Source organism: Arthrobacter sp. SAFR-179 (genome assembly GCF_059414945.1).
The window spans coordinates 1-55,439 of sequence record NZ_JBPFDM010000008.1 but is presented as its reverse complement, the minus strand read 5'-3'; the positions used below and the strand labels follow the sequence as shown (position 1 = coordinate 55,439).

Here is a 55,439-nt window from a genome sequence, read left to right as displayed (position 1 = left end):
TCCGGGTAGCGGGCGCCGGCAACGGCCCCTGTCGGTGCCAGCTGGTCCAGCTGTTGCAGCTCGTCCTCCCTGAGCTCCACATCCACGGCACCCAGGTTTTCCCGCAGCCGTTCACGCTTCTTGGTGCCCGGGATCGGGACAATATGCTCGCCCTGCGCCAGCAGCCAGGCCAGGGCCAGCTGGCCGGGAGTGCACTGTTTTTGGTCGGCCAGCTCCTTGACCCGGTCCACGAGTTCCAGGTTGCGGGTGAAGTTTTCCCCCTGGAAACGGGGAGAGCGCCGCCTGAAGTCGTCCTCGGCGAAATCGTCCACGCTGCGGATCTGCCCGGTGAGGAAACCCCGGCCCAGCGGGCTGTACGGCACAAAACCGATGCCCAGTTCGGCGAGGACGGGGAACACCTTGGTCTCAGGCTCCCGCTCCCATAGCGAGTATTCGGTCTGCAGGGCAGTGATGGGGTGCACGGCATGGGCCCGCCGGATGGTGTCCGCGGACGCCTCGGACAGGCCCAGGTGCCGAACCTTCCCGGCCTGGACCAGTTCGGCCATGGCGCCAACGGTGTCCTCGATGGGAACGGTCTTGTCCACCCGGTGCTGGTAGTACAGATCGATGTGGTCCACGCCCAGCCGCTGGAGGCTGGCGTCGCAGGCGGACCTGACATATTCGGGGTGGCCATTGATGCCAACCCAGGAACCGTCTTCGCGGCGTTCATTCCCGAACTTGGTGGCCAGGACAACGTCTCCGCGGCGGCCGGCGATGGCGCGGCCCACCAGCTTTTCGTTAGTGAAGGGGCCGTACATGTCCGCCGTGTCCAGCAGGGATCCGCCGGCGTCGAGGAACTCGTGGATGGTGGCAATCGACTCCTGCTCATCGCCGTCGCCGTAAAACTCGCTCATGCCCATGCAGCCAAGGCCCAGGGAAGACACTGTCAGTTGTCCAAGAGTGCGCGTTTTCATGGGTTCTCCTCAACGGTGGAACGTACCGTGGAACCGGCCCACCTGGGTGCGTTTCCAGAACAGCGGGAGCCGGTTGCTGCCGCGTAGGCCACAATAACCGTTTCCCCTATGGAATGCTCCCCTAAACAAGGGGCTTCCTACCCCTAGACCGTTGTCAGGGCCCCTCCCTAGACTGGGCGGATCCCCACCCGGGAACCGGTACCTGATCGCGCTAAATCTCCAAAACCCAAGGGCCAGCACTGTTCCCACGCGGGATGTCTCACCTACCCAGATCACGGCCGTCCCACCGGACGCCTGACAACAGGAGCGATAGATGACAGGGAACAAAGCCGTTGCCTACAAAGAAGCCGGCAAGGTGGAAGTAATCGATATTGACTATCCGACGTTTGAGCTCAAGGACGGGCCAGGCGTCAACCCCGCGAATGTGGGACGCCCGGTCAACCATGGAGTGATCCTCAAAACGGTGGCCACCAACATTTGCGGATCGGACCAGCACATGGTCCGTGGGCGCACCACTGCTCCGCCCAACCTGGTGCTGGGCCACGAGATCACCGGCGAAGTGGTGGAGGTGGGCCGTGACGTCGAGTTCATCAAGGTGGGTGACCTCTGCTCCGTGCCGTTCAACATCGCCTGCGGACGCTGCCGAAACTGCAAGGAACGCAAGACCGGCATCTGCCTCAACGTGAATCCGGACCGCCCGGGCAGCGCCTACGGCTACGTGGACATGGGCGGCTGGGTGGGCGGCCAGGCCAACTACGTGCTGGTGCCCTATGCGGACTGGAACCTGCTGAAGTTCCCGGACAAGGACCGGGCAATGGAGAAGATCCTGGACCTGGCCATGCTCTCGGACATCTTCCCCACCGGGTTCCACGGCGCCGTGTCCGCGGGCGTGGGCGTGGGCTCCACTGTTTACGTCGCCGGGGCTGGTCCCGTGGGCCTCGCAGCGGCGACGAGCGCCCATTTGCTGGGTGCCGCCGTCGTGATTGTGGGCGACCTTAACGAGGAACGGCTGGCGAGGGCGCGCAGTTTCGGCTGCGAGACGGTTGACCTTACCAAGGGAGGCCCGGCGGAGCAGATCGAGCAGATCCTCGGCGTGCCTGAGGTGGACTGCGGCGTGGACGCGGTGGGCTTTGAGGCACGGGGACACGGGCATGGCAAGGACGCCGAAGAGGCACCCGCCACCGTGCTGAACTCGCTGATGGACATAACCGCGGCAGGCGGCGCGCTCGGTATCCCCGGGCTGTACGTGACAGGCGATCCGGGCGGCATCGACGAGGCCGCCAAGAAGGGGTCGCTGAGCCTGAGCCTTGGCACCGGCTGGGCGAAGTCGCTGAGCTTCACCACAGGCCAGTGCCCGGTCATGAAATACAACCGGCAGCTGATGATGGCCATCCTGAATGACAAGGTCAACATCGCCAAGAACGTCAATGCCAAGGCTATTCCGTTGGAGGAAGCACCGAAGGGCTACGCGGAGTTCGACGCCGGCGCAGCCACCAAGTACGTCCTGAATCCCAACGGCTACCTGAGCTGACAGGACGGCGGACGGGGACGCCGCCGGGGAACCATCGTTTGCGGAAATAAGTGCTGCCCGTGCCGGGTTAGGCTTTGCACGGGCAGCACAACCCCGCAAACGAAGGAGTTCCCTTGAGTGACATCACCGTCCGCCACAACCCCGGGCGCGAACGCTTCGAGATCCTCGACGCCGGCAATGTGATCGGCAAGGCGGCGTACAAGGAGTACGACGGCGGGGAGTCGCCACAGCGGATCTTCTACCACACGGTGATCAACGAGGAATACGGCGGGCAGGGCCTGGCCGGCGTACTGGCCACGGCTGCCCTGGACAGCACGGTGGACGCCGGGAGCGGCATCATCCCGGTGTGCCCGTTCATCAAGAAATTCCTGGTTAAGCACCCTGAATATTCGGCCAGCGCAATGCCCGTGACACCGGCCCACCTGGAATTCCTGGACACCGCACTGGCCGCCCGTACCCGCAGCTGAGCACATCCTCAAAACAGGCTTGCGAACACTCCGCAAGCCTTCAGGAAGCTCCCAACCTCCGGTGATTTAATCAACATCTATCAGCGCGGTTCATCGCCGCGCTGACGGTGTTTTGATTGCCGAGGCGCGACAGGAGCCGTTGTATGTCCGTGCACCCCGTGGTGCCCAAGCCGGGCCGCGGTGCTCCCTTGCCGTCGCCGGGCACGCCGTCTTCAGGCAAGCCAACGTCCAGCAGAAAGCGGGGCCACAGAAGGCTGCTGGTCCTGGCCCTTGCGGTGGTGCTGGTCATCGTCGGCACCATCACCCTGGCCGTGGTTCGATCCGTGCCGCTGATGGGCGCAGTGGTCCCCACCCAGCCGGCCATCCCCGCGTCGCCGGTGGCGGCAGCTCCGCCGTCGTTGCAGGACAGCGTGGACAACATCCTCAGTGAGGCGGACGAATACAGGATAGGACTGGCGCTCGCCGACGTGTCCGGCGGTGCGGAACGGACCTTCGGCGACGGGGACACGTTCACCGCTGCCAGCACGGCGAAGATCCTCACCGCCGCCGCCTACTACCACCTGGTGGAAAACGGGCAGGCGAGCCTGGATGATGCCATGGGCGACTACGACGCCGCGTTCCAACTCAAGGCCATGGTCAATGACAGCAACAACGACTCCTGGCTGCTGCTGATGGACGCCGTGGGTTACCCGGAGTTGATCGCCTACGCGGACTCGATCGGCGTCACCTATGATCCCGAACAAAATCTCCTGACGGCCGCGGACATGGCCCTGATCCTGAAGAAGCTCTATGCGGGAGAGCTCCTGGACAAGGACAATACGGCGGAGCTGCTCAGCTATATGCGGGACACCAATAACGAAGACCTCATTCCGGCTGGCTCAAGGGCCGGGGTGGACGTCCACCACAAGTACGGGGAAGTGTCCGGGGAACTGCATGACGCCGCACTCCTGAGCTACCGCGGTTCGACGTTCGCGCTGGTCATCTACACGGAGAACCCTGACGGTGCTCCGGATGAGCGCCAGGCCCAGGTGATCCGGGATCTGACCCGCGCCGTGGAGGACGCACTGTTCCCGGTGGTGTTGGCGGGCAAGTAGCGCGCCACAGCAGGCAGGAAGCCCGCCGAGTCGCCCCGGCCGGAACCTTTAGGCCAGACTGTTACCGTGAGCAACAACCCCCGGACTGCCCTGGCCGTCGCCGGCCTCAGCCTGGGCACGGCACTGAACCCGCTGAACTCCTCCATGATCGCCGTGGCCCTGGTGGTGCTGCGCGCCGACTTCGGACTCGACGTCGCTGCCGTCACCTGGGTGGTCACCTCCTTCTACCTGGCCTCCGCGGCCGGGCAGCCGGTAATGGGCCGGCTGGCCGACCGGTTCGGCCCGCGGCGGATGTTCATGCTGGGCATGGGGCTGGTGGCCATCACCTGCGCCCTGGCTCCACTGGCCCCGAACTTCGCGCTGCTCTGCGTGGCACGGGCGGTGATGGCGCTGGGAACAGCCACCGCATATCCCAGTGCCGTGGTGATGGTGGGCGCCCTGGCGCACCAGGCCAAGGTGGATTCGGCCAGGCCGCTGGGCCGCCTGCAGATGGCCAACACGTCCGCAGCCGCGGTAGGCCCGGTGGTCGGCGGCCTGCTGGTGGGCTTCGTGGGCTGGGAGTCGCTGTTCCTGATCAACGTCCCGCTGTCACTCGCGGCATTGCTGATTGTGCGCAAGGCTGCGCCGGCGGACAAGGTCCGGGAACGGGGCAGCGTGGCGGAACTGGTGCGGGACTCCGACGTCCCGGGCATCGCCGGGTTCATCGGCGCGCTCCTGCTGGTCATGATGGCGGCCCTGAACGTGGCCCCGGCCTACCGCTGGGTGATGCTGGCCGGCGGGACCGTCATCGCGGCACTGTTTGCGTGGCGGGAGCTGCGCTTCGCCAAACCTTTCCTGGACCTGCGGCTGCTGGGCCGGAACAGGCCGCTGATGCTGATGTACCTGGCCTTCGCCGTGTTCAGCAGCGTCTACTACTTCGTCTTTTTCGGCCTTCCGCAGCTGCTGCAGGAAGCCGGCGGCTACGATCCCGGCGTGGTGGGCCTGCTGATGCTGCCCCTGGCGGGCATGTCCGTGGTGGCAACCCCATGGGCAGTCTCCGCCATGGGAAGGTTCGGCGTCCGGCGGGTGCTGCTTGCCGGCGTCGTCCTTTTGACCGTAGTGGCGGCACTCATGTGGCTGCTGACCGGAACACTGGCAATTCCCTTCGTGGTGGTGCTGACCGCGCTGATGGGCATCCCGTACGGCACGGTCAGCATCGCCTCCAACCAGGGCATGTTCGTGTCCACCCGGCCGCAGGACCGCGGTGTGGCGGCCGGAATCTACCAGACCTGCCGTTACGTGGGGGCGATTACCGCCACCGTGATGATCGGCGTGTTCGCGTCCGGCGGGGTGCACCAGGACAGCTGGATGCGGATGGTGCTGGCCATGCTGGTGCTCTGTGCCGTGACGTTCGGAATCTCTGTGTTCTGGCGGCCGCAGAAGGCGTAGTCCGCTCCCGGGAAGCATGGGGAAACCCCTATAAAGCGTGCGGCGCCCGTGCCATGCTGGCCACATGGGAAACATGATGGCTCTGGGTAACGCCGGAACGTCCGTCCAGGCGTATGTCAGTGAACCGGCCGGACCTCCCAAGGGCGGGCTGGTGGTGGTCCATGAAGTGTGGGGCCTGGTCCGGCATACCAAGGATGTGGCAGACCGTTTCGCAGCGGAAGGCTATATGGCGGTGGCGCCGGACCTGCTCTCCGGAGCCGGGGGCGTGGCCGATCTCAGCGGGGAGCTGCGGGAGGCCGCCTTCGACCCCCAACAACGCAGCATTGCCCAGCCGCGCCTGCGGAAGCATATGGCGCCGATGCGCTCACCGGAGTACGCCAAGCACGCCGTGGCGGCCCTGCGTGTGTGTTTCGACCATCTGGAAGGCGTGCCGGGTCTGGCGGGGCGGGTGGCCGCCACGGGCTTCTGCCTGGGCGGCACCTACACCTTTTCGCTGGCCGTTGCCGAACCCAGGCTCAGGGCCGCTGTTCCCTTCTACGGCCACGCCGAATTCAACGACGCCGAGCTGCGTGCCATCAACTGCCCCGTCCTGGCCTTTTACGGCGGGCAGGACAGCGCGCTCATGGAGGAACTGCCCGGCTGAAGCAGCGGATGCGGGCCGCCGGGGTGGATTTCGAAGCCGTCGTGTATCCCGGAACGGGCCACGCCTTTTTCAACGACACCAACAGGTACACCTACAACGCTGAGGCCGCCGAAGACTCATGGAAGCGTACGCTGGCCTTCCTTGAGCGGAGTCTCAGCGCGTAGGCTCCCACCGGGCGGTCACCTGCAGATGGCCGTCTCGCGCAGGTATTGGATGTTGTCACTAGTGCGGTGAAAGGCCTCCAGATCAGTGCAGGATTCGCCCTCTGGGCTGATCTGCGTAGTCTGCTGCAGCTGGTAGTCGCGTAATTCGACAAGCTGTCCGTCATTTTGCAGTTCGTGGGAGTGCCTCCGGGTGGTGGTCCCGTCACTCAGATTCGTGTCGACCTGGTTGCTGAATGTTGAGCTGGAACGGATGCCGCTCGGGGTCTGGACCTCGTTCCTGACGTCTGTGACCGTTTGGCACACCTCATGATTGTCCTGGCAGTCGCTTGTCCTGATGACGACCGCGCCGTCGCTGCTTGCTGCCTGTGCCGGCGCTGCAATGGCCGTAATGCCAAGCGCGAGGGCGGCGCCGATGAGGGTGGTGCGTTTCGTGAACATGGTGGTCTGTCCTGCCTGCCGGTGGGTGGGAAGCTCCAGTGTGGCCGCTGCCCCAACCCCCGCCATAGAGCCGTTGGTCCCCTGGAGCGGCCGCAGCTACAGCCGCAGCCACACGGCGTTGTCCGGCTGCAGCCACCCCTCCTTTTCCAGCGGGAAGGCGTTGAAAAGGACGACGCCGGGCGGCAGCTTCACCGGTTCACTTCCCATGGCAAGCGCCACAAGGAAGCCGGGGCTGCGTTCGCAGGTCAGCAGGTTTCCCTGCCTCCACCCGCCAGGTGCCGCCGTCGTCCGCCTCAGCCGGGCTGGTCAGAGACCGGTGTGACCCTGACCCGGGCGATCCGCAGCCGGTCCATGCTGAGGACAGTCAGGACGTATCCGGGGATCTGCACCCGGTCACCTGCCTGCGGGAGCCTGCCGAGGCGGTCCATCATGAACCCCGCCACGGTTTCGTAGTAGCCCTCAGGGAGGGTGATTCCGGAGGCCGCCTTGAACTCCTGCAGGATCAGGCCCCCGTCCACGTCGATGGTTCCGTTGGCCACATTGACCCGGTCCTCGTGCTCGGCGCCCGTGTCGTATTCGTCGTAGATCTCGCCCACCAGTTCCTCCACCAGGTCCTCGAGCGTGACCACGCCGTCAGTGCCGCCGTATTCATCCACCACCAGGGCGATGTGCTGGTTGGTCTTGCGCATCCGGGAAAGCGACGGAAGCACACGGTTGGTCCCGGGCAGCGGCAGGATCTCCCGGGCGATATCTCTCACAGGTGCCTGGTCCTGTGCCTGGTCCCGGGGCATCAGGTCGCGGATGTGGACGAAGCCCAGGACGTCGTCAGGGCTCCGCCCGATGACCGGGAAGCGCGAATACGGCCCGTCCCGGACCATCCTGCGGGCCTCGGCAATGGTCAGCGCGCCGTCGATGAACGTCACCTCTGTGCGGGGCCGCATCACCTCCTGCAGCGTCCGGTCGCCGGCGCCGAACACGTCGGCGAGGATGGTCCGGCTGCTCTCTTCGAGGAGTTCGTTCTCCGCCACCAGGTCCCAAAGCTCTTCGGAACTGATGCCTTCCCGCTTGATGCGCGGGTCGCCGCCGAAGAGCCTGACCACCGCGTCTGTCGACACGGACAGGAGCCAGATGACCGGCCGCATGACACCCGAGAGGGCAATCAGCGGCGGGGCCAGGATTCTGGTGAAGGCAACGGGCCTTTGCAGCGCCAGCCTCTTGGGGGCGAGTTCGCCCAGAACCAGGGAAAGATAAGCAACCAGCATGGTCATGCCGATGACGGACACGGGCCCGGCCGCCGAGCCCAACCCGATGGCTTCGAGGAAGGGCACGACGGCGGGCGCGATCGCCGAGGCGCCATAGGCGGCCGAGAAGAAGCCGGACAGGGTCACGCCAATCTGCACCGCGGAGAGGAAGTGGTTGGGGTTGCGGGCAAGGGCGGCGGTGCGGGCGCCGGTGTCGCCGGATCTCTCGATGCGGCGCACCTGGCTCTCGCGCAGGGATACCAGTGCTATCTCCGCCGCCGCGAACACCCCGCCCAGCAGCACGAAACCGAGAACCAAAGCGATATTAAGCAGGGCGCCGCTGTCCATGACACGACCTTACCCAGCCACGGAACCGCTGGCGCGTCCCCCGGTCGGCGTCAGGAGGCTGCTGAGCGGGGCCGCAGCCGGAGGGCCTGCATGCCCCCATCGACTGCAAGGTCCACGCCCGTAGTGGACCCGGCGAGGGGACTGGCCAGGTAGACGATCGCAGCGGCCACCTCCTCCGGGCAGACCAGCCGGCCGTGCGGCTGGCGCGCCTCCAGCGCAGCACGCTCTGCCTCCGGGTCCGCCGCGGCGGACAACAACCGGCCGATCCACGGAGTGTCCGCGGTGCCCGGGTTTACGCAGTTGACCCTGATCCCTTCCTGCAGGTGGTCGGCAGCCATGGCCAGGGTGAGCGACAGCACGGCACCCTTGGTGGCGCTGTAAAGGGCCCGCTGCGGGAGTCCGGCGGTGGCCGCGACGGAGCAGGTGTTGACGATGGCAGCATGCTCCGATTGCCGCAGGTACGGAAGGGCAGCCCGTGAGACGCGAACCATTCCCAGCACGTTGATATCGAACACGCGGTGCCACTCGTCGTCGTCGTTCGATTCAATGGTGCCCTGCGCACCTACTCCGGCGTTGTTGGCCACGATGTCGATCCCGCCCAGGCGCTCTGCAGCCTCCTGCACCGCCCGGCGGACAGAGCCGTCGTCGGAGACGTCGCAGTGGATTGCCGCGACCCCTTCCGGCGCTTGTTCGGGGCGGAGATCCAGAACGGCGACGACGGCGCCGCGCTCCTGCAGCAGCTGGGCCGTAGCAGCCCCTATCCCGGAGGCTCCTCCGGTGACGATTGCCTTGAGTCCCGCAAACTCCATTGTCTGGTCCTTTCGTGGTTGGGCTCGCTAGCCCTGGAAGAATTCCTGGCGCTGGCGGCCGAGGCCCGCTACTTCAATTTCGACGACGTCCCCGGCCTTCAGGTAGGGGAAGCGCCCGGACAAGGCCACTCCCTCCGGAGTGCCGGTGCAGATCAGGTCTCCGGGCTCAAGGACCAGGTACTGGCTGAGGTCATAAATCACCTGCTCCACCCCAAAGATCAGGTCGCGGGTGGAGGAGTCCTGGCGGATGCCGCCGTTGACCCAGCTCCGCAACTGAAGGTCCGCGGCATCCACCTCATCCGGAGTGACCAGATAGGGACCGGTGGGGCAGAAACCGGCGCAGCTCTTTCCCTTGGACCACTGGCCGCCGGACACCTCCAACTGGAACGTTCGCTCGGAAAGGTCGTTGACGGTGACAAAGCCGGCGATGTGGTCGCGGGCCTGTTCAGGGGATTCCAGATAGGAAGCCCGCCGTCCAATGACCACACCCAGTTCCACCTCCCAGTCCGTCTTGGTGGAACCGCGGGGGATCGCCACTGCATCGAACGGGCCGGCCACGGTGTTGGGTGCCTTGTGGAAGATGATGGGCACCGATGGGGGAGCGGACCCTGACTCGGCCGCGTGCGCCGCATAGTTCATGCCCACGCAGATGACCGATGACGGCCTGGCGATCGGAGCGCCGATCCGGGCACCGTCAACGTCAATTTCTGCAAGTTCCCCGGCGGCAAGCGCCGCCGCAGCACGCCCCGGCCCGTCGGACTCCCAGAAAGCGGCGTCGATGTCCGCCGCTACCTGTTCAAGGGAGTAGTACTTCTTTTCATGCAGCAGGGCGGGCACTTCCTTGCCCGGGTCGCCGATGCGCGCAAATTGCATGGTCCTTCTTTCGTCAATTGGGGTGTTGTTGGCTCTCGAGAGTTACGTGATCAGGCCGCGGTTCCGAAGATCGGCCCATAGCTGGTCCGGGACGGCCCGCGATGCCAGATCGAGGTTCTGCTTCACCTGTTCCGGCGTCCGCATGCCCAGGACCACGCTTGTCACGGCGGGGTGCTGGTACGGGTACTTGAGGGCGGCCGCGGGGAGTGTGGTTCCGTGTGATTCGCAGATGTCCGCCAGCAGGTTCGCCCGCTCCAGCAGCTCCTGCGGGGCTGGTGCGTAGTTGTAGGTGGCGTTCGCAGCTGGCCGTTCCTTGGACAACAGCCCGGAATTGAAGACCCCCACGTTCACCACTCCCACTTCCCGCTCGAGGCACGCCGGCAGCAGTTCATGTGCCGCTCCTTGTTCGAGCAGCGTGTACCGGCCGGCCAGCATGACCACATCGATGTCCGTGTCGGTGACGAAGCGGTGGAGCATTTCGGCCTGGTTCATGCCCGCGCCCCACGCACCGATCACACCCTGGTCGCGCAGCGCGGACAGTGTTGGCGCGGCACCCTCCACTGCTTCGGTCCAGTAGTCGTCCGGGTCGTGGATGTAGACGACGTCGATCCGGTCGGTCCCGAGCCGCTGAAGGCTTTCCTCTATGGAGCGCAGGACGCCGTCCCGGGAGTAGTCACGGACACGGGCCAGATCGTCGGGAACGTCGAACCCCTCACAGTCCTTTCCTTGTGGGGAGGAGTTGGGCCGGAGCAGGCGCCCCACCTTGGTGCTGAGCACGTAGCTGTCGCGGTCCCGGCCCGCGAGGGCTTTTCCAAGGCGCCGTTCGGAAAGTCCCAGCCCGTAGTGCGGGGCTGTATCGAAGTACCGGACGCCACCCTCCCAGGCTGTGTTGACGGCGTCGACCGCCTCCTGCTCCGGCACTTGCCGGTACAGATTGCCGATGGGGGCGCCGCCGAACCCTAGGACGGGAAGACGCACGGTGGTGCCGGGGATGGTGCGGGTCTCTGATTGCATGATTAGTCCTTTTCCTCTTCCTGGTTTGCCGGGCCTCGGACAGCCTCCAGCCGGTAGACCCGAACTGCGGTTCCCTGTGCGACGCTTTCGAGCTCGCTGGCTGATGCACCGGCCATTGCCTGCTCCACGGTGGCGATCCAGTCCTGGTACTCCGCCGGTTCCGTGAGCGAGACTGGCCAGTCGCTGCCGATCATGCACCGCCCGGCCCCAAAGAGGTTCAGGGTTTCCCGAATGAAAGGCAGGGCCTGCGGGGCAACCGGACGCATCGGGTCAGCTTCCGCGCCCGCCCCCGAGATTTTTACGACGACGTTGGGCTGCTTTGCCAGCCCACGCATCGCACTGCTCCATTCGCTGAGTTCACCGGCCGCAATGGGTGGCTTGCCCATGTGGTCCAGGACGATGTCCAGCTCCGGTACCCGGGCAGCAAATGCTGCAAGTTCCGAAAGTTGGGACGAGCGGACGCAGACGTCAAAGGTAAATCCGGCCCTTCCTGCCTGGCGCGCTCCGGCAAGTGTTTCCGCTGCCAGCATGAAACCGGCCTCCCTGTCCTGGAACAGCTGGCGCACTCCGCGGACCAGGGGCCGCTGACGGAGCTCCCCAAGGTCACGGGACACGGCATCCCCGCGGTGAATGGGGGCAAAAGCCACAATCGCCGCCAACTCCGGCCAGGTGTCCCCGAGGCTGGCCACCCAGTCCACTTCCTTCAGCGCCTGGTCATCACGGCAATCGGCCTGCACAAACACGGCCCGTGTCCCGGGCATGTGCGGAAGTTGGTGTGGAAGGAAGGCCCGGTTCAGTCCGGGAACCCCGGTCAACCAGTCGTAGCTGAGCACGGCGGGGTCCCAGACGTGGACGTGTGAGTCTACTGACTGAAGCAATTGCCGGCCCTCATGCTGTTCCGTCTGGCCGGACCCCGATGGTCAGCAGCAAGTTGGCGTAGTGCCGGGTGTCCCCGCTTGCGATGACGACGGCGACGTTCGGCGACCGCGCGGCGTCATAAAAATCGAAGCGCTGGTGGGAAGTAATGGGAATTCCCGTGCCCAGTGCGCTTTCGTAGCCTTTGACTGCCTCTGACCAGTTTCCGTCCGGAGGCGTCATGACTGCGGCTGCCTCGAGCGGAACGGCGTCGATCAGCACTTCCAGAATCTGGTCGATGGTCAGCAGGCCAGGCCTCAGGTTCAGTGCGATCCGCCGGGCGGCGGCGGGAGCGCCGGTGTTGTGCGGGTAATTTGCGTCCGCCAGGAGAATCTGCGAGCCGTGGCCGGATTTAGCGAGGGCCGCCAACAGGTCCGGGTGGGTGAGCGTGTAGTTGATCATGCCTGTTCACCTACCCTTTTCCCGGCCCGTGGTGTCATTCATCTGATGTATTTCGAGTTATTCGATGACAGTATAGGCAGGAGAAGTACTGTACAGGACATACATCTGATGAAAGAGGCTTATGTCAGCGGTCTCACGTGAAGGAGCACTAGGAAAGGCGGCCGCCATGGGCAATGGCAATCCCCATGGGACGATGTCCCAGACAGATGTCGTGATTTCAGGCGTGAAACAGATGCTGTCCTCGCGCCGGCTGCGGCCGGGCGACCGGTTGCCTGTAGAAAAGGACCTGGCAGCGGAATTGCAGGTTTCCAGGGGCTCCCTTCGGGAAGGCGTGCGGGCATTGTCCACCATGGGCATCCTGGAAACCAGGCAGGGGGCCGGTACCTTCGTGACCCGGCTGGAGCCGTCCGCGCTCCTCTCCGCCATGGAATTCTGGGTTGGTCTGCAGGATGGGGAGCGGGCGAATCAGGTGCACACCGTCCGCCGGGCCCTTGAAACGGAAGCTGCAGCGGCGGCGGCGGTGTGTATCGACAGCTCGCAGCTTGATCAGGCCGAAAATATACTGGCGCGGGCGAGCGCGGCCATTCACGCCTCACCCATCGACCATGCCGGCGCCATGCAGTGTGACATCGAATTTCACCGGCTTATCGCGGAGGCCTCAAGGAACCACGTGCTGTCAGCGCTGATCGAGACAGTATCCACGAACACGATCCGCGGCCGAATGTGGCGTTCAATCCATGACAACGAAGGACTGCTGGCCACCCATCGGGAGCATCTGGGAATCCTGGAGGCTCTGCGGCAGCATAACGCCGACAGGGCCAGGACCCGCATGGCAAACCACCTCTATGCCGTGGAGGACTACATCTCGGCCCTCCCTGATCACACGTCATCCTTCAGCGGTCCTTCCACCGCGCCGAACGTTCCGAACCAATGAATTGGAGTGATCTGATGACCGAGCCTTTAGCCACCCCGGAAGACTGGAGCAAGTTGTCCCGGCCCGTTCCCGAATGGTTCCAAAATGCACCGTTCGGCATCTTCATCCACTGGGGCGCCTACTCCGTTCCCGCCTGGGCCGAACCCATCGGCGCCCTCGGCACCATCGAGGACCGGGAATGGTTTACCCACAACCCCTACGCAGAGTGGTACTTCAACACCATCCGCATCGACGGCAGCCCTGCCCAGCAGCACCACCGGGAAGTGTTCGGCGGCGAGGACTACGACGCCTTCCTGGACCAGTGGAAAGCAGAACAGTTCGATCCGGCGGACTGGGTGGAGCTGTTCAAGTTCGCCGGGGCCGACTACGTGGTTCCCACTACCAAGCACCATGACGGCATCGCGCTCTGGGATGCTCCGGGAACAGGGGAGCGGAACACGGTTCACCGTGGTCCCCGCAGGGACCTGATCGGCGAGATCGCCCGGGCCGTGGATGACAAGGGCCTGAAGCTGGGCCTGTATTATTCCGGCGGCCTGGACTGGCATGTGCGGCCCTTCCCGCCGCACGTCACCAGCGAAAGCGTCCATGACACTTCCCGCCCCAAGGACGCCGGCTACGCCGAATACGCCTACAACCATGTGGTGGACCTGGTGGACAAGTACCGCCCGCACGTCCTGTGGAACGACATTGAATGGCCCGACGCCGGCAAGCACTTTGGCGAGCACGGGCTTGGAACCCTCTTTGAACAGTTCTACGCAGCGGTTCCGGACGGCGTGGTGAACGACCGTTGGGGCGCCACCCATAAGGACTACGCCACCAGCGAGTACGAAGCGGCCAGGGAGAACGAGGCCGAATCCGAGTGGGAGAACTGCAGGGGCGTCGGATTCTCCTTCGGCTACAACCAGGTGGAGGGTCCGGAGCAGTCGCTGTCCGGAAGCCAGTTGGCCCGGCACCTGACGGACGTCGTTTCCCGGGGCGGCCACTTCCTGCTCAATGTCGGGCCGCGGGCGGACGGAACCATCCCCGAGATCCAGCGCCAGGCCCTGACCGACCTTGGCCACTGGATGGCAACCGCAAAGCAGTACCTCGTGGGTGCCCGCCCGCTGGAGGGCGCTGCGGCCACGGACCAGGGCGATACATGGGTCCGCTGGGTGGACCGCGGTTCTGAGGTGGTTGCCTTTGTTGATTCGCTCAGCGCGGGGCATGAAGCCGTGCTGCGGCTCAGCGGGGAGGGGCTACCAGCAGCCGGAGCGTCGGTCGAGGGTGCCGGGGGCAGCCTGAGTCTTGACGGCCAGGAACTGAAAGTGGCCCTGGACCCGGAGCGCCCGGGACCGGTGATCGTGCGCATTCCGCGCGGTTAGTCACACCAGAGGTTCGACGGCGGCGGGCAGCACCCGCCGCCGTCGAGCCATTGTGGGGGAGCTTTAGGTGTACATCAGTGAGCCGGGCGTGGTGAGCTTTTCGCCGGTTTCCAGCCAGGTCTTCAGGCCGGAGAGGATCATCGGCCAGCCGCCGTAGAGCTGTTCGTTGGCGCCCTCGCGCAGGTCGCTGTGGGTGACGGTGAGGTGGCAGGAATCGCCTACCGGTTCGATCTCCCACGTGATGGTGGAGGTGCCCTCGGCCTTGACGTCCTCGCCCCAAAGGGCCCGCATGGTCTGGACCAGGCGGCGGGGCGGGTCCACCTCCAGGTTTTCGCCTTCGCCCAGCGGTGCACCCGCCTTCGGGTTGTTCATCACGAACCGGCCGCCGGGGGACCAGTCGGCCTCGAGGGTGTTGCCGAACTGGTACTTGCTGCGGATGTCGCTGTCCGTGATGGCTTCCCAGAGCCGTTCGGGCGTGGTCTTGATGTAAATCTCGAAGATCTTTTCCATGGGACTTTCCAATCTGGATTTGAGGTCGCTGAGGGCAGCGGCCCATGGTTCTGCATATTTGCTGACCCAGCGGTCGTGGACCAGGCGGATGGGGACCGGATTCAGGAAGTGCAGCTTTTCCCGGCCCCGACGGCGGGTCACCACCAGGCCTGCGTCCTCCAGGATGCGGAGGTGCTTGGCGATCCCGAAGCGGGTCATGTCGAACCGCCCTTCAAGGGCACTCAGCGTTTGGCCGTCCTCGCGGAACAGCTCGTCGAGCAGGTCCCGCCGGGTGGGGTCGGAGAGTGCCTTGAACACGTCGTCCATGACAGCAACGATAGGTGACTAAAAGGTCACATATCAAGGGTTTGCGCAGTCGGATCAGTTGCGGGACGCGAGGTTCCTGTCCCGCTCCTCGAAGACCTCCTCGCCCGGTCCCGTGAACGCCCGGGACCGCTCCACCGCCTCAATGGACCCGGTAAACAACTGCGATTCGTGCGGATCTGCGGGGGGATGCGCGCCGCCGGCGGAGGGCGAACCCAGCCCGCGCAGTGGTGCCCTGCGCCGGTTGGCGGTGCCGGCGTCGTCCGTTGCCTGTTCCCAGCGCTGGTGGGGCAGGGCTTCTGGATGGTGCTGCTGCAGGAACGTGACCATGGATTCGCGGACCAGGCAGCGCAGGTCAAAGAGCGCGGCACTGTCCGCCGCGCTGACCAGGATCCGGACGCGGACAAAACCGCCCGTGGCGTCGGTGATCTGCAGGATGCCCACGCGCTCGTCCCACAGTTCGGTACCGGCAAGGAGGCGGCGCAGTTCGGTGCGCATGTCTTCCACCGGGGCACGCCAGTCGAGGTCGAACTCCACGGTGCCCATCACCTCGGACTGGCGGCGGGTCCAGTTCTCGAAAGGCGTGGTGGTGAAGTAGGTGGACGGCAGGATCAGACGGCGGTCATCCCAGAGATGCACCACCACGTAGGTGAGCGTGATTTCCTCGATTCGGCCCCACTCTTTCTGCACCACCACCACGTCATCCACCCGGATGGCATCGGTGAACGCCAGCTGCATGCCGGCGAAGACGTTCACCAGGGACGTCTGCGCGGCAAGGCCGGCAACGATCGAGATGACGCCGGCTGACGCCAGCAGTCCGGCACCGAGCGCCTGGATGGCCGGGAAGGTCAGCATCGCGGTGCCGGCGGCGAGCACCACCACCAGCGCCACAGCGATCCGGCGGGCCAGGATCATCTGTGTACGCAGCCGCCGCGCCCGCCGGTTGTCCGCCACGTCCACGCTGTGCCGGTTCAGCACCACGGCTTCCACGATGAGCAGCACCGCGATGGCCAGCCAGGCAAGCGCACCTATGAGGGCAATCAACAGGAGGTGGTCGACGCCGGGGTGCCAGCTTTCGCTGCCGGCCGTAAGCCCCAGCGCGGTACGGACGCCCGCCAGGCACAGTGCCAGGCGCAGCGGCCGGCGCGCCACCCGGGAGGTGGCCTGCAGCTCGGGCCGCTTCCGGTTCAGGCGGAGGACCACCTTGCGGAGCAGCCAGGACAGCGCCAGTCCGGCCACGACGGCAAGGACAGTGGCGATGAAGGGCAGGGCGGGATTCAGGACGTCTAGCATTCCTTAACCTTTACCAAGCCTGTTACCGGCCTTCGAAATCGACAGGGCTGTGGTGTGCCGCCACACTGGCTGGGCCGCGCGCACTCAGAGCCAGCTGCCAGTGGCGACCCTGTCGCCAAGGTTGCCGCTGGTGGGTAGCCTTGGGCCCATGCAGAAGATATCGATCGATGCGCTGGCCCGGCAGCAGCTCGAGGCCGCCATCGGCTCCACCAACGGCAGGGCTGCAGACACTGTGTACGGCGGCCACGAGAAGATCCTTCGCCAGACGGTGATGGCCATGACGGCCGGAACCCAACTGAGTGAGCACCAGAATCCGGGGGACGCCACCGTGTTCGTGATCCAGGGCTGCGTGAGCCTTCGCGCCGGCGGGGAATCGTGGCAGGGCAAGGTGGGCGACCTGCTGATCGTTCCGCCCGGCCTGCACAGCCTTCACGCGGAGGAGGACTCCACCTTCCTGTTCACGGTGGCCAAGTACCGCGACTAAGTCCCATCGATTGCTCCATATTGGTCGTTTTGGACCCTGAAAACGACAGTTACGGAGCACTCGATGGCGTATTGCGCATAAAGTTCGACGGCGGCTGCCGGCTTTCGTTCCGAAGTCCCGCGCGTATTCCGGATGCCAGATCAACGTGCCGGGCCGGGCTTGGTCTTGGGCATGGGAGGCGCCGAGGGTGTGTCCGGCCGGTCTGGCGCCCCTTTGCCGCCCGCCTTCGATTCGGTGGCATCGCTGCCGGGGATGGCAGGCCCGCCTGCCTCAGGAGGGGCGACACCGCCGCGTTGTCCGGAGGCCTTAGCGCCGGGCTCAGCTCCGTGGCCAGCATCTGCCGGCATCCCGGTCAGGCCACCCGGGGGAACTTCAGGTGAATCAGCGGCCGGTTCGTGTGTCTCCGGAGGTTCGGCAGCAATCCGGTCGGTGGACTGGGCGGGTGCCGAAGGAGGAGCAGGCAAAGGCCCGTGGGTCAGCGCCGCAGTGGGTACGTCCGACGCGGGAGCGGGTATGACAGTAGGCCCGGGCATTGGTGCTTCGGCGGGAAGGGTGGGTGCAGGAGTCCCGGGGGCCGGAGGCGAGAACCAGCCCATGACGGCACTGATGCTTTCCCCAGCTTCACGGCGGACGTTTTCGTTTCCTGCCGCGGCGCCGCCGGCAATACCGAAGGAAGCAGCCACGGCGAGCGTAGTGATGACGACGTGCTTCTTCTTCCGGTGCTTGCCCGGTTCTAAACAGGTCACGCTGGCTGTTTTGGAGTCTGCCAAAAATGGTGCAAGCTCGGCTGACGGAGCGGGGACTTCGGAAACCCTGAGCGTCCGCAGCTCCAGCAACAGTTCCCGAAGTTCCGCATCGTTCGGGAAGCCTGCCTCGGTCAGCAGCGCCTCGACGGATTGTTCGTCGCTGAGCCTGCGCTTCTGCCGGGCCTTGTCGTCAGTCGTCATTACCGGTCCTCCCGTAATGAGGTACAGAGCTTGCGGAGGCGGCAGAGGGCCCGGCGCTGCAGTTGTTTGATGGCACCGGGGGTCTTGCCCATGATCTCCGCCGTCGTCTCAACCGAAAGGTCCGCCACGATCCTCAGCGTGATCACATCCTGTTGGTCCTGCTGCAAATCACTCAGCAAGGACTTGACGTTGCCAGAGCTTTCCACCGCCAGCAGGTCGTCCTCGGCCGAAGTGCTGCAGCGCGGGTCCTGATCAGGGTCGTAGTCCGTGGTGTGTGGCGTCTTCAGCCTTCGCCTGTGCTCGTCAACGTAGCGTGCATGGGCGATGGAGAAGACCAGGGACTTGACGCCCTTCATCCCGCCGCGCACGTCCCCGAGCTGCGGGACAAGGGCCAGAAAGACCTCCTGGGTCAGAGCCTCGGGGTCCTCAACGCCACGTGAGCGCAGGTAGCTGAGCACCCCAGGCGAGAATTCGCGGTAAGCAGCACAGAAGATGCTGTCGTCCGTCTTTCCTGACGGCTCTGCCTCGTGCTCAATCCTTTGCATCCGCCCCCCTGCGGCAGATTTCCCTGGAACGCTCTGCACATTGGCTGCTGCGCCGGGACGGTGAATGCGTCCCGGGGCAGCAGAGCCATACGACAGCTACCGCTGGCCGTTGTTGGAGTGCTTGGCGCTGGTGCCGGCCTGGTGTCCGGCGCCGTTGGATGAGGCTACGCCCTGGCGCTGCTCCTTCACCGGCTGCTGTAGCTGGTCCTGCCCTGCCGTGACAGGGGAGTCGCCGTCCTCGGCGTCCTCGTCTCCGGGAGCCGCAACAGTGGCGCAGTAGGCACCGACGCCGTCCTCCCCGCCGGCAGCCTGGACCAGGGCGGTGTAGGCCGTGGACGTGGTGCTCAAGCCGCCGTTGGTGAAGGCATTGCAAAGGCCGAAGGCTGCAGGGCCGGTGGCGTCAGGTCCCGCGGCCGTGGACGTGGGCGAAGGTTCGGGGTCAGCCGTTTCCGTGGGGGCCGGCTCTGGTGACTCCGTTTCTGTTTCCGTTGGCGTAGGTTCCGGCACTTCTGTCTCCGTTTCCGTTGGCGTAGGTTCCGGCGCCTCGGTTTCGGTTTCCGTGGGAGTTGGCTCGGGGGATTCCGTTTCCGTTGCCGTGGGGCTCGGCGACGGCGATTCCGTTTCCGCAAGGACGGACGGTGTGTCCGGCAGCGACTCTGCCATGGCGGCTACGCCCGTGCCGCCCACCGCCAAAGCTCCTGCTGCCAGCACAGTCATGGCGAGCTTGTTGCCCGAGAAAGTGAAGAAAGACATGAGACCCTCCGTTGACGAACTCTTTTGTTTGGTATCAACTCGGCGGGTTATCCCCGCACTTAGTGGATCGAAACTCAGGTCACAAAGGTTACGGGTTTGCGACAAACTTTTGACGAACTTGTCATCACAGGGCTCATCGACTGCTCCGTAGATGCCGTTTTGGGGCGTGAAAACGGCGTCTACGGAGCAATCGATGCGGGAGGTTAGGCGCGCTCCTTGATGCTTTCCTTGATGGGACGAGGCTCCAGCCAGATGCGTTCGCGGGGGCCCGGCGGGTAGGCATACCGCTTCCCGGCGAGCGTAATCACAAACGCGGCAACCAACGGTATCGCCGCCGCGGCCGGGACCAGCAGCGGGCCGCCCACCACCAGCGCCGCCGAACCGTACAGCGCGCCGATGGTGATGCCCAACTGGATGGTCAGGACGGTGAGCCCGTTCGCAGCCTCGCTGTACTCGCCGCCGGCCCGGAGGATCGCCGACTGGTTGTAAATACCGATCGCGCCCAGGCCGGCCCCCCAAATGGTCATCAGGACCAGGGCCAGGGGCAGGTTCCCCACCGCGAAAGGCAGGAGGAACATCGACGCGGCGATGGCCGCCGTCGTGATCAGCAATGAACGGCGCGGCCGGGAATCCACGGTGAGTCCCGCAATCCAAATGCCCAGCAACCCGGATCCGCCCAGCACCGTGAGGGAGAGGCTGATGGCGTAGTCCGGCAATGCGGCCTCGCGGATGAAGGGGGCGATGTAGGTAAACAGCGCGAAGTGGGCCAGGACCAGCAGCGGCCAGGCGATGGCCACTGATTTCACACCCGGCTGGCCGATGGCCTTGCGCAGTGACGGCCGGGCGGCATCCGAAATGCGCCGGACGCGGGGGAGCAGCCAGAATGCAAGCACGGTCAGGACCACCCCGAACCCGGCGAGCACCAGGAACGCTGCGCGCCAGCCGAGGAATCCGCCCAAAGCCGTACCAACGGGGGCGCCGATGGCCAGGCCCAGGCTGTTGCCGCTGAACACGATCGCCAGGGCTTTGCCCACCTTGTCCGCCGGGACCACCCGGGATACGAACGGCGCCATGGTTGTCCACAGCAGCCCATGTGCCAGGCCACCCACCAGGCGCGCGATCATCGCCGAGGTGAAATCCGGTGCCAGTCCCACCATGGCATTGCTGAGTGCGAAGGTCAGGACCAGGCCCACCAGCAGGGCGTGCCGGGGAATCTTTCCCAACAGGCGGGCAGCCGGAACCACCGTGACCACGATGACGGCGGCGTAGGCGGCGGCAAGGTAGCCGGCCACCGGCTCGGAGACCCCCAAACCGGTGCTGATCTGGGGCAGCAGGCCGGACGGCAGGAGTTCAGTGGTGATGGCAGTAAAAGCGATGGTGGCAAGGACCGCCATCGCGGCATACGGAAAACGGGCAGGCACGGGCGCGGAAGTCGCGGAGGACATGGGGGTGAGGATCCATTCAAGGGGGAGGGGTGGAATGCGGCGCTGCTCGCCTGACAATTCCTCCCTTAAATTTACCGGATCGAAGGGTCTGTCACGGACATGACAGACGCCCTGCTCCTGCCGTGCGGAGCCACCGCACGGTCCCCGAACCGCCCCTTGTAAAGGATCTCCTACCGGCGGCCGGAATCGGTGTCCGTGTACGAACCTGGCCGGACGGAATCAGCGGCTGATAGCCTCGTTGACCCGCTGTGTCTGGTTAAGGCGCGCGTCCAGCAGTCCGGCTGCGACTGCTGGGGCCAGGCCGGGCGCCAGCGGAAGGCGCGGGACCACCAGGCAGTGCCACAGGTGGTAGATGTCCGCCTTGCCGGACCAGACGGTGGAGGTGACGTTGCCGTTCTCGTCGAGTTCCTGCTTCCAGGATCCGTGCTCGTAGTCGATGAACCAGTCGCGGGCGTGGTCCCAGATCCGCTCGTACCAGTCCGCATACTTTGTCTCGCCGGTGGCGATGTAGAGGGCGGCGGCGCCCCCGATGGCCTCGGCGGGCACCCAGCGGATGCGGGTGGTGACCACCGGCTTGCCTTCCCAGTCCACCGTGTACACGAAGCCACGGTGGCCGTCAGGTTCCCACGCGTCGCGGATGGCGGCGTCGAACAGGCCGCGGGCGTCCTCCAGCAACCATGCCGGGACGTCCAGGCCGCGGGCCTCGAGCCCGGCGCGGAGGTGGAGGAGCAGGCGCGCCCACTCGACCCAGTGGCCGGGCGTTCCGCCGTAGGCGCGGAACTGGCTGGCCCGGTCGTCGGTGTTGTACTCCGGCATGGGGTTCCACTCCGGGTCGAAGTGCTCAAACACCCGGTAGTTGTTGTTGCGGGCGAAGTCGTGGATGAGCACCTCGGCGATGTGCAGGGCGCGTTCCAGCCAGCGGTTCTCCCCGGTTACGTCCGCGACGATCAGGTAGGCCTCGACCGAGTGCATGCTCGCGTTGCCGCCACGGTACGCCTCGGTTTCCGTGAACTCCCGGTTCCACGAGTCGAAGCACATGTTGGCCTGGTGGTCCCAGAATTTCGTGTCGGCTATCCGGAGGGCCTCGTCCAGTAATTGCCGGGCCCCGGGCCGCCCTGCGGCTACGGCACTGGCAGCGGCGAGGAGCACGAAGGAGTGCTGGTAGCCGGACTTCGTGTCATTCACGGGGCCGTTGGCGTCCACCTCGGCGTACCAGCCGCCGAACTCATCATCGTGGAGGGGGCCGTTGAGCGCCGCGATGCCGTGGTCCACCAGGGTCGCAGCACCTGGCCGTCCCATCAGTGCGGCGACGGCGAAGCTGTGGGTCATCCGCGCAGTGATCCAAAGATGGGTCGGCTTGTCCGCGAACACCTTGCCGTAGTTATCCAGCCAGCCGAATCCCGTGGGGACCTTGGAAGCCTCGGCGAAACGGACAAGCCGGTCGGTTTCCGCCTCGAGCCATCGTGCGTGGGCGGCATTGTCGAGCCACGTCATGTTGTTTCCTCTTTCTTTGCAGGTTGCGGGTGTTGGACGGGTGCGGCAGTTCTCAGCCGGCGGCGTCGAGTACGCCGCGGACAATCGTCGCTGCCGCGCCCAGATACGCCAGGACGATCAGGAGTATCTGGGCGGCGCGGGCGGGGACGTGTTTAGCGGCAAGGTCACCGAGTACAAGGCCTGACAGGCAGGCGACGGCGACGGCGATCCACATGGCCAACGGCAGCGCCGGGAACGAGGCGGGAGCGGTGATCGCCTTCGAGACCAGGGAGAACGTGCCGATGGTGAAGAAGTACGGCTGCATGGTGGCCGCGAAGGATTTGTGCTGCCACCGGGTGGCGATGGAGTACATGCTGACGGCCGGCCCGCCCACGCCTGCCGCCGTGTTCATGAACCCGCTGAGGCCGCCGGCGGTGAAGAGGTAGCGGCGGCGCTCCGGCAGGGTAGCGGATTTCAGGACCAGCAGGACGGTCAGGCCGACGGCGAGGATCACCCCGATGGAGATCTCCAGGATGGCCGGCGGTATGAGGCGGATCAGGATCGCCGCCGGGATGATCCCCAGCAGCGCCGAGGCCGCGAGCAGCATGTACCGCTTCCAGTCGATGTCCCGGACCACCCGGAAGATGATGGCCCCCGCCGTCACGGCGCCGCACACGTTCACCAGCACCACACCCTCCACCGGGCCCAGGAGCAGGACCAGGAAGGGGGCAGCCACCAGCGCGAACCCCATGCCGGTGACGCGCTGCATCCCGGCCCCCATGACGACGGCGCCCAACACCAGCCCGGTGGTCAGCATTTACGGCCTCCAGGCCACGTACTGGACCTCCTCGAACTCTTCGAGGCCCAGGCTTGATCCCTCCCGGCCCAGGCCCGATTGCTTGGCGCCGCCCATGGGGGCGAAGGCAACCGACGGCAAGGGGTCGTTCACGCCGACGATGCCGGCGTCGAGCCGCTCCGGGATGTCCCAGCCGCGCTTGGGGCTGCTGCTCCACACGTAGGCGGCCAGGCCCATCTCTGTGGCGTTGGCCTTCCTGATTGCCTCTTCCTCCGAGGAGAAGGTGACGACGCCGGCCGCCGGGCCGAACACTTCATCGGTCACCAATGGTGCGTCGTCCGGGACGTCGGCGAGCAGTGTGGGTGCCAGGAAGGACCCCTGCGCCGGGACCTCGGTCCGCTGCGTAACGCGCCGGGCGCCTCGGCTGAGGGCGTCGTCCACCAGTGCCTGCACCGCGGATACCCGTTCGGCGTCGATGACGGGACCCAGATCCGGAACCGGGGCGCCGGCGTCGGGAACGCCGTGGCCGATGCTCATCGCGTCAAAGCGTGCGCCGAGCTTCTGCGCGAACTCGTCCGCGATGCTGTCCTGGACCAGGAACCGGTTGGCGGCCACGCAGGACTGGCCGGTGTTGCGCAGCCGGCCCAGGATGGCGCCTTCGACGGCCGCGTCCAGGTCGGCGTCCTCGAACACGATGAAGGGCGCGTTGCCGCCCAGTTCCAGCAGGGGCCGGACCACGCGCTCCGAGGCTGACGCCATGATCTGCCTGCCCACGCCCGTGGACCCGGTGAAGCTGACGGCCCGGACCGCCGGATGGGACATCAATGCCCCGGTGATCTCACGGGAGGGACCGTGGACCAGGTTCACCACACCGGCGGGGAACCCGGCGTCGTGCAGGACCTCGAACAGGCCGGTGGCGGCCAGCGGTGCCTTCTCGGACACCCTGCCCACCACGGTGCAGCCTGCGGCCAGCATGGCGGCCAGTTTCCGGGCCTGGATGGAGACCGGGAAGTTCCAGGGCGTGAGGCTGAGGGCCACGCCGATGGGTTTGCGGGTGCTCAGGTGCCGGCGGCCCTGCAGCTCGGGCGGGCTGAGGGTGCCGGTGGCCCGGCGGGCTTCCTCCGCGAACCAGCGGAAATACTCCACCGAGAAATCCACCTCGCCCTGTGCCTCCGGGAGCCGCTTGCCGGCTTCCAGTGCCAGGGTGTGCGCGAGTTCGTCGCGGCGTTCCGCCAGGAGGTCGGCGGCGTTGCGGAGCAGGTCCGCCCGGTTGCGGACGGTGGTGCGTGACCACGGGCCGAAGGCCTCCGCCGCGGCATCGGCCGCCTGCGTGGCATCCGCGGCGGTGCCCCACGCCACCTCGCCCACGGTGCTGCCGTTGCCAGGATCAGTTACGTCCTTGGCGGTTCCTGCGGTATGCCAGCTGCCGTTAATAAGGTGCCGGGCCGATTTGAGGTTCATGAATGGTGCCTTTCGTTGGCTGGGAGGGCGCGGCCACCCGCGCAGCCGCCCGTCGTCGTCGTACTCATCCCTTGCTCGCCCCGGCGGTGATGCCTGCAACAAAGTAGCGCTGCAGGAAGACGTAGGCCACCACCACGGGCAGGGATGCCAGGATGACGCCGGCGAACAGGAGCGGGTAGTTGGTCTGGAATTCGCCCTGGAAGCTCAGCAGCGCGAGCGGCAGGGTGCGGTTGCCGGGAGTCTGGATGAACAGCAGCGGGTACAGCAGCTCGTTCCAGTGGATGACGAACAGGAAGATCGCGGCGGCCGCGATGGAGGGGGCGGAGAGCGGAAGGGCAATGGAGGCGTAGGTCTTCCACGGCCCGCTGCCGTCAATGGAGGATGCTTCGTAGAGTTCCTTGGGCAGTGTCCGCATGAACCCGCCCAGGATGAACACTGCGATGGGCAAGGTGGACACCACATTGGCCAGGATCAGGCCGCCCAGGTTGTCCAGCAGGCCCAACCTGCCGAAGAGCACGTACAGCGGCACCATGTTGGCTTGCGCCGGGATGGCCATCCCGAGGACCAGGAAACCGAAGATGGCCCAGGACATGAACCCCTTCAGCCGGGACACGGCGTAGCCGGCCAGGCTGGCCAGGAACAGGGTGAGCGGGACGGAGATGCCGGTGACAATGACACTGTTCATGAAGGACGAGCCCAGGTTCTGGCCGCCAACCACTTCGGCAAAGTTATCCGGGGCGATGGAGTGCGGGAGGCTGAACGGCCCGGCGAACAGTTCCTGCGTGGTCTTGAAGCTGCCGAAGGCCACCACGGTCAGCGGAACGATGATGATGACCGCGTAGATGGCCAGGATGGCGCGGCGGCTTATTGAGGCGAGCATGCTGCTATTCCCCCTTCGGGGTCAGCCGGAGCAAGCGGCGCTGCAGCCAGGTGACCAGGGCGATCATCGCCATGAAGATGATCGACTGGGCGGCGGCGTAGCCGAACTCCGAGTTGGCAAAGGTGCTGTAAATGCGGGTGGAGAGGATGTCCAGGGAACTCTTGGGCGGGTTTCCCGCGATGCCCAGGATCAGGTCGAACGCCTTGAACGACTGCACCGTGGTGTAGGCCACCACGATGGACGTGGCCGGGGTCACGAACGGCCAGGTGATGGACTTGAACTGCTGCCACTTGTTGGCGCCGTCCATTTCCGCTGCTTCGTATAGTTCGCGCGGGATGGCCTGCAGCCCCGCGATGTAGACCACCATCATTTGGCCGGAATGGAACCACACCTGGGTGACAGCGACCCAATAGAGAGCCTGGGCGTCGTTACCAAGGTAGGAGCCGCCGTCCACACCCACCGTCTTGAGGACCGTGTTGGCCAGGCCGAAGTTGGGATCGTAGATGAACTTCCAGATGAAGGCCACCGACACCGAGGACAGGATGGTGGGGAAGAAGAACAGGGCGCGGAGCAGGATGCTGCCGCGGGAATTCTTCGTCAGGAGCAGAGCGAGGATCAGTGAGAAGATCGTCTGGGCGATCACCACCAGCAGCACGAACTTCAGGTTGTTGGTCAGCGCGTTGGTGAACAGCGAGTCCTTGGTGAACGCCCGGATGAAGTTGTCCAGCCCCACGTAGTTGAACGCCGCCGAGAAGCCGTTCCAGTCAGTGATCGCGTACTGGAAGGCCTGCAGCGTGGGCATCACCAGGAAGAAGGCGACGACGGCGACGGCAGGCAACGGGAACAGGTACAGGGCCGGATTCACCCGGGTGGGGGAGCGGCGGCGCACCTTGGCAGTGTTGGCGGGAGTTGGGCTCTCCGGTGCCTTGCCCTTGGCAGCGGTTCCCGGATGGATGCTCATAGCCGTTCGTCAACAATCTTCTGGGCGGCTGCGGCTGCCTGCTCCGGGCTGGTGCCGGAGATGACGGCCGTTGCGCTGGCCTCCACCGCATTCCGGACGTCCAGGTTGTTGAACTGGAACCGGGCCGCGAGGGCGGTCTTCTTCTGCAGCCAGGGGCTCAGCCGCTTCAGGTCCGGGTTGGTGTACTCCACCTTGTCCACGGAAACGTGCTGGGCCGTTTGGTTGGCGTAGTAGCCGGCGTTTTCGGGCTCGGAGAGGAAATCGATCCAGGCTGCCGCGGCGGCCTGGTTCTTGCTGGCCGAGTTGACGCCCAGGATGAAGGTGGCGTTGTAGGCGCCCTCGTACTTGCCCTTGCCGTCGGAAGTGGTGTTGGGGAACACCAGGTCGATGGGGAATTTGGCACCCAGTCCGCGGACCGCTGCGATGTGGTACGAACCGGTGGCCAGCATGGCGGCCTTGCCCTGCGAGAACAGGTTCTGTGCCGGCTCCACCGCGGTGCCGGTGGCGTTGGGCTGCAGGTACGGGACCAGGTCCTTGTACTGGTTCAGCATCTTGATGAACCAGTCGTCGGTCACCTTGAGCTTGCCCTGCTCGATCTGGGCGCACATGTCGTCCACCGGCGCGTTGTTGGCGATCATGCAGTTGAACAGCTGGCCGCCGTTTCCCACGTCGCCGCCGGGCCAGGAGATGGGGATGACGCCGGCGGAGGCGAGCTTCTCGCACATGCCCAGGAAGGCGTCCCAGTTCTTGGGGGCAATCTCGGCGCCGGCCTTGTCGAAGAGATCAAGGTTGGCCATGGGCATCGGGAACACCACCTGGTAGGGCAGGCCCAGCTGGCTGTCCCCGTTCTGTCCGGCGGAGAGCAGGCCCTTCTGGTAGTTCTTCACCGCCTGGCTGTCCTTGAGTTCGGTGTAGATCCCGGCTTCGGTGAAGTTCTTGAACTGGGCGCCGCGGAAGGTGGCGAAGGCGTCGCCGATGGAGCCGCCGCGCAGCTTCTGCAGGGCCTGGGCGTTGTAGTCGTTGGAGGTGGAGATGTCCTGCGCCACCTCCACGCCGCTGTGCTTTGCTGCGAAGCGCTTGATGAGTTCGTCAAACACGGCCTTGTCCTCGCCGCGCCAGTGCGCGAAGGAGACCTTGCCGGTGACGGCGCCGGTGGACGGGGCAGCCGGTCCGCTGGCTCCTCCGGGTGCGGTGGAACCGCCGGGCCCGGCGCACGCCGCCGCGGTGGCGCCGAAGCCCAGGGCGCCGAGAATGGCCATGGCCTGCCTGCGTGAAATCTGACTCACAATATTCTCCTCGTTGAGTGTTTGCTGTGCCTTGTTTGCTTGCTGCGGAGAGGGGTTGCCCCGGCGACGCTTCGGCGCTCCAACCGCGCCTAGGCGTGCGTCCGTTGGCTGGAGACGACGTCGTCCACCACGGCGCAGAGGCGCTGCAGCCGGCGGACGGCGTCCGTGGAGAGGGATGCGACGACGTCGGGGGCGCCGATGCAGGAGGCCCACACGGCGCGTCCGGAGAGGAAGCCGCTGGCACCTTCCAGGCAGGCCCACCGAACGGCGTCCGGGAAGACGTCTTCGGGGACACCCGAGGACAGGACCACCCAGGGTCCGTCGATGGCCTTGGTCAGTTCGGCGCACGCGGCGCGGACCTCTGCTTCGGAGGCCTGGCCCTTGAAGGGGACCTCGGCTTTGTAGAGGTCGGCGCCCAGGCTGCCCAGTTCCTTGGCAGCGGCGAGGATTCCGGCGTTCCAGTCGAAGTCGCCGCCGGCAAGGGGCTTGCGGGAGACGGGTTCGATGATGCTGATCAGCCCGGCGGACCGGCAGCTCTCCACGAATTCGCGGACCATGGCCACCCGGCCCTCGGCGGGCTCGTCGGGGCGGTACAGCACCAGCAGCTTGAGGGCCTTGGCGCCGAGGGCCTTGTACTTGTGCGGCTCCACCAGGCGGTCGATGGTCACCTCGCCCACCAGCTCGCCGTGCGCGGATTCGAAGTGGTCCGCGGAAGCGATGAGTCCGCAGCCGGGGTCCACGACGCCGGCCTCGATGGCCTGGTCAAGGGCGAACTGCCGGTCGATGAGGATTCCCGAGGCGTAGGGGCTGAGGATGCGTGCGGCCTCCAGCTTGAAGTCCTGCAGGTCCTGGTCGGTAACGGGCTTGTCCGTGTGCTCGGCGAACATGTTGCGCATGGCTTCGCGCTGGTCCACGGCGAGCATCGCGAAGGCGCCTGAGGGGCGCTGCAGGGGGGAAAGGTCGGTGTGGCTCATGGGCTGCTTCTTTCAGCTGGCTGGTATTAGGGCTAGGCAGGTTGGTTGGTGGCAAGTTCGGAGGTGACGGCCTGGTGCGGGATGGCCGAGCGGCCGTCCAGCCCGGCGCAGGAGGCTGCGGCGGTGCGGCCGGCGAACGCGGCGGCCTCCACCAGCGGGAGCCCGGCGGCGACGGCCGCGAGGAGTGCGCCGTGGTAGACGTCGCCGGCGCCGAGGGTGGAAACGATCTCTGCCGGCGTGGCGGGCACGTGGACGGGTTCGCCGCCCCGTTCCAGGACCCAGGCGCCGTCTGCGCCGGCGGTGGCGACGACGGCGGAGGCACCGTCGTCGACCGCTTTGCCCAGGAGCGCCGCGGGGGAGAGGTCCGCGCCGTACTCGGCGGCGAGCCTTTCGATGGTGGGGACGTAGAGTGCGACGCCCCGGGGGCTGAAGGCGGCGATCGGATTGCCGGCGTCCACGCTGATGTTCAGGGCGGCGGTGCCGGCCACGGCGTTCCAGCCCAGGTGGTCCGTGTGGACCCACGCGGCTGATTCCAGCAGTTCGAAGAACCGGCTCCCGGCGGGAAAACTGACCGGGGGCACGGGCCGGGTGACGATGGCCCGGCTTTCGGTGGCCCTGCTGACGATGATCACGCTGGCGCCGGTTTTGACACCGGGATCGCGGACGACGGCGGAGGTGTCCACGCCCTCGGCCTCGAGTCCGGCGATGATGCGGTCACCCTCCTCATCAGTGCCGAGGACGCCGGCGAAGGCAGTGTTGGCGCCTGCCCGGGCCGCCGCGACGGCTGCGGTGGCTGCGGGGCCGCCGCCCGCCGTCGCAAAGTCCGTGGCGACAGTGCGGCTGTCCGCCGCCGGGTAGTCCTGCACCAGGGCGATGGAGTCAAGGGTGGCGCAGCCTACGAAGAGCAGGGGTCCAGTTGACGGTTGGGGCACGTTCCACCTCGTTGTAGTTGCGGCTGGTACTGAAGAAATATACACATAGCATGTTGGAAAAACAACATTTTCTGTATAGTTGTGTTTGGGATGCAACGCCGCGGTCCCCCACTCAACGTAGAGAAACGGAGCAGCTCATGTCATTGCCTACTGCGGAATCAGTACGGACAATCCGGTACGGCCTCATCGGAGCCGGCCATATGGCCCGTGAACATGTCCGGAACCTTGCCCTGATCCCGGGAAGCCGGATCACCGCAGTGTCGGATCCCACGTCGTCGTCCCTGGATGAGACGGTGAAGGAGATCGGCTATGAGGTCCGGACATTTCCTTCCCATCAGGAACTGCTGGCATCAGGGCTGGTGGACGCCCTCGTGATCGCCAGCCCCAACGACACCCACCTGGGCATCCTCAAGGACATTTTCGCCAGCGGAACCAACCTGCCCGTGCTCGTGGAGAAGCCCGTGTGCACCAGCGCGGAGCAGGCAGACGAACTTGAGGTGCTGGCCGCCAACTACTCCGCACCAGTGTGGGTTGCCATGGAGTACCGGTATATGCCGCCGGTGCAGGAGATCATCCAGGCGGCCCACGGCGGCAGGCTTGGCAACATCCATATGCTCTCCATCGTGGAACACCGCTTCCCGTTCCTGCACAAGGTGGACGCCTGGAACCGCTTCGCAGAGCGGACCGGCGGCACATTGGTTGAAAAATGCTGCCACTTCTTCGACCTGATGCGGCTGATCCTGCAGGACGAGCCGGTGCGGGTTTATGCCAGCGGCGGCCACGATGTTAACCATATGGACGAGGTCTATGACGGACGGGTTTCGGACATGGTGGACAACGCCTACGTCATCGTTGACTTCAAGGGCGGTCGCAGGGCCATGCTGGAGCTGTCCATGTTTGCCGAAGGATCCAAGTTCCAGGAACGGATCTCCGTTGTGGGGGACGCTGCCAAGATTGAAACCCTCATCCCGGTAGCTGCCAATCACTGGATTCCCGGAGACGAGACTGAGGCAACTGTGGAATTCAGCCCACGGTCCCCGCTGGGCCCCGAAAAGCATGACGTTCCGGTGGATGAGGCTGTCCTGGCAGCCGGCGCGCACCACGGCTCCACCTACTATGAGCACCTGGGCTTCCGGAAGGCCATCCTGGGTGAAGGTCCGGTGGAGGTCACCGTGGCGGACGGCCTGCAGTCGGTCCGCATGGGCCTCGCTGCCGAACGTTCTATTACGGAAGGACGTCCCGTGGAGTTGGGTAATGCCGCCGTCGGGGTACGTTCATAAGAAGATACGTGTTGGAATTGCAACATCCCGCCAGGCTCCTGCCCGGCGTATTGGGGAGGGAGAACGGCCGATGAGCACCACACATGAAGAGGCTCCGCTGACGCCCCGCCAGCGCACCATCCTGGATGAACTCGGTCGCAGGGGGTTCATTTCCACCAACGACCTGGCGGAGACGTTCGCGGTCTCCGACATGACGGTGCGGAGGGACACCCGGGTCCTGTCCAAGCGCGGGCTGGCCCGGGTGGTCCACGGGGGCGTCAGTGCTGTGGACGGGCACGGCCAGAACGCAAACTTCGCTGCACGCGTCCGGGAGGACGCGGAGGCCAAGCTGCGGGTTGCCCGGGCCTGTCTATCGCTGGTCGGCGAGCGGGATGCCATCATCCTCGACGCCGGCACCACCACCTACCAGATCGCGCAGGAACTGCCCACGTCCTTCACCGGCACTGTCATCACGCACTCCGCGCCAACCATCCAGCGGTGCCTCCAGCTGACGGCGGCACGCACTATCTGCCTGGGCGGGGAGCTGCTGCTGGACAGCCAGGCGTTCAACGGCCCCATGACCATCAGCGCCGCCGCCGGCCTCCGTGCCAAGACAGCCTTCATCGGCGTGAGCGGCATCCATGACGAGGCGTTCTATATTGAGCGTGACGTGGAGCGCGCCACTAAGATCGCCCTTATGAATTCAGCCGAACAGGTGGTGGTGGTGGCAACCCATCAGAAGATGCTGCGGTACGCATTGGCGCGGCTGGCGGGTTTCGATGCTGTGGACGTCCTGGTGACGGATGCGCCGCCGCCGCAGGAAATCGAGTATGCCTTGAGGGCCGCCAACGTCAAGCTGATGGTGGCCGCATGACCGCCCGCCTGCGCGTCTGCCTGCCCGCCCAAAACCTGCTGGACGCACTGGCCCCGATGGACGGCGTCGACTTTGTTCTCTGGGACCTGACCGGGCCGCCGCCGGAACGCCGGCTGGACCTGGTGGTCCCCGGCTACATGGGCAAACCGTCGGCGCTCTCCGCGCTGGAGGGCGTCGACGTCGGGCTGGTGCAGAGCCAGTCCATCGGGTACGACGGCGTCGCCGCGGTGTTGCCCCAAGGCGTCACCTTCGCCAACGCGGCGGGAGTCCATGAGACGTCCACGGCGGAGCTCGCCGTGGGCATGATGGTCGCTTCCCAGCGCGGTATCCCTGACTTTGTCCGGAACCAGCAAACCGGCGCATGGGACAACAGCCAGCGGCCCAGCCTGGCCGACCGGCGCGTGCTGCTGGTGGGCTACGGGGGAGTGGGCAAGGCCATCGAGGCCCGGCTCCTGCCGTTCGAAACCGAGGTCACCCGGATGGCCAGCCGCGCCCGGGACGATGAGCGCGGAACCATCCTCGGGATCGACTCGCTCTACGAGCAGTTGCCGCTGCACGAGATCGTGGTGGTCAGCGTCCCGCTGAGCGACGACACCCAGCAACTGGTGGACGCGAAGTTCCTGGCTGCCATGCCGGACGGCGCCCTGCTGGTCAACGTGGCCCGTGGGCCGGTAGCGGACACCGGAGCGTTGCTGGCAGAGACGTCAAGCGGACGCCTCCGGGCAGCCCTGGACGTCACCGATCCGGAGCCGCTGCCCGCTGACCACCCCTTGTGGACCACCCCCGGCGTGCTGATCACCCCGCACGTGGGCGGCGCCAGCTCTGCCATGTTCCCCCGGATGGTCCGGCTGCTCCGGAAGCAGATAGGGCTGCTGCTCGAGGGCAAGGATCCGGTGAACGTGGTCCTCCCTTAACGGCAGCGGCTCCCGCCCCTATGCTTGGCCCATGTCCACCTTTGAAGTCCGCCGCAGTGCCGTCATCCCTGCCGCCGCCGAAGAGATCTTTCCGCTGGTCAACAACTTCCACGAATGGACCGCATGGTCCCCGTGGGAGGTCATCGATCCGGGCATGAGCCGCCGTTACTTCGGCAGTGAATCCGGGACGGGGGCCGGGTATGAGTGGAGCGGCAACCGCAAGGCGGGCAGCGGCACCATGGAGATCGAGGAATCAGTGCCTTCGAGCCTGGTCCGGATCCGGCTGCAGTTCACCAGGCCGTTCAAGGCGCTGAACCCCACCACTTTCAGCTTCACCCCTGCCCCGGGAGGCACTGAAGTGACCTGGCGGATGACCGGGGAGAACAAGGGCCTGGGCAGGGTGTTCGCGCTGTTCATGAACATGGACAAAATGGTGGGCGCCGACTTCGAACGGGGACTCTCGGCGTTGGCTTCCACAGTCGCGGCCAGGAAGAGCTGAGGCCTCCGGTGGGCGCTGTGGACCAGGCGCTGGCCCTGATTGAGGAACCGGACCGCAGCTGCCTGCAGCACGTGGTGGAGCTTGCACGGACCCTGGCTCCCGACGCCACGGAGGGCATGAGCTACGGCATGCCCGCCCTCAAGCTCGACGGCAAACCGCTGGTGGCCGCCGTAGCCACGGCAAAGCACCTCTCGATCTTTCCGTTCTCCTCAGCAGTGGTGGAGGCGGTGGCGGACCGGCTCGAGGGGTACTCGCTGTCCAAGGGAACCATCCGCTTCACAGCGGACCACCCCGTGCCCGACGACGTGCTGGCGGACATCCTCCGGCGGCGGATTGCGGAAATCCGCACGTAGGACAAGGGACGACGGCGGCACGCACCATCCGGATACGGCCACCTCCCAACAGGGGTGCCTCAGGCGGGACCTATGGTCCTTCCCGTGCGGCGCCCGCGTGCCTAGCCTGTTGCCATGGCTGACACTCTTGCGTCCCTTGCAGACTCCTTCAAGAACATGGGCGTCGCCCGCGCATACGGCCCGCCAGTGAACCTGGGCGGGGAGGAAATCGTGCCCGTGGCCCTGGTGTCCTTCGGCTTCGGCGGCGGCACGGAATCGGAGCAGGGGGCATCCGGCGGCGGTGGCGGCGGCTTCGTTGTGCCGCTGGGTGTGTACCGGACGGTTAAGGGCCGCGCCACTTTCCGCCCCAACACCATCGCCACGCTGGTATGCCTCGTCCCCCTGGTCTCCGTGGCGGGTGCTGCGATACGTAAAGCGGTGCGGGTGGCCCGGAAATAACCGCACCGGCAGCAGCCCGGTGACGGTCAAATATTCCCCTATTTCGCCCCGGCGCATTCGGTTCCATAATGGCCTCGTAGACTTCGGGAACTTCCCGCCGCTGTCCTGTGCCACGGCGGAAGCAGGGGTTCCAGGCGGCCGCCCCGGCAATCGGCGGGAAGGACGGCCACGAGGCCCGGCGGGGCACGGCCGGACTGTTTCAGGGGGAGAGCAACGCCATTAACGCACAAGGAGAGTCCGTCATGCTCAAGGATCTGCAAGTCATGCCCGTACTGCCCGCAAAGGACATTGACAGGGCAAGGGAGTTCTACCGGGACAAGCTGGGCCTCGAACCGACCCAGACTATTGACAACGACAACCTGGTTTACCAGTGCGGCAACGGTACCGGGTTCCTGCTCTACCGGACGGACAATGCCGGTTCGGCGAAGAACACGCAGATGGGCTGGGGCGCCGAAGACGTGGAACGGGAAGTGGAAGAGCTGCGCAGCCGCGGCGTCGTCTTTGAGGAGTACGACATGCCGGGGCTCAAAACCGAGAACGGCATCGCGACGATGGAAGGCATGGGTAAGGGTGCGTGGTTCCTCGACAGCGAGGGCAACATCCTGAACATTTCCTCCATCCCCGTCACGTAGCCGGCCACCGGAGACAGGCGCATACTCAATCACCTGGCAGCACAGCAGAAGGACGACGCCGGCACTTGCCGCCCAAGCACCCCGCACCCGGGTGCGTGGCAGCGGCGGGCCGGCGCCGCCGTCGTAAGCGGCCTTAAAAGGAAGGCAAGGGCATGGGTATGGAGGAGGAAGCGGCGCCGGAGACAAAAGGCGTCTCAGTGGAGGTGCTGGCGACGGTCGACCTTGACGGCGAGATTGAAGGGATGGAAGGCCGGCAGTTGCGGATGCGGATGGTGACGATCGATCCCGGCGGAGTCTTCGGTCCCCTCCACAACCACGTGGGGCGCCCCGGCACCGTGTATATCCTGCAGGGAACCATCACCGACCACCGTGATGGCCAGACCCGGGAATACGGGCCCGGAGTGGGCTGGCCGGAAGACCGGAACACTTCCCACTGGTTGGAGAACAGGGGAGAAGTTCCGGCGGTGGAAATCTCCGTGGACATCGTCAACAAGCCTCCGTCATAAATCCACGGGTTGTAGAAACCGGTGGCCTAACGGTTTTGTTCCGGGTATCTTGTCCATACCCGTGGTTGAGCAGTCAGCTGGCAAGTTACTCATGGGAGCTGACGATGGACACCGCTACTGACCGACCACCTGCCGGGTCCATTCGTCCCGGCGCCCCCGCACAGGGCAGGGTGTTCCATGCCTTCCGCCGCTGGCCCCTCGTTCCGGCCGCCGATCTGCTCCTGCTGCGGCACGCACTCGAAGACTGTGATGTCTCCCTGGAACCGGACCAGTCCTACGCCCTCCGGTGCGTCGTCGAGGATGAACTCACGCGCCGCTCGGCGCTTCCGCCCGCCCCAGGCGACTAGACCGCCGTGGGCCGGCGATGCGGGATGTTGGGGGACCGGCCCACGGCCAAAAACAGGCACCCGGGCCCATGTCAGACGGCGGGTTCGCGGCGTCCCAGCGCCATCCGCAACGCGCCCAACAGGGTGAGCCGGTTCCGCCTGGTGACCGCAATAACGGCCGCCACGCCGGCCAGCAGCACAATGATTCCACCGCAGGCCACGGACCAGCGGGCGCCGAACTGGCTTCCGATCCAACCGACCAGCGGCGAACCCAGAGCGGTGCCGCCCTGCAGGATGGCCAGGTACAGGGCCAGCACGCGCCCCCGGAACTCCGGCTCCACGGACAACTGGATGCTGGTATTGCAGCTGTTCAGGAACGTGATCGATGCCAGCCCCACGGGTATCAGGATGCCGGCGTAGACCCAGAATGAGGGTGCCACGCTGCCTAGGATCGTGAAAATACCGAGCCCCAGCGCCCCGCCAAGCAGGAACCTCAGCCGTGGACGGGACCGGCGTGCCGCCAGGAGGGCGCCGGCCAGGGTGCCCACCGCCATGATTGATCCCAGAATCCCGAATTCGCTCGGGCCCATGCGGAACTCGGTGGTGGCCATCAGTGAGTTGATGACGGGGAAGTTCATGCCGAACGCGCCCAGGATGCCCACCAGGACCATGATCAGCATCAGGTCCGGCCTGCGGCGCACATAACGGACACCCTCGGCCACCTGGTGCTTGTTCCGTTCGCCCTTCGCCACCGGGGCTGGCTGGGTGACCCGGATCCTGAACAGCGACACCAGGACGGCCGCAAAGCTCGCCGCGTTCAGCAGGAACACCGGGCCGGTACCCACCCAGGCGATGAGCACTCCGGCAATGGCGGGGCCGGTGAGCCGGGCGGTGTTGAAGGACGCGGAGTTCAATGCCACCGCGTTGGAGATGTTGTCCTGGCCCACCAGCTCCGAGACAAAGGCCTGGCGCGCGGGCGCGTCCACAGCGCTGGCGATGCCCAAGCAGAACGCGGCCACGTAGGCGTGCCACAGTTCGGCGGTGCCGGTGACCACCAGGAGGCCGATGGCGAGGCCGGTGAACGCCATCGCCAGCTGCGTCCACATGAGGATGATGCGCTTCCGGTACCGGTCGGCGAGCACACCGCCGTAGGGGCCGAACAGCAGCATGGGCAGGAACTGCAGGCCCGTGGTGAGGCCCACTGCGGCACCCGAGTGGTCCGTGAGTACGGTCAGGACCAGCCAGTCCTGGGCCACCCGCTGCATCCAGGTGCCGATGTTGGAGACGAGCGCGCCGCCGGCCCAGATGCGGTAGTTGGGGTTCTCGAGGGCCCGGAACATCGCACTCATTTGCCGCTCATTTCCTGCATGATGCGGGCCGCCCGGCTGAGGGTGAACCGGTCTTCCTCACTGAGCCCGGCCACGCGCTGGGCCAGCCAGGCCGTCCGCTGGTTGCGTGCTTCCGCGAGGACCCCCCGTCCCGCATCGGTGATGTCCACGCGGACCTGCCGTCCGTCGTCGGGGTCCGCGCTCCTGGTGACGAAGCCCTGGTTGGCGAGGGCGTTGACGATCCTGGTCATGGACGGCGCCTGGACGTGCTCACTTTCCGCGAGTGCACGCAAGGTGCTGGGGCCGCTGCCGTTCAGCAGGGCGAGGACCGTGTACTGGCCGGGGGTGATGATGTCGCCGGTTGCCTCGACCCGGAGCCTGCGGGACGTGCGCATCACGGCGGTGCGGAGATCGATGGCGAGGGTGTCCGGGGTGGTGGGGTCTGCGGCTGTCTTGTTCTTCGTTTGGGTAGGGGACATGTATGCGGGTGCGCCTCCTGCTGACGTTCCTTAGCAGTGCTAATTAGTTCTGCTAACTATTATGGTCCGCCTGCTTATCATTGGGCAACAGTTGGAAGAGTGGGTTTGGCAACATGTTCCGGCAGAATGGGGCCGTGACTGGGCGCAGAATTGGAACCCGTAAACCATGGCTGACCTGGAAGGGGAAACTGAACCTTGCGGTGACCGTTGTGGTCCTTTGCCTGGGCCCGATCCTGATCGGGCTGGGCAGTTTCATGATCAATGCAGATGAGGAGCTTGCCCGGACGGGCACCCGGGCCGCCGGAACGATCGTCCACTTCGACGATGTCACCAAGGCTTCCAAGCGCAGGATTCAGGTGGAATTTACGACGGCGGACGGCTTGCAGCACAAGACCTTCGCGGCCGTGGACCATGACCAGCATCCCGAAGTGGGCGGCGGGGTCACGGTGGTCCATGCCGAAAACGATCCCGGCCGGGCCATTGTTCTTGGCTATGAGAGCGACGGAGTGTGGTTCCGCGGTGTGGGCGTTGTGCTGACCGTCATTTTCGGTGTGATCGGCCTCCTGTTGACGTTTGTGATTGGCAGTGCCGTCCTCCGCGCCAAGTTCCGGAAACCGGCATCGGAGCAAATGGCCTGAGTCCGTCCTGGCCTGTGGGTCTGGCCGCCCAGGCTTTGCGGGCGTAGGCTCTGTCCACTATGACCGAGCAGCAGCCCTATGAGTTGATCCGGCGCTATCCGCATTTCGAACTGCGGTGGTATCCGGAGTATGCAGTGGCCGAAGTGACGGTCACGGCCGACTTTGACCGCGCCGGCAATGCCGCCTTCCGGCATCTTTTTAACTACATCAGCGGCAGCAACGCTGCCCGGCAGAAGCTGGCCATGACCGCGCCGGTGCTCCAGGAACCGGGGCCGCAGAAGCTGGCCATGACCGCCCCGGTGATCCAGAGCGGCCCGTTGCCCGGATCTTCGGCCCCCGCCGAATTTTCGGTGGCCTTCGTCCTTCCGGCTGGAGTGACCGCTGAGACTGCTCCGGTGCCAACCGATCCCAGGGTCAAGGTACGTGCGGTGCCGGGTTCCCTTGCCGCAGTGCTGGGTTTCTCCGGCAGCGGGTCCGCAGCGGCCTTCCAGAAGCGCAACGAGGGACTGCGGGCGGCGCTCATCCTGGCCGGGCTGACTCCTGTGGGTGCGCCCAGGTTCGCCCGTTTCGACCCGCCGTTCAAGCCGTGGTTCCTGCGCCATAACGAAGTGGTTCAGGACGTGCTCGAACCTGCACCGGGTGGAGCAGCTCCGCGCCCCTAGCAGGAGGTAGCTGGGCCTTCTTCCCATCTCAATCCGATACTTTCCTCAGTGCTCCGGAAAGATTGGTGGCAGGTCAGCTCTGTCTGCGATGTCACGATTCCCCTACAGCGGCCTTTGGCGTTGCCGGGTCTGCGCCTTCATCTGCCACCGCCTGCGCCTAGGAGTCTCCTCCCACTTTTTCGTTTCTGTTGTTATTGCTGAAACTTTACGATAGTTTCTTGGTGTGATGCAGGTCGCACTGGTGGAGTCCGCGGCCAACATGCCAACTAAAGGACGATGATGACCAGCGAGCGCAGCATGAGTACCTCGGAACACCGCCTCAAACACCTGCGCCAACGGCTGGGCGGCATCGCCTATGGGGGCGACTACAACCCCGAACAGTGGCCCCGCGAGGTGTGGGACGAGGATGTCCGGCTCATGAAGGAAGCGGGCGTCAACCTGGTCACCCTGGCCGTCTTTTCCTGGAGCCGTCTTGAAACGGCGGACGGCGTCTACGACTTTGGCTGGCTGGACGAGATCATGGACCTGCTGCACGCGAACGGCATCGGGGTGGACCTTGCCACTCCGGACGCTGTCCCGCCGGCCTGGCTGATCGCCGGGCACCCGGACATCCTGCCGGTCCTGGCGGACGGCGCCACTTTTGGTTTTGGCTCCCGGCAGCACTTCGATGTCTCCCACCCTGTCTATCGTGAAAAGTCCCTGGCCATGGCGGAGAAGATGGGGGAGCGATACGCTGCCCACCCGGCCCTGTGCATGTGGCATGTAAACAATGAATACGGGCCGGTGTCTTACGGCCCGCACGCAGACCGTGCCTTCCGGGAATGGTTGCAGGCAAAATACGGGGACCTGGAAAACCTGAACCGCGCTTGGAGCACCGATGTGTGGGGCCAGCGCTACTCCCACTGGTCGCAGGTCAACGCCCCTGCCCAGCCCCGCACCTGGTCAAACCCGTCCCGCCGCCTGGATTACCACCGCTTCACCTCGGACAGCATGCTGGAGCATTACAAGGCCGAACGGGACATCCTGCGCCGGTACACGCCGGACCTGCCGATCGTCACCAACTTCATGCGCTTCTACAAGAACAACGATTACTGGGCTTGGGCTGCCGAGGAAGATGCCGCGGCTCTGGACATCTATCCGGACCCACGCGAAGAAGACGCCCACGTGGCTGCGGCCCTGAATTTCGACCTGATGCGTTCCCTTCGCGGAGGCCAGCCCTGGCTGGTAATGGAACAGGCCACCGGCGCGGTCAGCCAATGGTCCGTCAATGTCTCCAAACTCCCCGGCAAGATGCGGCTGGGCTCCTACCAGGCCATCGCCCAGGGCGCCGACGCCATCCTCTTCTTCCAATGGCGCCAGGCCAGGGGCGGCACCGAACGTTTCCACTCCGGCATGGTCAACCACGCCGGACCCAAAACGCGCATCTTCCGGGAAGTCTGCGAACTGGGCCAGGAACTCAAGGGCCTGGGCGGCATCACAGGGACCCGCTCCAGCGCCAAGGTGGCACTTGTCTTCGACTGGGACTGCTGGTGGGCCCTGGAACTGGGTAATTCCCCGCGCTCTGACCTGAATTACGCCCAGGAAGTCCTCCGCCTTTACCGGCCCTTCTTCGACGCCAATATCCCCGTGGACTTCGTGAACACAAGGAGCGACCTCAGCCAGTACCCTCTGGTGGTCCTGCCGGCGTCGTACCTGCTGACTGACGAGTCCGCGCAGCGGTTTGAGGACTATGTTGCCGCCGGCGGCCGCTTGGTGGCCAGCTACCTCTCCGGCATCGTGGACCAGGACAACGCCATCCGCCTGGGCGGCTACCCGGGCGCACTGCGCAAGGTCCTGGGGGCATGGAGCGAGGAGATGCACCCGCTCGCCGGTGACGGTGAGGAAGTCAAGCTTTCAACAGCCGACGGCGGCACGGCCTCAGCGGATTACTGGACCGAGCACCTGCACACCACCACTGCGGACGTTATTGCGAGCTACGCCTCCGGCCGGCTGGAAGGCGCGCCGGCTGTTACCCGCAACAGCTTCGGCGCGGGCACTGCCATGTACCTGTCAGCCCGGGTGGACAGCACCTTCCTGGCGGAACTGCTCGACGCCGAACGGAGCGCTGCGGGGATCCGTCCCGAACTGGACGCTCCGCTGGGAGTGCAGGTCCGCCGTCGTGCCGGCCACGGACGCAGCTACCTGCTGGTACTGAACCACAACGACGCTCCCGCCAGGGTGGACCTGGGGGCAGGCGGCACCGACCGGCTCACCGGAGCGGACGTCACCGGCACGGTGGAGCTCGCGGCCAACGGCGTCCTGGTGCTGGAGGAAACACCCACAAACAACGCAACCGCAGGAACCGGCCGGTAGGAGGCAGTCATGGCCATGCGATTGGAAGTACCTCCCGAGGCGGTTTCCGCCGACTCCGACGCGGGAACCAACAAACCGCGGAACAAACCCGGCGGCTGGAAGCTGGCCATCAAACGGGACTGGCGGCTGTACACCCTGGTGCTGCTGCCGCTGGCCTACTTCGCCATCTTTCGGTACCTGCCCATGGCCGGCAACGTCATTGCGTTCCGGCAGTTCCAGCCGGGCGGCAGCATCTTCGGCGAGAAATGGGTGGGCCTGAAATACGTCACCCTGTTCATCAACGATCCCAGCTTCTGGCAGGCGTTCCAGAACACCATCATCCTGGGCGTGCTGACGCTGCTGTTCTGCTTTCCCATGCCCATCATCTTCGCGCTGATGCTCAATGAACTGCGCTCGCAGAAGTTCAAGAAGTTCGTCCAGACCGTGGCCTACCTGCCGCACTTCATGTCCGTGGTGATCATCGCCGGCATGATCCTGCAGAACTTCTCCATGACAGGCACGGTGAACCAGATCGCCAACACGGTGTTCGGCACCACGGTGAACTTCACCCAGGACGCCGCCTGGTTCCGGCCCATGTACATCAGCTCCGAGGTGTGGCAGACCATGGGCTGGGGCGCCATCCTCTACCTGGCGGCCCTTACCAGGGTGGATGAGTCCCTGTATGAGGCGGCCCGGATCGACGGCGCCAACCGCTGGCAGCAGACCTGGCATGTGACCCTGCCTGCCATCCGGCCCACCATCATCACCCTGCTGATCCTCAACATCGGCACGTTCATGGCCGTGGGCTTCGAGAAGATCCTGCTCATCTACAACCCGCTGAACTACGAGACCTCCGACGTCATCTCCACCTACCTGTACCGGGTGGGCCTGGAATCCAGCAACTTCAGCTATGCAGCGGCGATCGGCATGTTCGAATCCGTCATCGGCCTCACGCTGATTCTCTCCGCCAACGCCATTTCCAAGCGGCTCGCAGGAACGAGCCTCTGGTGAAGGGGGCAACTGTGAAAGGGACTGCCGTGAAAGAAACCGGCCTGAAAGCCGCACCAAAGGACACAGGTGTCCTGGTTAAAGACATGAAGGTTTCACGCAGCATGCAGGTGTTCCGGGTGGTGAACCTGGCCTTCCTGCTGGTGGTGGTGTTCCTGACTGTGTATCCGTTCCTGAACATCCTGGCGCAGAGCTTCTCCAGCGAGGGATTCATCAACGCCGGTCAGGTCAACCTGTTCCCCATGGGCTTCAACACCGAGACCTACCAACTGATCCTGGCCGACTCGACGTTCTGGCGGAACTACGGCAACACGGTCCTGTACACAGTGGTGGCAACAGCCATCTCGATGGTGCTCACCACCAGCTTCGCCTACGCCATTGCCAAGAAGGACCTGAAGGGCCGCAGCGTGTTCATCGGCATCGCGGTGTTCACCATGTTCTTCAACGGCGGACTGATCCCCAACTATGTGCTCATCACCTCGCTGGGTATGCGCGACACCCTCTGGGCCGTGGTGCTGCCCAATGCCATCAGCGTCTTCAATCTGCTCATCATGAAGTCCTTCTTCGAGAACATGCCGCGGGAACTGGAGGAAGCGGCGGCCATTGACGGCCTCACCCAGTACGGCGTGCTTTTCAAGGTGGTCCTTCCCCTGAGCAAGGCCATCGTGGCCACCATGGTCCTGTTTTACGCAGTAGCCAACTGGAACTCCTGGTTCCAGGCGTTCCTTTACCTGGACAACCCGGACCTGTTTCCGGTGACCATCTACCTCCGAAACATGATTGCCGGCGTCACCACTGCAGGCTCTGCCGGCGGCACGGCGGAAAACGTGGGCCAGATCGCCGCGAACATCCAGTCGGTCACCATCGTCCTCACCGTCATCCCCATCCTTTGCGTCTACCCGTTTGTCCAGAAGTACTTCTTTTCGGGCGTCATGCTCGGCTCCGTCAAGGAATAACCCGTTATGAAAGGAAAACCCATGATCCGCAGACGAGACTTCCTCGGCCTGTCCGCGCTCGCAGCCTTCGGCCTGGTGATGGCGGGGTGTGACTCCGATTCCGGCGCCAAGGCCGATACCTCAAAGGCCCGCAATGGGGCGATGGACAGCTTCGGGCTGGGGGATACGTTCAAGGCGACGACGCCGCTGAGTTTCACCTTCCTGTTCAGTGACCAGCCCACCTACCCGTACAAGAAGGACTGGCTGCTGTTCAGCAAGATGGCCAGCGACAACAACGTCACACTGGAACCCACCATCGTCCCCAGCAGCGATTACGAACAGAAGCGCAGCCTGCTGATCAGCTCCGGCAAGGCTCCGGAGATCATCGCCAAGACCTACCCGGGGCAGGAGAGCGCATACGTGTCCTCCGGCGCCGTCCTTCCGGTCAGCGACTACGTGGACCTCATGCCGCACTACCAGGACAAGATCAAGAAGTGGAAGCTGGAACCTGAGATTGCCGGCCTCACCCAGCAGGACGGCAAGTACTATGTCCTGCCCGGCGTGCACGAGGAACTCTGGCCGGACTACACCCTGGCCTTCCGGACCGACGTGCTGGAAAAGGACGGCATTGCCGAGCCCAAGACCTGGGACGAGTTCCGTGAGGTGCTGCGCAAACTCAAGAAGAACCATCCCGACGTGGTGCCGTTCTCCGACCGGTTCAACGGCAACAGCGTGCTGAACATTGCCGGTACCGCGTTTGGTACCGTCGCAGGCTGGGGCCTGGTGGACGGCCTGACCTTCGATGAGGGCAAGAAAGAGTTTGCCTTCGGTGCCGGCAGCAGCCAGTTCAAGGACCTGGTGACCTACTTCAACTCCCTGGTCTCAGAGGGCCTGATGGACCCGGAAAGCTTCACCCAGACCGATGACGCCGCTATCCAGAAGTTCACGTCCGGAAAGTCGTTCGTTATCAGCGCCAACTCGCAGAACATCATCACGTACCGCACGTCAATGGAACAGTCCCTGGGCAAGGGCAACTTCGCCGTCCGCAAGATCACGGTGCCCGGTGGCCCGGCCGGCGACATCATCGGCGGCTCCCGGCTGGAAAACGGCATCATGCTGAACTCGTCCGTCAAGGACAAGGACAGCTTCGTGGCGCTGATGCAGTACATCGACTGGCTGTTCTACAGCGACGAAGGCCAGGAGTTCGCCAAGTGGGGCGTGCAGGGAACCACGTACAACAAGGAAGGGGGCAAGCGCGTCCTGGCCAAGGACATCAACTTCCAGGGCCTGAATCCGGCGGGAACCAAGGACCTGCGGGTGGATTACGGCTTTTCGGGCGGCAACTTCGCCTACGGCGGCACCACGGACCTGCTCCAGTCCACCTTCAATGAGGAGGAGCTGGCATTCCAAAAGGCCATGAAGAGCAAGAAGCCCAGGCCCGTTGCCCCTCCCGTGCCCTTCAGTGACACCGATCGGGAACAGGCAACACTGACCCTCACGCCCCTGAAGGACCACGTCAAGCAGAACACCCTGAAGTTCATCACGGGCCAGCGAAGCCTCTCCGAGTTCGACGCCTACGTCAAGGAGCTGGACAGCAAGGGCATGGGCAAGTACGTAGAGTTGGCCAACAAGGCCTACAAGGCATACGCCGATAAGAAGTAGGGCGTACGACGGCGGCCGCGGGCTGTCAGCAGTGACCGAAAGGCAGTCAGTGGTTCAGAAGAAGGCGGAGTACGGTGCCGGCCCCCTGTTCAGGGCGGCCGGCACCGTGGCCGGCGTGATGATGGGCTCGGCCCTGCTGGTGCTCGCCAACGCACTGCTGGTGGTGGCACTGCTCGCGGTGCCGTTCGTTGGGGCATGGCCGGCCGTCGTCGCCCTCCTCCCGGCGGGACCGGCCCTGGCCGCATGCATGTATGCGTTCAACCGGCTGCTGGCCGGCCAGGAGACCGGGGTCTACCGGGACTTCCTGCGGGGCTACCGGATGAATGCCGGGGAGGCCGTCAAGACCTGGACGCCGTACCTGCTGGTCCTGGCCGTGGTCGGCGTCAATCTGGCGGGGCTGCCCGCCTTGCTGGGTCCTGCCAATCCCGTCGAACCGGCCCTGCGGCTGGCGTTGCTGGTCCTCGGACTGCTCGTGGCCACCGCGGGCCTGAACGCGTTGCTGCTGTTGTCCCGCTTTTCGTTCCGAACCAGGGACCTTTACCGTCTGTCCCTGTACAGCTTCAGTGCAAACAAACGCGTCTCCGTGGGTAACGCCGGCATCCTCTTCCTGGCCGCAACCCTGCTGCTGATGACCACCGCGTACCTGCTCCCCGTCGTCGGCGGCGCGGTGGTTTTCCTGGTGTGCCTGAACTCCCGCCCGCTGCTAAAGCTGGTGGAGGAGAAGTTCACCGTTGCCTAGGACCTATTGCTGCGTCACCGTCACCGGCGTCAGCATCTCCCGCCCGTAACCCACCACGCGGCGCCCGCCTTGCAGGACTACCTCGTGCGTGTGGACGTCTGCGGTGCTGGAGGTCGCAATATGAAGTTTCACCACGCCCGGCGTCACCACCCGCTTCAGGTCCACTCCAGTAAATGACGTGCGGTCGGCGTGCACCGTGAACTCCACCCGCGCTGATGCGCCGGCAGCCAGTTCCGCCCTGGCATAGCCAATCAGCTCGCGGACCGGCCGCACCACCTCGCCCACCGGGTCCTCCAGGTACAGTTGCACCACTTCAGCGCCGTCGGCCGGGCCGGTGTTGGTCACCGTAAGTGCCACCGTGACGGCATCCGTGGTGGACATGGTGGGCGCACTGGCCGCGTGGCCGGAGAACTCGAACGAGGTGTAGGAAAGGCCGTGGCCAAAGCCGAACAATGGCGAAGGGTCCAGCGCACTGACACCTGATGGTCCGGCCAGTCGGCTGTGCAGGTAGGTGCCTGGCTGTCCGCCGGAGGTTCGAGGTACCGAAACCGGCAGCTTGCCGGACGGATTCACGGCCCCGGTCAGGACGTCCCAAAGCGCTTCCGCTCCCTCCTCCCCGGGGAAGAAGCCCTGGAGGATGGCCCCGGCCCGGTCCGCGAAGTCACCCATGGCGTACGGCCGGCCGCTGAGGACCACGACGACGGACCGTGTGCCCGCAGCCTGGGCTGCGGAAAGCACCTGGTCAAGCATGCGGTGCTGGTCACCAGGCAGTTGAAGGTCAGCTGCGTCATTGCCCTCGCCGGATGTGCCACGGCCAAAGAGGCCAGCGTTGTCGCCCACCACGATCACGCAGGTGTCCACTGCGGCGGCGACATCGCAGGCCTCCGCGATCTGTTCGTCGGTGATGGTCTCGCAGGTGCCCGTCGCAGCGCTATGCACCGTTTCGAAGCGTTCCCTGCCGGCCGCGGCCACGGTGGGAACCCGAATGCCCATGGGTACGTCCGGGTGGGACGCGCCCACATGCGCGTCAAAGGAGTAGCAGCCCAGCATGGCGAAGGGATCTTCCGCCAGCGGCCCCACCACGCCAAGCGACGCCGTGGCCGCGGCCGGAAGCGGGAGTGTTGGGCCGCCGTCGTGCGTCCTGTTGGTCAGCAGCACCAGGGACTGCGCAGCCATCTCGCGGGCCAAAACGCGGTTGTTTGCCGGGTCCAGGTCGATGGCTCCGGATGCAAGGACCGGGGGAGCGGGGTCAAAATCCGGTGCGAGCAGCCCGGCCTCCTGCTTCTGCCGCAGCACGCGGCGAAGGGCGGTGTCCACCAGTGATTCGGAAACCTCGCCGGACCGCACGCGTTCCAGCAGTGGCCTGCCGTAACAGTTCACCGTTGGCAACTCCACGTCGACGCCGGCTGTGAGGGCCAGGGCAGCTGCCTCACCGGAATCGGCTGCCACGCCGTGGGTGACGTTCAGGAAAGCGATGCCGAAGTAGTCCGCCACCACCGTGCCGGCGAATCCCCACTCCTCGCGCAGCAGCGACGTGAGCAGGGCCCGGTTGGCGGCTGCAGGGATGCCGTCGGTGTCCGTGTAGGCATGCATCACGGAGCGGGCGGCGCCATGTTTGAGCGCCATCTCGAACGGTGGGAGCATCACGTCCGCCAACTCGCGCGGGCCCATGGACACTGGAGCATGGTTGCGCCCGGCGCGGGAAGCAGAGTAGCCAACGAAGTGCTTGAGCGTGGCCACAATCCCGGCCCCTTCCAGACCGGAGACATAGGCGCTGGCCACTGTGCCCACCAGGTAGGGGTCCTCGCCGATGGTTTCCTCCACCCTGCCCCAGCGCAGGTCGCGGACAACGTCCAGCACGGGAGCCAGCCCCTGGTGGACTCCGAGCGCGCGCATCTGCTCACCAATCAGCCCGGCCATCCGCCGCACCAGCGACGGGTTGAACGTGGCGCCCCATGCCAGCGGGACGGGGAAAGCGGTGGCTTTCCATGCAGCCAAGCCGGCCAGGCATTCCTCATGCACCTGGGCGGGGATCCGGAAACGGGAGGCAGCCATGATCTGTTCCTGCGCCGCGGCAAGCCGCCGGGCACCCTCGAGTGGCTCCAAAGGAACTGTGCCGTACATGCGCGTGATCTGCCCCAGTCCCGAAGCGATCATCTCCTCCCAGGAGCGCGAATCGCCGGCCATCTCGTTCTGCAGCGGCGCCACGGAGTCCCCGTCGGTGGATGCGTTGACCCACACGCCTGCCAATTGGGCGAGCTTCTCCTCCAAGGTCATCTGGCGGACGAGATCATCGACGGAAAGACCTTCGGCGATCTCACGGGGGTTGTTGCCCGCGGAGGGGGAGGGGATGGCGTGCTTTTCGGCGGCACCGCTGGTCACGGGCATTCTCCTGATCGTAGGACTTTCTAAGAAAGTATCAGAAACTAATTGTTAGTTTCTAGGCCTGAAAGCATTGACTAGCTCGACAAGAGCCTCCTACCGTTGAAGCAACGGCGGGTAATTGCGCCCTATACGTTCCTTGGAAACTTCAAGAGCATCATGGAAAGTTTCTACCCTGAACGAATAAGTCAGCCAGGGCCAAGGCCACTGGACGGGCCGGGACGGGCCGGGCACCCTCCGCCCACCATCATTCACTGCAACGACGGAGAGAACATGCGGACGTACAGAGTGGCCATTGTCGGAACCGGCGGGATCGCGGCGGTCCATGCGGACAACCTGGCCCGAACGGACGGCCGGGCACAACTCGTGGCGGCCTGCGACGTGGACCAGGGCCGGCTGGACGCCTTCGCCGGGAAGCACGGCATTCCCGCCACCTACCTCACCCTGGCCGATCTGCTCACCGAGGCCAAGCCGGACATCGTGCACCTCTGCACGCCGCCCATGCTCCACATTGACCAGGCCCTTCAGTGCCTGGCAGCTGGCGTGAACGTGCTCTCCGAGAAGCCCCCGGCACTGAGCCTTGCAGATTTCGACCGCCTGGAAAGTGCCCAGACTCAGGGCGGCGCGCAGTTCTCCTGCGTGTTCCAACACCGTTTTGGTGATGCATCCACCGCCGCCCAACAGCTGATTGGCGGCACTGACTTCGGCCGACCGCTGGTGGCACGATGCGACACCCTTTGGTACCGTCCGGACAGCTACTGGGACCTGCCCTGGCGGGGTACCTGGAACGCCGAGGGCGGTGGACCCACCATGGGCCACGGCATCCACCAGTTCGATCTGCTCCTGCACCTGCTGGGGCCCTGGGAGGAAGTGACCGCCGTCGCCGCCAGGCAGGCACGTGCCACCTCCACCGAGGATCTGTCGGCCGCCCTTGTCCGGTTCGGCAACGGCGCGGTGGCCACAATGATCAACTCGCTGCTCTCACCCCGGGAAACCTCCGATATCCGGATCGACTGCGAGTTCGCCACCGTGGAACTGAGCCACCTCTACGGCTACAGCACAGACAATTGGACCATCACCGCGGCACCCGGCCATGAGGACCAGGTCACGCGGGCGTGGAACAGCAAGCCCTTGGAGCGCGGAAGCGGACACGCGGCCCAGTTCCTGGCTATGTACGATGCGCTCGACGCCGGCCGCCCACTCCCGGGCGACGCGGCGTCGGCACGGCACACTCTGGAGCTCGCAGCCGCCATTTACGCTTCCGCCTTCACAGGGCGGGCAGTGCGCCGCGGCGAAATTGTTTCCGGCCACCCGTTCTACGGCGGAATGGACGGCGACGGGCTGGGCGCGAAGGTCCTGGATTCCACGGCCCTCAACCGGCCCGCCGTCGACACCGCTGTCTGAACACCACACCCAAAGGAGCCACCAGCATGAGCACCCCAATGTCGACCGCCAGATCTTCCGTGTCCCCCGCCAAATTGAGCTTTCACGACGACGGAACGGCCCTCACCTTCAGTGCCAACGGCCGGCCCGTCGCCACCTATACCTACAAGCCCACTGATGACCAGTACGAGAGCCCCCGCCCGTTCTTCCACCCGCTCACTACCCTTGGCGGGGATGTTGTGACCATTTCACGCCCCTGGGACCACGTCTGGCACAAGGGACTCTCCTGGGCGCTGCCCAATGTGGGTAAGCACAACTTCTGGGGCGGTGCCACCTACACACGCGCCACTGAGTACGCCAACCTGGACAACAACGGCGCCATGACCCACGGGTCCTTTACGGGCATCGACCAGTCCGGCGCCGGCATCACGGCGTCGGAATCCCTGACCTGGACCTCACAGGACGGGGATCCGGTCATCGCCGAGAGCCGCCGGTTCAGCCTCCAACTGCTTGAAGACCCTGTGACGGACGGCAGCGAAACCGAAGGGGCCTACGCCATCCTCTTTGAAACCAGGATGAGCAACATCTCCGGCGAGGAGATCCGCATCGGCAGCCCCACGACGGAAGGCCGGCACAACGCCGGATATGGCGGCCTCTTCTGGCGCGGCCCCCGGTCCTTCACCGGTGGCGGGTTCCGCAACCAGGACGGTGCCGGTACGGACGAATTCATGGGCACCCGCTCACCGTGGGTCGCCTTCACCGGCAAGCATGACGTCACCTGCCGGTCCTCCACCATCGCGTTCGTAGAGGACAGTACCAACCCCGGCGCGCCCAACCAGTGGTTTGCCAGGTCGTCCATCTTTGCCTGCCTGGGCTCGGCCCCCTTCTTCAGTGAGGAGGTACCCCTCCGCGAGGGGGCGCCGTTGACGTACCGCTACGCCGTGGTGATTGCCGACGGCGGCGTGGACGCAGAACGCGCACAGGCCCTTGCGGATGCTGCGCAGGCAGCACTTCGCAGCTGGGCGTAGGGCATGGGCTCCACCTTTCCGGGTGCCACCGGGCTCTCCGAAATCAGCATCTATGATTGGCCGGGCGCTGACGGGGCCGCCGGCGGATCGCCGCACCTGCACACTGCGTCGACCGAGGCGTATGTGGTGCTCCAAGGGGCCGGCCGGCTGGAGACACTGGACTCGAGGGGGTTTACCTCCACACCCCTGGTTCCGGGGGTGGTGCTGTGGTTCACCCCCGGTACCGTGCACCGCGCCATTAACGATTCAGGTGATCTGAGGGTCCTGGTGGTGATGCAGAATGCCGGGCTGCCCGAACACGGCGACGCTGTGATGACCTTTCCACCGGAGCACCTGGCGGACGCCGCCACGTACCGCCGGGCTTCCCACCTCGAGCACAAGGACGCCGACGCCGGACTGGCCGTGGGGGAGGAAGTCGCCCGCCGCCGTCGTGATTTGGCCCTGGAAGGCTACTGGTCGCTGAAGCAAGCCGTGCTGGCCTCCGGCCCGGCCGGCTTGGCGGACTTCCACATCGCGGCTGCCCGTCTGGTCTCGGACAGGACCGGGACCTGGGCAGACGTGCTGGCAGCGGGAGCCGCACGCCAGGCAGAGGTCACCCGGCAGCAACTGGCTTCCCTGGATAGAGCGGAAAGTATCTATCTCGGGGAGGCGCGAACTACGATGGGAAAACGGGAAAACCGCAGAATCTACGGCATGTGTGGCCGAATCCAGACGTGGGAACTTTCCGATAACTAGCACCGGGCGCATGACCCGGGTGAAAGGGCGGTTTCCGTGGTGAGCAAGCAGGACACCAGGCGCGCGACGATCAGTGAGATTGCCCGTGAGGCCGGGGTTTCGGTTCCCACTGTGTCCAAGGTGCTGAACGGGCACGCGCATGTGGCGGCCGAGACCCGCGCCCGGGTGGAGGAGATCATTGCACGGCGCGATTATGCCCGCCGCCCCGCCAAGCGCAGGCAGAAAGCCGGCCTGGTGGATCTGGTGTTTCCGGGACTGGGCTCGGAGTGGGCGCTGGAGATCATCGAGGGCGTGGAACGCGTGGCACAGGACGCGGGCTACGGAACCGTGGTGAGCAGCCTGAACCTGGATGGGTCGCGCATTCGGCCCTGGCTGGCCAACCTCGCGGAGCGGAAATCGGATGGACTGCTCATGGCCGTCTACCAGCTGGATGCCAAGCAGATCCAGCGCGTCAAATCGCTGGGAATCCCCGTGGTGCTGATCGATCCCGTCGGCCAGCCCGGACCGGACCTGATGACTGTGGGTGCGGCGAACTGGGAGGGCGGCTACTCGGCCACGGACCACCTGCTGCAACTGGGGCACAAACGGATCGCCATGATTGGTGGCCGCGAGGACCTGCAGTGCAGCAGCGCACGCGAGGACGGCTACATCTCGGCGCTGCGGCGCGCGGGCATTGCCCTGGACCCGGCGTTGATGGTTCCCGGCGACTTTTCCATTGAAGCGGGTGAGGCGGCAACGCGGAAGCTCCTGGAGCTGCGGGACCGTCCGACGGCGATCTTCACCGGCAACGACGACCAGGCCCTCGGTGCCTACCGGGCTGCGCGCTCTGCCGGTCTGCGCATTCCGGAGGACCTGTCCGTCATTGGGTTTGACGACATTCCCGCTGCCGAGTGGATTGAGCCCGGGCTGACCACCATCAGGCAGCCGGTAGTGCAGATGGCCGAAACCGCCATGCGGGCCCTGCTCCGGCACCTGGACGGGGACGAGGAGCTGCCGCAACGGATCGAACTTGGCACCGAGCTGGTGGTCCGGGGCTCCACAGCGCCGCCGGCCAAAAAGTAGTCCCGCACTTTCCGGCGCCCGCTCACCTTTGGCAGAGTTTGCGACGGCGCCCGCTCACTTTTGCCATTAGCTTCTATGGTTTGTGCGCGTTCCGGATACCCGGCGGCGTCGCGCCCTGCATGACCCAGCGGTTGCCGTCCGGATCGCTGAAGTAGGCGAAGAGGACCCCGCCAAGGTCCTGGATCTCGCTGATGTCCGCGCCCCGCCGGACCAGTTCGGTTCGGACATCGGTGATGTCCGGGACCACCAGCTGCAGCCCCTCCAGGCTGCCCGGTGCCATGGTGGTCATCCCGGTGCCGATCACCACCGACGTGGCCGAACCCGGAGGAGTCAACTGGACCACCCTCATGCCCGGAATGTGCTCCACGTCGTGGTCCAGCACAAAGCCGAGTTTTTCTATATAGAACGCTTTCGACCTGTCGACGTCGGAAACCGGGACCTGGACAACCTCGAGCCGCATCTGCATCCGGCCACTCTATCTTTGCGCCCGCTCCGATGGAACGGCCGCCGGATAAACCGGTATTTGCCTGAAAATGCCACAAATTGTTAAGCACGAAAACAGCATTGCGTCCGCCTTTCCTCAAGGTCCCATCAAGACTGGCTGAATGTTGACCGAGGACGCATTGGATAACCGCTTTCAGCCTGCATTGGACCATAGGCTCGTGGCGATGAGTTTGCCGGGCTAAGCAGCAGGCCCGGCAAATGTGGGGGACCGTTATGGGGACCCCTCGAAAATGGGGAAAGAATGTTCGACTACGAAACCCTTTCAGGGTTTGTTCCACCTGCGCCGGCACCGAAGCCGCCGCGGAAACCACGCATTTCAACGTTCATTGTTGCCGGCCTTACCGCGCTTTTCATGTTTTTCGGGGCACTGAGCAGCGGCATCGGCGGAGCCCTGATGTTCCTGGGCATTTCGACTGCACTCACCGGCCTGTACGTCCTGCTTACAGGGCGGCGTTCCTGGGCCTGGCTCCCGCCAAAACGCACGGCCGGCGCCGTTGCGCTCGCCGCGTCTTTCGCCCTCCTCATTGGCGGGGCTGTCACACTGCCGCACGTCGCCAACGCGGACCTGAAGGCGGCATCCTCGGAGAGCACTGCCAAGGTAGCGCCCGCCAAAGCCAGCCCAACCGCAACAGTGAAGGCATCGCCGTCGTCCACGTCAACTGCCACCGCTGACAGCGATGGCGAGCCCCTGGACCCGGAGAACCCCTACGTCCTTGCGGCCGGCGTCACCGCCACCGCCCCCAACACGCAGCCCGCTTACGCCACGAAGGCGATCGAGCTGCTGGCCAGCCTTCCCATCAAGGGCCGGGCGCCGAAGACCGGCTATGACCGGGCGCAGTTCGGCCAGGCGTGGGCGGACGTGGACCGGAACGGCTGCGACACCCGCAACGACATCCTCAAGCGCGACCTCACCGGTATCACCTACACGAACAGTGTTCCCTGCAAGGTCCAGACCGGGACCCTGGCCGACCCCTACACGGGCAAGACCATCAGCTTTGTCCGGGGCTCGGGCACCAGCACTGCTGTCCAGATTGACCATGTGGTGGCGCTGAGCGATGCCTGGCAGAAGGGCGCGCAACAGCTGACCTCGGAGCAGCGGACGGCGTTCGCGAACGATCCGCTGAACCTGCAGGCCACCGATGGTCCAACCAACCAGCAAAAGGGCGACGGCGACGCAGCCACCTGGCTGCCACCGAACAAGGCCTTCCGGTGCGAGTACGTGGCCCGGCAAATCTCGGTGAAAGCAACATACGGGCTGTGGGTCACGCAAGCGGAGCACGACGCGATGGCGCGCATCCTCGGCGACTGCTCCGGGCAGTTGGCCCCGACAAACCAGCAGGCTCCGGCTCCAGCACCGGCCGTGGCTGAACCGGCACCTGCTCCCGCACCGGTCGCTCCTGCTCCCGCGCCGGTCGCGCCAGCTCCAGCTGCACCCGTTGCACCTGCGCCCGTCGCGCCGGCTCCAGTGGCACCTGCTCCCATTGCACCGGCGCCCGCCGCAGCCTACTACGCCAACTGCACCGCGGCGAGAGCCGCCGGAGCTGCACCGCTCTACGCCGGCCAGGCAGGCTACCGGCCCGCCCTGGACCGGGATTCCGACGGCATCGCCTGCGAATAGGCCCACTCTTGTCCGGATTCTCCGGACGCACCTTTATCACCATCACGCATTCCTAGGGGGAATCATGAAAGTTAATCCCAGTCCTGCACTCACCAGGATGAACAAGACGCTGGCTCTGGCTGTACTGGCCGGCATCATGCTGACGGGCTGCGGAGGCAAGGAGGCTGCAACCCAGACCACAGCAACGGCAACCGCAGTGGCTGCGGTTGTCGAGAACGTCACCGTTCCCGGCGTAACCGGCCTGACCTTGGACAAGGCCACTGAGCAGCTGAAAAAGCTCGGCTTCAAGGTTGAGGCTGTGGACACCGTCAAGGGCAAGTCGATCATCGTTGAGAAAAACTGGCAGGTGATTTCCCAAGATCCTGCCAACGGTGCACAGGCTGCGAAGGGCTCCACCGTGCATCTGGGCGTCAAGAACCTCGACGACGTGGCCGCCGAGAAGGCTGCTGCCGAAAAGGCGGCAGCTGCCAAGATTGCGGCCGAGAAGGCTGCAGCCGATCAGGCCGCCGCAGCGAAGGCAGCCGCTGAGAAGGCCGCAGCGGATAAAGCCGCTGCGGACCAGGCCGCCGCCGCAAAGGCTGCAGCTGACCAGGCCGCGCGCGACGCTGCTGCGAAGCTTGCTGCTGATCAAGCGGCTGCCCAGCAGGCTGCCCAGGCACCAGCACAAGCGCCGGCAGCCGTTCAGGCGCCCGCAGCTGCCTACTACGCCAACTGCAGTGCCGCGAAGGCCGCTGGCGCGGCGCCTCTCTACAGGGGACAGGCAGGATACAGCTCTTCGCTCGACCGCGACGGCGACGGGGTCGCCTGCGAGCGTTAGCCAACCAGGGAAAAACTGAGACGAGCCGCGGTGCCTCCTTCTGGAGGTGTCCGCGGCTCGTCAGGTTTAAGAGCTGATGCAGGACAGCATTTGGAGGGGAAACGGCGGCCATGCGTTCTGTGCTGCAGCACACAGAACGGAATTACGACGGCGGGAGGCGGCATGAGTGCCGTACTGGCCGTTCCTGCCCCGGATTTCCGGGGTTCTTGGGGGTATGGGAGCCTTCGGGGGGTCGATTTGCGGTGGGGGTTGTGTGCGGGTATTGTTTTCTGAGTCGCCGCCGCTGAAGCGGAAAGATAGCGGCCAACCCCCTTACCGAACAGCCTGAAAATGGTTCGCTTCTTGGCGTGCCGGATGCGGGTGGGGCCGGTTTCAGAGCAGGGAAGATCGCGGAAACGCTGATTTGCGAAGCTCCTTGAAACCGGGTAAGTTTGAAAAGTTGCTCCGGAGCGATCCTGAACGGAATGTTTGGGTGGTGCCGGGTGTGTCTGTTGTTTGAGAACTCAATAGTGTGCCAAGTTTGTTGATACCGATTTTTTATAAATTGGTTGAATTTGCTGTGCCGCCACCCCGTGGTTGGCATGGTTTTTACAGCTGGTTTCAAATTTTGCAGCCGTGATGGGTGTTATTTCCATTTGTTGTGGTTGTGTCTGTTTTTGTTTTACTTCA

At 65.2% G+C, this 55,439-nt stretch carries 57 protein-coding genes (1 of these 57 running past the window's edge); 31 read left to right on the top strand and 26 right to left on the bottom strand.

Annotation, left to right across the window (positions count from 1 at the left end):
• Window positions 1-953: the 5' portion of an aldo/keto reductase gene (locus tag ACR65K_RS13585; RefSeq protein ID WP_440153382.1), read on the bottom strand. Its footprint begins 22 nt before the window's first position; 953 of the gene's 975 nt are visible here — the first part of the coding sequence; it begins with the start codon at window positions 951-953; the stop codon falls past the left edge of the window.
• A 313-nt stretch (window positions 954-1,266) separates the two neighbouring features.
• Between ACR65K_RS13585 and fdhA the strand changes: the two genes are divergently transcribed.
• The 6 genes from fdhA to ACR65K_RS13555 all read left to right on the top strand — a co-directional run bounded on the left by fdhA (window position 1,267) and on the right by ACR65K_RS13555 (window position 6,280).
• Entirely contained in the window at window positions 1,267-2,484 is a 1,218-nt protein-coding gene (gene fdhA, locus ACR65K_RS13580; protein ID WP_056331894.1) for a formaldehyde dehydrogenase, glutathione-independent, read from the top strand.
• 113 nt (window positions 2,485-2,597) lie between these two features.
• A complete protein-coding gene (locus ACR65K_RS13575) occupies window positions 2,598-2,951 on the top strand; it encodes a GNAT family N-acetyltransferase (RefSeq protein WP_440153380.1) in 354 nt (117 codons plus the stop codon).
• 143 nt (window positions 2,952-3,094) lie between these two features.
• Window positions 3,095-4,045, top strand: a complete 951-nt coding sequence (locus ACR65K_RS13570; RefSeq protein WP_440153379.1) for a serine hydrolase — start codon at window positions 3,095-3,097, stop codon at window positions 4,043-4,045.
• 66 nt (window positions 4,046-4,111) lie between these two features.
• On the top strand, window positions 4,112-5,473 hold the full coding sequence (locus ACR65K_RS13565) for an MFS transporter (protein ID WP_440153378.1): 1,362 nt from the start codon (window positions 4,112-4,114) through the stop codon (window positions 5,471-5,473).
• Window positions 5,474-5,537: 64 nt separating this feature from the next.
• Window positions 5,538-6,116, top strand: coding sequence for a dienelactone hydrolase family protein (locus ACR65K_RS13560; protein ID WP_440153377.1), 579 nt, complete (start codon window positions 5,538-5,540; stop codon window positions 6,114-6,116).
• An 8-nt stretch (window positions 6,117-6,124) separates the two neighbouring features.
• Window positions 6,125-6,280, top strand: coding sequence for a dienelactone hydrolase family protein (locus ACR65K_RS13555; protein ID WP_440153375.1), 156 nt, complete (start codon window positions 6,125-6,127; stop codon window positions 6,278-6,280).
• A gap of 15 nt (window positions 6,281-6,295) precedes the next feature.
• On the opposite strand, the gene ACR65K_RS13550 is transcribed toward ACR65K_RS13555, so the two are convergent.
• From ACR65K_RS13550 to ACR65K_RS13520, 7 genes are all read right to left on the bottom strand, one after another.
• Complete coding sequence (locus ACR65K_RS13550) at window positions 6,296-6,784, bottom strand: hypothetical protein (RefSeq protein WP_440153373.1); 489 nt, start codon at window positions 6,782-6,784, stop codon at window positions 6,296-6,298.
• 227 nt (window positions 6,785-7,011) lie between these two features.
• Window positions 7,012-8,307: a hemolysin family protein gene (locus tag ACR65K_RS13545; protein WP_440153371.1), complete on the bottom strand. Its 1,296-nt coding sequence runs from the start codon at window positions 8,305-8,307 to the stop codon at window positions 7,012-7,014.
• Between the two features lie 50 nt (window positions 8,308-8,357).
• Window positions 8,358-9,116 (bottom strand): SDR family NAD(P)-dependent oxidoreductase, encoded by a 759-nt coding sequence (locus tag ACR65K_RS13540; RefSeq protein ID WP_440153370.1) that lies wholly within the window; start codon window positions 9,114-9,116, stop codon window positions 8,358-8,360.
• Between the two features lie 27 nt (window positions 9,117-9,143).
• Entirely contained in the window at window positions 9,144-9,989 is an 846-nt protein-coding gene (locus tag ACR65K_RS13535; RefSeq protein ID WP_440153369.1) for a fumarylacetoacetate hydrolase family protein, read from the bottom strand.
• Between the two features lie 42 nt (window positions 9,990-10,031).
• Window positions 10,032-11,003 carry an aldo/keto reductase gene (locus ACR65K_RS13530; RefSeq protein ID WP_440153368.1) on the bottom strand — a complete coding sequence of 324 codons (972 nt, stop codon included), beginning with the start codon at window positions 11,001-11,003 and terminating at the stop codon, window positions 10,032-10,034.
• A 2-nt stretch (window positions 11,004-11,005) separates the two neighbouring features.
• The gene (locus tag ACR65K_RS13525) at window positions 11,006-11,881 is read right to left on the bottom strand and encodes an amidohydrolase family protein (RefSeq protein WP_440153367.1); all 876 of its coding nucleotides are present in this window, start codon (window positions 11,879-11,881) and stop codon (window positions 11,006-11,008) included.
• A 10-nt stretch (window positions 11,882-11,891) separates the two neighbouring features.
• Window positions 11,892-12,320: an RbsD/FucU family protein gene (locus ACR65K_RS13520; protein ID WP_440153366.1), complete on the bottom strand. Its 429-nt coding sequence runs from the start codon at window positions 12,318-12,320 to the stop codon at window positions 11,892-11,894.
• 166 nt (window positions 12,321-12,486) lie between these two features.
• On the opposite strand from ACR65K_RS13520, the gene ACR65K_RS13515 reads away from it, so the two are divergent.
• Together ACR65K_RS13515 and ACR65K_RS13510 are read left to right on the top strand one after the other, a co-directional pair.
• Window positions 12,487-13,254: a FadR/GntR family transcriptional regulator gene (locus tag ACR65K_RS13515; protein ID WP_056331869.1), complete on the top strand. Its 768-nt coding sequence runs from the start codon at window positions 12,487-12,489 to the stop codon at window positions 13,252-13,254.
• 14 nt (window positions 13,255-13,268) lie between these two features.
• The gene (locus ACR65K_RS13510) at window positions 13,269-14,615 is read left to right on the top strand and encodes an alpha-L-fucosidase (protein WP_440153365.1); all 1,347 of its coding nucleotides are present in this window, start codon (window positions 13,269-13,271) and stop codon (window positions 14,613-14,615) included.
• Window positions 14,616-14,678: 63 nt separating this feature from the next.
• On the opposite strand, the gene ACR65K_RS13505 is transcribed toward ACR65K_RS13510, so the two are convergent.
• Both ACR65K_RS13505 and ACR65K_RS13500 read right to left on the bottom strand, forming a co-directional pair.
• Window positions 14,679-15,431, bottom strand: a complete 753-nt coding sequence (locus ACR65K_RS13505) for an ArsR/SmtB family transcription factor (protein WP_440153364.1) — start codon at window positions 15,429-15,431, stop codon at window positions 14,679-14,681.
• A gap of 54 nt (window positions 15,432-15,485) precedes the next feature.
• Entirely contained in the window at window positions 15,486-16,721 is a 1,236-nt protein-coding gene (locus tag ACR65K_RS13500; RefSeq protein WP_440153363.1) for a mechanosensitive ion channel family protein, read from the bottom strand.
• Window positions 16,722-16,869: 148 nt separating this feature from the next.
• Here ACR65K_RS13500 and ACR65K_RS13495 point away from each other — a divergent pair, with 148 nt between their 5' ends.
• Window positions 16,870-17,205 carry a cupin domain-containing protein gene (locus tag ACR65K_RS13495; protein WP_056331862.1) on the top strand — a complete coding sequence of 112 codons (336 nt, stop codon included), beginning with the start codon at window positions 16,870-16,872 and terminating at the stop codon, window positions 17,203-17,205.
• A 140-nt stretch (window positions 17,206-17,345) separates the two neighbouring features.
• On the opposite strand, the gene ACR65K_RS13490 is transcribed toward ACR65K_RS13495, so the two are convergent.
• The 12 genes from ACR65K_RS13490 to ACR65K_RS13435 form a co-directional block, all read right to left on the bottom strand.
• Entirely contained in the window at window positions 17,346-18,152 is an 807-nt protein-coding gene (locus ACR65K_RS13490; protein WP_440153361.1) for a hypothetical protein, read from the bottom strand.
• On the bottom strand, window positions 18,152-18,697 hold the full coding sequence (locus ACR65K_RS13485) for an RNA polymerase sigma factor (RefSeq protein ID WP_440153360.1): 546 nt from the start codon (window positions 18,695-18,697) through the stop codon (window positions 18,152-18,154). Before ACR65K_RS13485 ends, ACR65K_RS13490 begins: the two co-directional genes overlap by 1 nt.
• 96 nt (window positions 18,698-18,793) lie before the next feature.
• A complete protein-coding gene (locus ACR65K_RS13480) occupies window positions 18,794-19,450 on the bottom strand; it encodes a hypothetical protein (protein WP_440153358.1) in 657 nt (218 codons plus the stop codon).
• A gap of 203 nt (window positions 19,451-19,653) precedes the next feature.
• Window positions 19,654-20,895 carry an MFS transporter gene (locus ACR65K_RS13475; RefSeq protein ID WP_440153357.1) on the bottom strand — a complete coding sequence of 414 codons (1,242 nt, stop codon included), beginning with the start codon at window positions 20,893-20,895 and terminating at the stop codon, window positions 19,654-19,656.
• 219 nt (window positions 20,896-21,114) lie between these two features.
• Window positions 21,115-22,389: an AGE family epimerase/isomerase gene (locus ACR65K_RS13470; RefSeq protein ID WP_440153356.1), complete on the bottom strand. Its 1,275-nt coding sequence runs from the start codon at window positions 22,387-22,389 to the stop codon at window positions 21,115-21,117.
• 52 nt (window positions 22,390-22,441) lie between these two features.
• Window positions 22,442-23,185, bottom strand: a complete 744-nt coding sequence (locus ACR65K_RS13465) for a sulfite exporter TauE/SafE family protein (protein ID WP_440153354.1) — start codon at window positions 23,183-23,185, stop codon at window positions 22,442-22,444.
• Window positions 23,186-24,625, bottom strand: a complete 1,440-nt coding sequence (locus ACR65K_RS13460) for an NAD-dependent succinate-semialdehyde dehydrogenase (protein ID WP_440153353.1) — start codon at window positions 24,623-24,625, stop codon at window positions 23,186-23,188.
• 64 nt (window positions 24,626-24,689) lie between these two features.
• Window positions 24,690-25,505 carry a carbohydrate ABC transporter permease gene (locus ACR65K_RS13455; RefSeq protein WP_440153352.1) on the bottom strand — a complete coding sequence of 272 codons (816 nt, stop codon included), beginning with the start codon at window positions 25,503-25,505 and terminating at the stop codon, window positions 24,690-24,692.
• Between the two features lie 4 nt (window positions 25,506-25,509).
• Window positions 25,510-26,466 carry a carbohydrate ABC transporter permease gene (locus ACR65K_RS13450; RefSeq protein WP_440153351.1) on the bottom strand — a complete coding sequence of 319 codons (957 nt, stop codon included), beginning with the start codon at window positions 26,464-26,466 and terminating at the stop codon, window positions 25,510-25,512.
• Window positions 26,463-27,752, bottom strand: a complete 1,290-nt coding sequence (locus ACR65K_RS13445; RefSeq protein WP_440153350.1) for an ABC transporter substrate-binding protein — start codon at window positions 27,750-27,752, stop codon at window positions 26,463-26,465. Before ACR65K_RS13445 ends, ACR65K_RS13450 begins: the two co-directional genes overlap by 4 nt.
• An 89-nt stretch (window positions 27,753-27,841) precedes the next feature.
• Window positions 27,842-28,726 (bottom strand): aldolase, encoded by an 885-nt coding sequence (locus ACR65K_RS13440; RefSeq protein WP_440153349.1) that lies wholly within the window; start codon window positions 28,724-28,726, stop codon window positions 27,842-27,844.
• Between the two features lie 32 nt (window positions 28,727-28,758).
• Window positions 28,759-29,658: a carbohydrate kinase family protein gene (locus ACR65K_RS13435; RefSeq protein WP_440153348.1), complete on the bottom strand. Its 900-nt coding sequence runs from the start codon at window positions 29,656-29,658 to the stop codon at window positions 28,759-28,761.
• Between the two features lie 137 nt (window positions 29,659-29,795).
• Here ACR65K_RS13435 and ACR65K_RS13430 point away from each other — a divergent pair, with 137 nt between their 5' ends.
• The 9 genes from ACR65K_RS13430 to ACR65K_RS13390 all read left to right on the top strand — a co-directional run bounded on the left by ACR65K_RS13430 (window position 29,796) and on the right by ACR65K_RS13390 (window position 35,480).
• Window positions 29,796-30,938, top strand: coding sequence for a Gfo/Idh/MocA family protein (locus ACR65K_RS13430; protein WP_056331838.1), 1,143 nt, complete (start codon window positions 29,796-29,798; stop codon window positions 30,936-30,938).
• Window positions 30,939-31,008: 70 nt separating this feature from the next.
• Window positions 31,009-31,791, top strand: a complete 783-nt coding sequence (locus ACR65K_RS13425) for a DeoR/GlpR family DNA-binding transcription regulator (RefSeq protein WP_440153346.1) — start codon at window positions 31,009-31,011, stop codon at window positions 31,789-31,791.
• Window positions 31,788-32,705: a 2-hydroxyacid dehydrogenase gene (locus ACR65K_RS13420; RefSeq protein WP_440153345.1), complete on the top strand. Its 918-nt coding sequence runs from the start codon at window positions 31,788-31,790 to the stop codon at window positions 32,703-32,705. The genes ACR65K_RS13425 and ACR65K_RS13420 overlap by 4 nt, the downstream gene beginning before the upstream one ends.
• A gap of 31 nt (window positions 32,706-32,736) precedes the next feature.
• Complete coding sequence (locus ACR65K_RS13415; RefSeq protein ID WP_440153343.1) at window positions 32,737-33,204, top strand: SRPBCC family protein; 468 nt, start codon at window positions 32,737-32,739, stop codon at window positions 33,202-33,204.
• Window positions 33,205-33,212: 8 nt separating this feature from the next.
• Window positions 33,213-33,557 carry an iron chaperone gene (locus ACR65K_RS13410; protein WP_440153342.1) on the top strand — a complete coding sequence of 115 codons (345 nt, stop codon included), beginning with the start codon at window positions 33,213-33,215 and terminating at the stop codon, window positions 33,555-33,557.
• A 114-nt stretch (window positions 33,558-33,671) separates the two neighbouring features.
• Entirely contained in the window at window positions 33,672-33,995 is a 324-nt protein-coding gene (locus ACR65K_RS13405) for a hypothetical protein (RefSeq protein WP_440153341.1), read from the top strand.
• A 242-nt stretch (window positions 33,996-34,237) separates the two neighbouring features.
• A complete protein-coding gene (locus ACR65K_RS13400) occupies window positions 34,238-34,627 on the top strand; it encodes a VOC family protein (protein WP_056331924.1) in 390 nt (129 codons plus the stop codon).
• 152 nt (window positions 34,628-34,779) lie between these two features.
• Window positions 34,780-35,133, top strand: a complete 354-nt coding sequence (locus ACR65K_RS13395; RefSeq protein ID WP_056331825.1) for a cupin domain-containing protein — start codon at window positions 34,780-34,782, stop codon at window positions 35,131-35,133.
• A gap of 104 nt (window positions 35,134-35,237) precedes the next feature.
• Window positions 35,238-35,480, top strand: a complete 243-nt coding sequence (locus ACR65K_RS13390) for a hypothetical protein (protein ID WP_440153339.1) — start codon at window positions 35,238-35,240, stop codon at window positions 35,478-35,480.
• 71 nt (window positions 35,481-35,551) lie between these two features.
• Here ACR65K_RS13390 and ACR65K_RS13385 read toward each other — a convergent pair whose 3' ends face one another.
• A complete protein-coding gene (locus ACR65K_RS13385) occupies window positions 35,552-36,808 on the bottom strand; it encodes an MFS transporter (RefSeq protein ID WP_440153337.1) in 1,257 nt (418 codons plus the stop codon).
• The gene (locus tag ACR65K_RS13380; protein WP_440153335.1) at window positions 36,805-37,266 is read right to left on the bottom strand and encodes a MarR family winged helix-turn-helix transcriptional regulator; all 462 of its coding nucleotides are present in this window, start codon (window positions 37,264-37,266) and stop codon (window positions 36,805-36,807) included. The genes ACR65K_RS13385 and ACR65K_RS13380 overlap by 4 nt, the downstream gene beginning before the upstream one ends.
• A gap of 134 nt (window positions 37,267-37,400) precedes the next feature.
• Between ACR65K_RS13380 and ACR65K_RS13375 the strand changes: the two genes are divergently transcribed.
• The 7 genes from ACR65K_RS13375 (at window position 37,401) to ACR65K_RS13345 (ending at window position 45,241) form a co-directional block, all read left to right on the top strand.
• Entirely contained in the window at window positions 37,401-37,904 is a 504-nt protein-coding gene (locus tag ACR65K_RS13375; RefSeq protein ID WP_440153333.1) for a DUF3592 domain-containing protein, read from the top strand.
• Window positions 37,905-37,963: 59 nt separating this feature from the next.
• Complete coding sequence (locus tag ACR65K_RS13370) at window positions 37,964-38,566, top strand: SOUL family heme-binding protein (protein ID WP_440153331.1); 603 nt, start codon at window positions 37,964-37,966, stop codon at window positions 38,564-38,566.
• 297 nt (window positions 38,567-38,863) lie between these two features.
• The gene (locus tag ACR65K_RS13365) at window positions 38,864-40,918 is read left to right on the top strand and encodes a beta-galactosidase (protein ID WP_440153329.1); all 2,055 of its coding nucleotides are present in this window, start codon (window positions 38,864-38,866) and stop codon (window positions 40,916-40,918) included.
• Window positions 40,919-40,927: 9 nt separating this feature from the next.
• Window positions 40,928-41,908 (top strand): ABC transporter permease, encoded by a 981-nt coding sequence (locus ACR65K_RS13360; protein WP_056331813.1) that lies wholly within the window; start codon window positions 40,928-40,930, stop codon window positions 41,906-41,908.
• 83 nt (window positions 41,909-41,991) lie between these two features.
• Complete coding sequence (locus tag ACR65K_RS13355) at window positions 41,992-42,861, top strand: carbohydrate ABC transporter permease (RefSeq protein ID WP_235008953.1); 870 nt, start codon at window positions 41,992-41,994, stop codon at window positions 42,859-42,861.
• A 6-nt stretch (window positions 42,862-42,867) separates the two neighbouring features.
• Window positions 42,868-44,502: an ABC transporter substrate-binding protein gene (locus tag ACR65K_RS13350; RefSeq protein WP_056331811.1), complete on the top strand. Its 1,635-nt coding sequence runs from the start codon at window positions 42,868-42,870 to the stop codon at window positions 44,500-44,502.
• A 49-nt stretch (window positions 44,503-44,551) separates the two neighbouring features.
• The gene (locus ACR65K_RS13345) at window positions 44,552-45,241 is read left to right on the top strand and encodes a hypothetical protein (RefSeq protein WP_440153327.1); all 690 of its coding nucleotides are present in this window, start codon (window positions 44,552-44,554) and stop codon (window positions 45,239-45,241) included.
• Window positions 45,242-45,244: 3 nt separating this feature from the next.
• Here ACR65K_RS13345 and ACR65K_RS13340 read toward each other — a convergent pair whose 3' ends face one another.
• Window positions 45,245-47,623, bottom strand: a complete 2,379-nt coding sequence (locus tag ACR65K_RS13340) for a glycoside hydrolase family 3 N-terminal domain-containing protein (protein WP_440153325.1) — start codon at window positions 47,621-47,623, stop codon at window positions 45,245-45,247.
• A gap of 273 nt (window positions 47,624-47,896) precedes the next feature.
• Between ACR65K_RS13340 and ACR65K_RS13335 the strand changes: the two genes are divergently transcribed.
• From ACR65K_RS13335 to ACR65K_RS13320, 4 genes are read left to right on the top strand one after another with little or no spacing between them, the layout of a single operon-like run.
• The gene (locus ACR65K_RS13335; protein WP_440153324.1) at window positions 47,897-49,027 is read left to right on the top strand and encodes a Gfo/Idh/MocA family protein; all 1,131 of its coding nucleotides are present in this window, start codon (window positions 47,897-47,899) and stop codon (window positions 49,025-49,027) included.
• Between the two features lie 26 nt (window positions 49,028-49,053).
• Window positions 49,054-50,034 (top strand): DUF6807 domain-containing protein, encoded by a 981-nt coding sequence (locus tag ACR65K_RS13330; protein ID WP_440153322.1) that lies wholly within the window; start codon window positions 49,054-49,056, stop codon window positions 50,032-50,034.
• A 3-nt stretch (window positions 50,035-50,037) separates the two neighbouring features.
• Window positions 50,038-50,769 carry a cupin domain-containing protein gene (locus tag ACR65K_RS13325; RefSeq protein ID WP_440153320.1) on the top strand — a complete coding sequence of 244 codons (732 nt, stop codon included), beginning with the start codon at window positions 50,038-50,040 and terminating at the stop codon, window positions 50,767-50,769.
• A gap of 36 nt (window positions 50,770-50,805) precedes the next feature.
• Entirely contained in the window at window positions 50,806-51,831 is a 1,026-nt protein-coding gene (locus ACR65K_RS13320) for a LacI family DNA-binding transcriptional regulator (protein ID WP_440153319.1), read from the top strand.
• 73 nt (window positions 51,832-51,904) lie between these two features.
• Here ACR65K_RS13320 and ACR65K_RS13315 read toward each other — a convergent pair whose 3' ends face one another.
• The gene (locus ACR65K_RS13315) at window positions 51,905-52,297 is read right to left on the bottom strand and encodes a VOC family protein (RefSeq protein ID WP_440153318.1); all 393 of its coding nucleotides are present in this window, start codon (window positions 52,295-52,297) and stop codon (window positions 51,905-51,907) included.
• 279 nt (window positions 52,298-52,576) lie between these two features.
• On the opposite strand from ACR65K_RS13315, the gene ACR65K_RS13310 reads away from it, so the two are divergent.
• Both ACR65K_RS13310 and ACR65K_RS13305 read left to right on the top strand, forming a co-directional pair.
• Entirely contained in the window at window positions 52,577-53,953 is a 1,377-nt protein-coding gene (locus tag ACR65K_RS13310) for a GmrSD restriction endonuclease domain-containing protein (protein WP_440153316.1), read from the top strand.
• Window positions 53,954-54,017: 64 nt separating this feature from the next.
• Window positions 54,018-54,770 carry an excalibur calcium-binding domain-containing protein gene (locus tag ACR65K_RS13305; protein ID WP_440153315.1) on the top strand — a complete coding sequence of 251 codons (753 nt, stop codon included), beginning with the start codon at window positions 54,018-54,020 and terminating at the stop codon, window positions 54,768-54,770.
• The last annotated feature ends 669 nt before the right edge of the window (window positions 54,771-55,439 follow it).

What these genes read in the sequence shown, in the direction of transcription:
- fdhA (WP_056331894.1), top strand. Translation starts at nt 1,267, where the DNA reads ATGACAGGGAACAAAGCCGTTGCCTACAAAGAAGCCGGCAAGGTGGAA.
- ACR65K_RS13570 (WP_440153379.1), top strand. Translation starts at nt 3,095, where the DNA reads ATGTCCGTGCACCCCGTGGTGCCCAAGCCGGGCCGCGGTGCTCCCTTG.
- ACR65K_RS13560 (WP_440153377.1), top strand. Translation starts at nt 5,538, where the DNA reads ATGGGAAACATGATGGCTCTGGGTAACGCCGGAACGTCCGTCCAGGCG.
- ACR65K_RS13555 (WP_440153375.1), top strand. Translation starts at nt 6,125, where the DNA reads ATGCGGGCCGCCGGGGTGGATTTCGAAGCCGTCGTGTATCCCGGAACG.
- ACR65K_RS13550 (WP_440153373.1), bottom strand. Translation starts at nt 6,784, where the DNA reads ATGGCGGGGGTTGGGGCAGCGGCCACACTGGAGCTTCCCACCCACCGG.
- ACR65K_RS13545 (WP_440153371.1), bottom strand. Translation starts at nt 8,307, where the DNA reads ATGGACAGCGGCGCCCTGCTTAATATCGCTTTGGTTCTCGGTTTCGTG.
- ACR65K_RS13540 (WP_440153370.1), bottom strand. Translation starts at nt 9,116, where the DNA reads ATGGAGTTTGCGGGACTCAAGGCAATCGTCACCGGAGGAGCCTCCGGG.
- ACR65K_RS13535 (WP_440153369.1), bottom strand. Translation starts at nt 9,989, where the DNA reads ATGCAATTTGCGCGCATCGGCGACCCGGGCAAGGAAGTGCCCGCCCTG.
- ACR65K_RS13530 (WP_440153368.1), bottom strand. Translation starts at nt 11,003, where the DNA reads ATGCAATCAGAGACCCGCACCATCCCCGGCACCACCGTGCGTCTTCCC.
- ACR65K_RS13520 (WP_440153366.1), bottom strand. Translation starts at nt 12,320, where the DNA reads ATGATCAACTACACGCTCACCCACCCGGACCTGTTGGCGGCCCTCGCT.
- ACR65K_RS13515 (WP_056331869.1), top strand. Translation starts at nt 12,487, where the DNA reads ATGGGCAATGGCAATCCCCATGGGACGATGTCCCAGACAGATGTCGTG.
- ACR65K_RS13510 (WP_440153365.1), top strand. Translation starts at nt 13,269, where the DNA reads ATGACCGAGCCTTTAGCCACCCCGGAAGACTGGAGCAAGTTGTCCCGG.
- ACR65K_RS13505 (WP_440153364.1), bottom strand. Translation starts at nt 15,431, where the DNA reads ATGGACGACGTGTTCAAGGCACTCTCCGACCCCACCCGGCGGGACCTG.
- ACR65K_RS13500 (WP_440153363.1), bottom strand. Translation starts at nt 16,721, where the DNA reads ATGCTAGACGTCCTGAATCCCGCCCTGCCCTTCATCGCCACTGTCCTT.
- ACR65K_RS13495 (WP_056331862.1), top strand. Translation starts at nt 16,870, where the DNA reads ATGCAGAAGATATCGATCGATGCGCTGGCCCGGCAGCAGCTCGAGGCC.
- ACR65K_RS13490 (WP_440153361.1), bottom strand. Translation starts at nt 18,152, where the DNA reads ATGACGACTGACGACAAGGCCCGGCAGAAGCGCAGGCTCAGCGACGAA.
- ACR65K_RS13485 (WP_440153360.1), bottom strand. Translation starts at nt 18,697, where the DNA reads ATGCAAAGGATTGAGCACGAGGCAGAGCCGTCAGGAAAGACGGACGAC.
- ACR65K_RS13480 (WP_440153358.1), bottom strand. Translation starts at nt 19,450, where the DNA reads ATGTCTTTCTTCACTTTCTCGGGCAACAAGCTCGCCATGACTGTGCTG.
- ACR65K_RS13475 (WP_440153357.1), bottom strand. Translation starts at nt 20,895, where the DNA reads ATGTCCTCCGCGACTTCCGCGCCCGTGCCTGCCCGTTTTCCGTATGCC.
- ACR65K_RS13470 (WP_440153356.1), bottom strand. Translation starts at nt 22,389, where the DNA reads ATGACGTGGCTCGACAATGCCGCCCACGCACGATGGCTCGAGGCGGAA.
- ACR65K_RS13465 (WP_440153354.1), bottom strand. Translation starts at nt 23,185, where the DNA reads ATGCTGACCACCGGGCTGGTGTTGGGCGCCGTCGTCATGGGGGCCGGG.
- ACR65K_RS13460 (WP_440153353.1), bottom strand. Translation starts at nt 24,625, where the DNA reads ATGAACCTCAAATCGGCCCGGCACCTTATTAACGGCAGCTGGCATACC.
- ACR65K_RS13455 (WP_440153352.1), bottom strand. Translation starts at nt 25,505, where the DNA reads ATGCTCGCCTCAATAAGCCGCCGCGCCATCCTGGCCATCTACGCGGTC.
- ACR65K_RS13450 (WP_440153351.1), bottom strand. Translation starts at nt 26,466, where the DNA reads ATGAGCATCCATCCGGGAACCGCTGCCAAGGGCAAGGCACCGGAGAGC.
- ACR65K_RS13440 (WP_440153349.1), bottom strand. Translation starts at nt 28,726, where the DNA reads ATGAGCCACACCGACCTTTCCCCCCTGCAGCGCCCCTCAGGCGCCTTC.
- ACR65K_RS13430 (WP_056331838.1), top strand. Translation starts at nt 29,796, where the DNA reads ATGTCATTGCCTACTGCGGAATCAGTACGGACAATCCGGTACGGCCTC.
- ACR65K_RS13425 (WP_440153346.1), top strand. Translation starts at nt 31,009, where the DNA reads ATGAGCACCACACATGAAGAGGCTCCGCTGACGCCCCGCCAGCGCACC.
- ACR65K_RS13420 (WP_440153345.1), top strand. Translation starts at nt 31,788, where the DNA reads ATGACCGCCCGCCTGCGCGTCTGCCTGCCCGCCCAAAACCTGCTGGAC.
- ACR65K_RS13415 (WP_440153343.1), top strand. Translation starts at nt 32,737, where the DNA reads ATGTCCACCTTTGAAGTCCGCCGCAGTGCCGTCATCCCTGCCGCCGCC.
- ACR65K_RS13405 (WP_440153341.1), top strand. Translation starts at nt 33,672, where the DNA reads ATGGCTGACACTCTTGCGTCCCTTGCAGACTCCTTCAAGAACATGGGC.
- ACR65K_RS13400 (WP_056331924.1), top strand. Translation starts at nt 34,238, where the DNA reads ATGCTCAAGGATCTGCAAGTCATGCCCGTACTGCCCGCAAAGGACATT.
- ACR65K_RS13395 (WP_056331825.1), top strand. Translation starts at nt 34,780, where the DNA reads ATGGGTATGGAGGAGGAAGCGGCGCCGGAGACAAAAGGCGTCTCAGTG.
- ACR65K_RS13390 (WP_440153339.1), top strand. Translation starts at nt 35,238, where the DNA reads ATGGACACCGCTACTGACCGACCACCTGCCGGGTCCATTCGTCCCGGC.
- ACR65K_RS13385 (WP_440153337.1), bottom strand. Translation starts at nt 36,808, where the DNA reads ATGAGTGCGATGTTCCGGGCCCTCGAGAACCCCAACTACCGCATCTGG.
- ACR65K_RS13380 (WP_440153335.1), bottom strand. Translation starts at nt 37,266, where the DNA reads ATGTCCCCTACCCAAACGAAGAACAAGACAGCCGCAGACCCCACCACC.
- ACR65K_RS13370 (WP_440153331.1), top strand. Translation starts at nt 37,964, where the DNA reads ATGACCGAGCAGCAGCCCTATGAGTTGATCCGGCGCTATCCGCATTTC.
- ACR65K_RS13365 (WP_440153329.1), top strand. Translation starts at nt 38,864, where the DNA reads ATGAGTACCTCGGAACACCGCCTCAAACACCTGCGCCAACGGCTGGGC.
- ACR65K_RS13360 (WP_056331813.1), top strand. Translation starts at nt 40,928, where the DNA reads ATGGCCATGCGATTGGAAGTACCTCCCGAGGCGGTTTCCGCCGACTCC.
- ACR65K_RS13355 (WP_235008953.1), top strand. Translation starts at nt 41,992, where the DNA reads ATGAAGGTTTCACGCAGCATGCAGGTGTTCCGGGTGGTGAACCTGGCC.
- ACR65K_RS13350 (WP_056331811.1), top strand. Translation starts at nt 42,868, where the DNA reads ATGAAAGGAAAACCCATGATCCGCAGACGAGACTTCCTCGGCCTGTCC.
- ACR65K_RS13335 (WP_440153324.1), top strand. Translation starts at nt 47,897, where the DNA reads ATGCGGACGTACAGAGTGGCCATTGTCGGAACCGGCGGGATCGCGGCG.
- ACR65K_RS13330 (WP_440153322.1), top strand. Translation starts at nt 49,054, where the DNA reads ATGAGCACCCCAATGTCGACCGCCAGATCTTCCGTGTCCCCCGCCAAA.
- ACR65K_RS13325 (WP_440153320.1), top strand. Translation starts at nt 50,038, where the DNA reads ATGGGCTCCACCTTTCCGGGTGCCACCGGGCTCTCCGAAATCAGCATC.
- ACR65K_RS13315 (WP_440153318.1), bottom strand. Translation starts at nt 52,297, where the DNA reads ATGCAGATGCGGCTCGAGGTTGTCCAGGTCCCGGTTTCCGACGTCGAC.
- ACR65K_RS13310 (WP_440153316.1), top strand. Translation starts at nt 52,577, where the DNA reads ATGTTCGACTACGAAACCCTTTCAGGGTTTGTTCCACCTGCGCCGGCA.
- ACR65K_RS13305 (WP_440153315.1), top strand. Translation starts at nt 54,018, where the DNA reads ATGAAAGTTAATCCCAGTCCTGCACTCACCAGGATGAACAAGACGCTG.